This window comes from Pseudomonas protegens, assembly GCF_013407925.2.
GTDB classification, from domain to species: Bacteria; Pseudomonadota; Gammaproteobacteria; order Pseudomonadales; family Pseudomonadaceae; genus Aquipseudomonas; species Aquipseudomonas fluorescens_AP.
Genome location: NZ_CP060201.1, coordinates 3,161,836 through 3,215,578, shown reverse-complemented (window position 1 = coordinate 3,215,578; position 53,743 = coordinate 3,161,836). Strand labels below are relative to the sequence as shown.

At 64.5% G+C, this 53,743-nt stretch carries 59 protein-coding genes (2 of these 59 running past the window's edge); 33 read left to right on the top strand and 26 right to left on the bottom strand.

Features of this window, described 5'->3' with window-relative positions; genetic code table 11:
• The 3 genes from GGI48_RS14825 to GGI48_RS14815 form a co-directional block, all read left to right on the top strand.
• Window positions 1–423, top strand: partial view of a DNA-3-methyladenine glycosylase I gene (locus GGI48_RS14825; RefSeq protein ID WP_016963389.1) — the 3' portion only. It extends 141 nt beyond the left edge of the window; 423 of the gene's 564 nt are visible here — the last part of the coding sequence; its start codon lies beyond the left edge, outside the window; its stop codon occupies window positions 421–423.
• 44 nt (window positions 424–467) lie between these two features.
• The gene (locus GGI48_RS14820) at window positions 468–1,355 is read left to right on the top strand and encodes a lysophospholipid acyltransferase (RefSeq protein WP_047306735.1); all 888 of its coding nucleotides are present in this window, start codon (window positions 468–470) and stop codon (window positions 1,353–1,355) included.
• 72 nt (window positions 1,356–1,427) lie between these two features.
• Window positions 1,428–1,667, top strand: coding sequence for a PilZ domain-containing protein (locus GGI48_RS14815; protein ID WP_016963396.1), 240 nt, complete (start codon window positions 1,428–1,430; stop codon window positions 1,665–1,667).
• 8 nt (window positions 1,668–1,675) lie between these two features.
• Here the strand turns inward: GGI48_RS14815 and GGI48_RS14810 are convergent, their stop codons facing one another.
• The 5 genes from GGI48_RS14810 to def all read right to left on the bottom strand — a co-directional run bounded on the left by GGI48_RS14810 (window position 1,676) and on the right by def (window position 6,329).
• Window positions 1,676–1,996 carry a tetratricopeptide repeat protein gene (locus GGI48_RS14810; RefSeq protein WP_161799198.1) on the bottom strand — a complete coding sequence of 107 codons (321 nt, stop codon included), beginning with the start codon at window positions 1,994–1,996 and terminating at the stop codon, window positions 1,676–1,678.
• Window positions 1,997–2,075: 79 nt separating this feature from the next.
• Complete coding sequence (gene trkA, locus GGI48_RS14805) at window positions 2,076–3,449, bottom strand: Trk system potassium transporter TrkA (RefSeq protein ID WP_016963398.1); 1,374 nt, start codon at window positions 3,447–3,449, stop codon at window positions 2,076–2,078.
• A gap of 22 nt (window positions 3,450–3,471) precedes the next feature.
• A complete protein-coding gene (gene rsmB, locus GGI48_RS14800) occupies window positions 3,472–4,797 on the bottom strand; it encodes a 16S rRNA (cytosine(967)-C(5))-methyltransferase RsmB (RefSeq protein ID WP_179598948.1) in 1,326 nt (441 codons plus the stop codon).
• Window positions 4,794–5,753: a methionyl-tRNA formyltransferase gene (gene fmt, locus GGI48_RS14795; protein WP_016963400.1), complete on the bottom strand. Its 960-nt coding sequence runs from the start codon at window positions 5,751–5,753 to the stop codon at window positions 4,794–4,796. The genes rsmB and fmt overlap by 4 nt, the downstream gene beginning before the upstream one ends.
• Window positions 5,754–5,822: 69 nt before the next feature.
• Window positions 5,823–6,329 carry a peptide deformylase gene (gene def, locus GGI48_RS14790; protein ID WP_016963401.1) on the bottom strand — a complete coding sequence of 169 codons (507 nt, stop codon included), beginning with the start codon at window positions 6,327–6,329 and terminating at the stop codon, window positions 5,823–5,825.
• Window positions 6,330–6,728: 399 nt separating this feature from the next.
• Between def and dprA the strand changes: the two genes are divergently transcribed.
• Together dprA and GGI48_RS14780 are read left to right on the top strand one after the other, a co-directional pair.
• Window positions 6,729–7,841: a DNA-processing protein DprA gene (dprA, locus tag GGI48_RS14785; protein ID WP_179598946.1), complete on the top strand. Its 1,113-nt coding sequence runs from the start codon at window positions 6,729–6,731 to the stop codon at window positions 7,839–7,841.
• Window positions 7,842–7,935: 94 nt separating this feature from the next.
• Window positions 7,936–8,493, top strand: a complete 558-nt coding sequence (locus GGI48_RS14780) for an L-threonylcarbamoyladenylate synthase (protein ID WP_016965149.1) — start codon at window positions 7,936–7,938, stop codon at window positions 8,491–8,493.
• 64 nt (window positions 8,494–8,557) lie between these two features.
• Here GGI48_RS14780 and GGI48_RS14775 read toward each other — a convergent pair whose 3' ends face one another.
• Window positions 8,558–9,535: an NADPH:quinone reductase gene (locus tag GGI48_RS14775; RefSeq protein WP_016965148.1), complete on the bottom strand. Its 978-nt coding sequence runs from the start codon at window positions 9,533–9,535 to the stop codon at window positions 8,558–8,560.
• A 167-nt stretch (window positions 9,536–9,702) separates the two neighbouring features.
• Between GGI48_RS14775 and hemF the strand changes: the two genes are divergently transcribed.
• Together hemF and aroE are read left to right on the top strand one after the other, a co-directional pair.
• The gene (gene hemF / locus GGI48_RS14770) at window positions 9,703–10,620 is read left to right on the top strand and encodes an oxygen-dependent coproporphyrinogen oxidase (RefSeq protein ID WP_179598944.1); all 918 of its coding nucleotides are present in this window, start codon (window positions 9,703–9,705) and stop codon (window positions 10,618–10,620) included.
• Between the two features lie 94 nt (window positions 10,621–10,714).
• Window positions 10,715–11,536, top strand: coding sequence for a shikimate dehydrogenase (gene aroE / locus GGI48_RS14765; protein WP_179598942.1), 822 nt, complete (start codon window positions 10,715–10,717; stop codon window positions 11,534–11,536).
• Between the two features lie 174 nt (window positions 11,537–11,710).
• On the opposite strand, the gene GGI48_RS14760 is transcribed toward aroE, so the two are convergent.
• From GGI48_RS14760 to betC, 3 genes are all read right to left on the bottom strand, one after another.
• Window positions 11,711–13,279, bottom strand: coding sequence for a SulP family inorganic anion transporter (locus GGI48_RS14760; RefSeq protein WP_179598937.1), 1,569 nt, complete (start codon window positions 13,277–13,279; stop codon window positions 11,711–11,713).
• A gap of 128 nt (window positions 13,280–13,407) precedes the next feature.
• On the bottom strand, window positions 13,408–14,325 hold the full coding sequence (choX, locus tag GGI48_RS14755; RefSeq protein WP_179598935.1) for a choline ABC transporter substrate-binding protein: 918 nt from the start codon (window positions 14,323–14,325) through the stop codon (window positions 13,408–13,410).
• A 15-nt stretch (window positions 14,326–14,340) separates the two neighbouring features.
• The gene (gene betC / locus GGI48_RS14750; RefSeq protein ID WP_179598933.1) at window positions 14,341–15,855 is read right to left on the bottom strand and encodes a choline-sulfatase; all 1,515 of its coding nucleotides are present in this window, start codon (window positions 15,853–15,855) and stop codon (window positions 14,341–14,343) included.
• 114 nt (window positions 15,856–15,969) lie between these two features.
• On the opposite strand from betC, the gene GGI48_RS14745 reads away from it, so the two are divergent.
• Window positions 15,970–16,920 (top strand): choline sulfate utilization transcriptional regulator, encoded by a 951-nt coding sequence (locus tag GGI48_RS14745; RefSeq protein WP_179598931.1) that lies wholly within the window; start codon window positions 15,970–15,972, stop codon window positions 16,918–16,920.
• Here the strand turns inward: GGI48_RS14745 and GGI48_RS14740 are convergent.
• Window positions 16,886–17,347 carry a DoxX family protein gene (locus GGI48_RS14740; RefSeq protein WP_179598929.1) on the bottom strand — a complete coding sequence of 154 codons (462 nt, stop codon included), beginning with the start codon at window positions 17,345–17,347 and terminating at the stop codon, window positions 16,886–16,888. The genes GGI48_RS14745 and GGI48_RS14740 overlap by 35 nt on opposite strands.
• A gap of 53 nt (window positions 17,348–17,400) precedes the next feature.
• Window positions 17,401–18,309, bottom strand: coding sequence for a 4-hydroxybenzoate octaprenyltransferase (gene ubiA, locus GGI48_RS14735; protein ID WP_179598927.1), 909 nt, complete (start codon window positions 18,307–18,309; stop codon window positions 17,401–17,403).
• Window positions 18,310–18,537: 228 nt separating this feature from the next.
• On the opposite strand from ubiA, the gene GGI48_RS14730 reads away from it, so the two are divergent.
• Both GGI48_RS14730 and GGI48_RS14725 read left to right on the top strand, forming a co-directional pair.
• Window positions 18,538–19,536, top strand: coding sequence for a LysR family transcriptional regulator (locus GGI48_RS14730; RefSeq protein WP_047306747.1), 999 nt, complete (start codon window positions 18,538–18,540; stop codon window positions 19,534–19,536).
• Between the two features lie 104 nt (window positions 19,537–19,640).
• Complete coding sequence (locus tag GGI48_RS14725) at window positions 19,641–19,967, top strand: DOPA 4,5-dioxygenase family protein (protein ID WP_179598925.1); 327 nt, start codon at window positions 19,641–19,643, stop codon at window positions 19,965–19,967.
• A 58-nt stretch (window positions 19,968–20,025) separates the two neighbouring features.
• Here the strand turns inward: GGI48_RS14725 and GGI48_RS14720 are convergent, their stop codons facing one another.
• The 3 genes from GGI48_RS14720 to trpB all read right to left on the bottom strand — a co-directional run bounded on the left by GGI48_RS14720 (window position 20,026) and on the right by trpB (window position 22,636).
• Complete coding sequence (locus GGI48_RS14720) at window positions 20,026–20,481, bottom strand: anti-virulence regulator CigR family protein (RefSeq protein ID WP_179598923.1); 456 nt, start codon at window positions 20,479–20,481, stop codon at window positions 20,026–20,028.
• Window positions 20,482–20,603: 122 nt separating this feature from the next.
• On the bottom strand, window positions 20,604–21,416 hold the full coding sequence (gene trpA / locus GGI48_RS14715) for a tryptophan synthase subunit alpha (RefSeq protein WP_016965137.1): 813 nt from the start codon (window positions 21,414–21,416) through the stop codon (window positions 20,604–20,606).
• Window positions 21,416–22,636, bottom strand: a complete 1,221-nt coding sequence (trpB, locus tag GGI48_RS14710; protein ID WP_016965136.1) for a tryptophan synthase subunit beta — start codon at window positions 22,634–22,636, stop codon at window positions 21,416–21,418. The genes trpA and trpB overlap by 1 nt, the downstream gene beginning before the upstream one ends.
• A gap of 130 nt (window positions 22,637–22,766) precedes the next feature.
• Between trpB and GGI48_RS14705 the strand changes: the two genes are divergently transcribed.
• The gene (locus tag GGI48_RS14705; protein WP_103740841.1) at window positions 22,767–23,660 is read left to right on the top strand and encodes a LysR family transcriptional regulator; all 894 of its coding nucleotides are present in this window, start codon (window positions 22,767–22,769) and stop codon (window positions 23,658–23,660) included.
• Here GGI48_RS14705 and GGI48_RS14700 read toward each other — a convergent pair.
• Window positions 23,657–23,983: a YqjD family protein gene (locus GGI48_RS14700; protein ID WP_016965135.1), complete on the bottom strand. Its 327-nt coding sequence runs from the start codon at window positions 23,981–23,983 to the stop codon at window positions 23,657–23,659. The two genes, GGI48_RS14705 and GGI48_RS14700, sit on opposite strands and share 4 nt — an antisense overlap.
• A 157-nt stretch (window positions 23,984–24,140) precedes the next feature.
• On the opposite strand from GGI48_RS14700, the gene GGI48_RS14695 reads away from it, so the two are divergent.
• A complete protein-coding gene (locus GGI48_RS14695) occupies window positions 24,141–24,356 on the top strand; it encodes a dodecin (RefSeq protein ID WP_016965134.1) in 216 nt (71 codons plus the stop codon).
• Window positions 24,357–24,490: 134 nt separating this feature from the next.
• On the top strand, window positions 24,491–24,715 hold the full coding sequence (locus GGI48_RS14690; protein ID WP_047306749.1) for a DUF1161 domain-containing protein: 225 nt from the start codon (window positions 24,491–24,493) through the stop codon (window positions 24,713–24,715).
• A gap of 61 nt (window positions 24,716–24,776) precedes the next feature.
• On the opposite strand, the gene GGI48_RS14685 is transcribed toward GGI48_RS14690, so the two are convergent.
• Window positions 24,777–25,778: an LLM class flavin-dependent oxidoreductase gene (locus GGI48_RS14685; RefSeq protein WP_179598921.1), complete on the bottom strand. Its 1,002-nt coding sequence runs from the start codon at window positions 25,776–25,778 to the stop codon at window positions 24,777–24,779.
• Window positions 25,779–26,019: 241 nt separating this feature from the next.
• Between GGI48_RS14685 and GGI48_RS14680 the strand changes: the two genes are divergently transcribed.
• Entirely contained in the window at window positions 26,020–26,451 is a 432-nt protein-coding gene (locus GGI48_RS14680; RefSeq protein WP_016966922.1) for an OsmC family protein, read from the top strand.
• 151 nt (window positions 26,452–26,602) lie between these two features.
• The gene (locus GGI48_RS14675; RefSeq protein ID WP_016967731.1) at window positions 26,603–26,836 is read left to right on the top strand and encodes a DUF1161 domain-containing protein; all 234 of its coding nucleotides are present in this window, start codon (window positions 26,603–26,605) and stop codon (window positions 26,834–26,836) included.
• A gap of 6 nt (window positions 26,837–26,842) precedes the next feature.
• On the opposite strand, the gene GGI48_RS14670 is transcribed toward GGI48_RS14675, so the two are convergent.
• Entirely contained in the window at window positions 26,843–27,262 is a 420-nt protein-coding gene (locus tag GGI48_RS14670; protein WP_016967730.1) for a hypothetical protein, read from the bottom strand.
• Between the two features lie 152 nt (window positions 27,263–27,414).
• Here GGI48_RS14670 and GGI48_RS14665 point away from each other — a divergent pair, with 152 nt between their 5' ends.
• A complete protein-coding gene (locus GGI48_RS14665) occupies window positions 27,415–28,518 on the top strand; it encodes an aminopeptidase (protein WP_179598919.1) in 1,104 nt (367 codons plus the stop codon).
• A gap of 27 nt (window positions 28,519–28,545) precedes the next feature.
• Here the strand turns inward: GGI48_RS14665 and GGI48_RS14660 are convergent, their stop codons facing one another.
• Window positions 28,546–29,196 carry an HAD family hydrolase gene (locus GGI48_RS14660; RefSeq protein WP_016967728.1) on the bottom strand — a complete coding sequence of 217 codons (651 nt, stop codon included), beginning with the start codon at window positions 29,194–29,196 and terminating at the stop codon, window positions 28,546–28,548.
• A gap of 27 nt (window positions 29,197–29,223) precedes the next feature.
• A complete protein-coding gene (locus tag GGI48_RS14655) occupies window positions 29,224–29,769 on the bottom strand; it encodes a gamma carbonic anhydrase family protein (RefSeq protein ID WP_047306753.1) in 546 nt (181 codons plus the stop codon).
• 114 nt (window positions 29,770–29,883) lie between these two features.
• Between GGI48_RS14655 and prlC the strand changes: the two genes are divergently transcribed.
• Both prlC and GGI48_RS14645 read left to right on the top strand, forming a co-directional pair.
• Window positions 29,884–31,935 (top strand): oligopeptidase A, encoded by a 2,052-nt coding sequence (prlC, locus tag GGI48_RS14650; protein ID WP_260620661.1) that lies wholly within the window; start codon window positions 29,884–29,886, stop codon window positions 31,933–31,935.
• The gene (locus GGI48_RS14645) at window positions 31,932–32,210 is read left to right on the top strand and encodes a YheV family putative zinc ribbon protein (protein WP_016967725.1); all 279 of its coding nucleotides are present in this window, start codon (window positions 31,932–31,934) and stop codon (window positions 32,208–32,210) included. Before prlC ends, GGI48_RS14645 begins: the two co-directional genes overlap by 4 nt.
• 121 nt (window positions 32,211–32,331) lie before the next feature.
• Here the strand turns inward: GGI48_RS14645 and GGI48_RS14640 are convergent, their stop codons facing one another.
• The gene (locus GGI48_RS14640; protein WP_179598915.1) at window positions 32,332–32,991 is read right to left on the bottom strand and encodes a tyrosine-protein phosphatase; all 660 of its coding nucleotides are present in this window, start codon (window positions 32,989–32,991) and stop codon (window positions 32,332–32,334) included.
• A 292-nt stretch (window positions 32,992–33,283) separates the two neighbouring features.
• On the opposite strand from GGI48_RS14640, the gene GGI48_RS14635 reads away from it, so the two are divergent.
• The 3 genes from GGI48_RS14635 to GGI48_RS14625 are packed head-to-tail and all read left to right on the top strand — an operon-like array spanning window position 33,284 to window position 37,140.
• Window positions 33,284–34,036: a gluconate 2-dehydrogenase subunit 3 family protein gene (locus GGI48_RS14635; protein ID WP_179598913.1), complete on the top strand. Its 753-nt coding sequence runs from the start codon at window positions 33,284–33,286 to the stop codon at window positions 34,034–34,036.
• Between the two features lie 2 nt (window positions 34,037–34,038).
• Window positions 34,039–35,823 (top strand): GMC family oxidoreductase, encoded by a 1,785-nt coding sequence (locus GGI48_RS14630; RefSeq protein WP_016967722.1) that lies wholly within the window; start codon window positions 34,039–34,041, stop codon window positions 35,821–35,823.
• A 12-nt stretch (window positions 35,824–35,835) separates the two neighbouring features.
• Complete coding sequence (locus GGI48_RS14625) at window positions 35,836–37,140, top strand: c-type cytochrome (RefSeq protein ID WP_179598911.1); 1,305 nt, start codon at window positions 35,836–35,838, stop codon at window positions 37,138–37,140.
• 46 nt (window positions 37,141–37,186) lie between these two features.
• Here the strand turns inward: GGI48_RS14625 and GGI48_RS14620 are convergent, their stop codons facing one another.
• Entirely contained in the window at window positions 37,187–37,543 is a 357-nt protein-coding gene (locus tag GGI48_RS14620) for a hypothetical protein (protein ID WP_016967720.1), read from the bottom strand.
• Between the two features lie 197 nt (window positions 37,544–37,740).
• Between GGI48_RS14620 and GGI48_RS14615 the strand changes: the two genes are divergently transcribed.
• Together GGI48_RS14615 and GGI48_RS14610 are read left to right on the top strand one after the other, a co-directional pair.
• Window positions 37,741–38,799 (top strand): PA0069 family radical SAM protein, encoded by a 1,059-nt coding sequence (locus tag GGI48_RS14615; RefSeq protein WP_179598909.1) that lies wholly within the window; start codon window positions 37,741–37,743, stop codon window positions 38,797–38,799.
• A 228-nt stretch (window positions 38,800–39,027) separates the two neighbouring features.
• The gene (locus GGI48_RS14610) at window positions 39,028–39,762 is read left to right on the top strand and encodes a carbonic anhydrase (RefSeq protein WP_016967718.1); all 735 of its coding nucleotides are present in this window, start codon (window positions 39,028–39,030) and stop codon (window positions 39,760–39,762) included.
• A 307-nt stretch (window positions 39,763–40,069) separates the two neighbouring features.
• Here GGI48_RS14610 and GGI48_RS14605 read toward each other — a convergent pair whose 3' ends face one another.
• Complete coding sequence (locus tag GGI48_RS14605) at window positions 40,070–40,720, bottom strand: hypothetical protein (RefSeq protein ID WP_103740832.1); 651 nt, start codon at window positions 40,718–40,720, stop codon at window positions 40,070–40,072.
• A gap of 370 nt (window positions 40,721–41,090) precedes the next feature.
• Between GGI48_RS14605 and coxB the strand changes: the two genes are divergently transcribed.
• From coxB to GGI48_RS14585, 4 genes are all read left to right on the top strand, one after another.
• Complete coding sequence (coxB, locus tag GGI48_RS14600; protein WP_047306760.1) at window positions 41,091–42,218, top strand: cytochrome c oxidase subunit II; 1,128 nt, start codon at window positions 41,091–41,093, stop codon at window positions 42,216–42,218.
• Window positions 42,219–42,300: 82 nt separating this feature from the next.
• Entirely contained in the window at window positions 42,301–43,896 is a 1,596-nt protein-coding gene (gene ctaD, locus GGI48_RS14595; RefSeq protein WP_047306761.1) for a cytochrome c oxidase subunit I, read from the top strand.
• A 99-nt stretch (window positions 43,897–43,995) separates the two neighbouring features.
• Entirely contained in the window at window positions 43,996–44,553 is a 558-nt protein-coding gene (locus GGI48_RS14590; protein ID WP_016967714.1) for a cytochrome c oxidase assembly protein, read from the top strand.
• A 33-nt stretch (window positions 44,554–44,586) separates the two neighbouring features.
• Window positions 44,587–45,474 (top strand): cytochrome c oxidase subunit 3, encoded by an 888-nt coding sequence (locus GGI48_RS14585; RefSeq protein WP_016967713.1) that lies wholly within the window; start codon window positions 44,587–44,589, stop codon window positions 45,472–45,474.
• Between the two features lie 6 nt (window positions 45,475–45,480).
• Here GGI48_RS14585 and GGI48_RS14580 read toward each other — a convergent pair whose 3' ends face one another.
• On the bottom strand, window positions 45,481–45,684 hold the full coding sequence (locus GGI48_RS14580) for a twin transmembrane helix small protein (RefSeq protein WP_016967712.1): 204 nt from the start codon (window positions 45,682–45,684) through the stop codon (window positions 45,481–45,483).
• A gap of 71 nt (window positions 45,685–45,755) precedes the next feature.
• Here GGI48_RS14580 and GGI48_RS14575 point away from each other — a divergent pair, with 71 nt between their 5' ends.
• From GGI48_RS14575 to GGI48_RS14555, 5 genes are read left to right on the top strand one after another with little or no spacing between them, the layout of a single operon-like run.
• Entirely contained in the window at window positions 45,756–46,496 is a 741-nt protein-coding gene (locus GGI48_RS14575; RefSeq protein ID WP_179598907.1) for an SURF1 family protein, read from the top strand.
• The gene (locus GGI48_RS14570; protein WP_179598905.1) at window positions 46,462–47,052 is read left to right on the top strand and encodes a hypothetical protein; all 591 of its coding nucleotides are present in this window, start codon (window positions 46,462–46,464) and stop codon (window positions 47,050–47,052) included. Before GGI48_RS14575 ends, GGI48_RS14570 begins: the two co-directional genes overlap by 35 nt.
• Window positions 47,053–47,062: 10 nt before the next feature.
• Complete coding sequence (locus GGI48_RS14565) at window positions 47,063–48,142, top strand: COX15/CtaA family protein (RefSeq protein WP_103740829.1); 1,080 nt, start codon at window positions 47,063–47,065, stop codon at window positions 48,140–48,142.
• The gene (gene cyoE / locus GGI48_RS14560; RefSeq protein ID WP_179598903.1) at window positions 48,130–49,032 is read left to right on the top strand and encodes a heme o synthase; all 903 of its coding nucleotides are present in this window, start codon (window positions 48,130–48,132) and stop codon (window positions 49,030–49,032) included. The genes GGI48_RS14565 and cyoE overlap by 13 nt, the downstream gene beginning before the upstream one ends.
• Window positions 49,029–49,664 carry an SCO family protein gene (locus GGI48_RS14555; protein WP_016967706.1) on the top strand — a complete coding sequence of 212 codons (636 nt, stop codon included), beginning with the start codon at window positions 49,029–49,031 and terminating at the stop codon, window positions 49,662–49,664. The genes cyoE and GGI48_RS14555 overlap by 4 nt, the downstream gene beginning before the upstream one ends.
• Window positions 49,665–49,872: 208 nt before the next feature.
• On the opposite strand, the gene GGI48_RS14550 is transcribed toward GGI48_RS14555, so the two are convergent.
• From GGI48_RS14550 to GGI48_RS14540, 3 genes are all read right to left on the bottom strand, one after another.
• Complete coding sequence (locus GGI48_RS14550) at window positions 49,873–50,646, bottom strand: MetQ/NlpA family ABC transporter substrate-binding protein (protein WP_179598901.1); 774 nt, start codon at window positions 50,644–50,646, stop codon at window positions 49,873–49,875.
• Between the two features lie 63 nt (window positions 50,647–50,709).
• Window positions 50,710–51,375, bottom strand: a complete 666-nt coding sequence (locus GGI48_RS14545) for a methionine ABC transporter permease (RefSeq protein ID WP_016967702.1) — start codon at window positions 51,373–51,375, stop codon at window positions 50,710–50,712.
• Window positions 51,375–52,382 carry a methionine ABC transporter ATP-binding protein gene (locus GGI48_RS14540; protein ID WP_179598899.1) on the bottom strand — a complete coding sequence of 336 codons (1,008 nt, stop codon included), beginning with the start codon at window positions 52,380–52,382 and terminating at the stop codon, window positions 51,375–51,377. Before GGI48_RS14540 ends, GGI48_RS14545 begins: the two co-directional genes overlap by 1 nt.
• A gap of 270 nt (window positions 52,383–52,652) precedes the next feature.
• Here GGI48_RS14540 and katE point away from each other — a divergent pair, with 270 nt between their 5' ends.
• Window positions 52,653–53,743, top strand: partial view of a catalase HPII gene (katE, locus tag GGI48_RS14535; RefSeq protein ID WP_179598897.1) — the 5' portion only. Its footprint extends 1,048 nt past the window's final position; 1,091 of the gene's 2,139 nt are visible here — the first part of the coding sequence; its start codon is at window positions 52,653–52,655; the stop codon falls past the right edge of the window.

Below are 53,743 nucleotides of genomic sequence, written 5' to 3'. Positions count from 1 at the left end.
ACTGTGCTGAAGAAGCGCGAGCGCTATCGCCAGGTGCTGTTCGGCTTCGACGTGCAGCGCGTGGCGCAGATGAGCGACGCCGAGATCGAGGACCTGATGCAGGACCCGGGCATCATCCGCAATCGCCTCAAGCTCAATGCCGCCCGGCGCAACGCCCAGGCCTGGCTGGAGCTGGAAGACCCGGTGGGCTTTCTCTGGTCCTTCGTCGGCGGCGTGCCGAAGATCAATCATTTCAACGACCGCAGCCAAGTGCCGGCCGTGACCCCGGAGGCCGAAGCCATGAGCCGCGGCCTGCAGAAAGCCGGTTTCACCTTCGTCGGCCCGACCATCTGCTACGCGCTGATGCAGGCTTCGGGCATGGTCATGGATCACACCCGCGACTGTGATCGCTACGCCATCCTCGCCAACGCGCGGTTAGAATAGCCGGCTCGCTACACGCTTCATGACCGACAGATCAGGAGTCATTTGTGGATAAGTTCAAAGGCGCCCTGCTGGTGGGCGCTCTGCGGTTGTTTGCCCTGCTGCCCTGGCGCGCGGTGCAGGCGGTCGGCGCGGCCATCGGCTGGATCATGTGGAAAACCCCCAATCGCTCCCGCGAGGTGGTGCGCATCAACCTGGCCAAGTGTTTTCCACAGATGGACCCCGCCGAGCGCGAGCGCCTGGTGGGCCAGAGCCTGAAAGACATCGGCAAGTCCCTGACCGAAAGCGCCTGCGCCTGGATCTGGCCGGCCGAGCGCTCTCTCGCCCTGGTGCGTGAAGTCGAGGGCCTGGACGTGCTCAAGGACGCCCTGGCCTCGGGCAAGGGCGTGGTCGGCATCACCAGCCACCTGGGCAACTGGGAAGTGCTCAACCACTTCTATTGCAGCCAGTGCAAACCGATCATTTTCTACCGTCCGCCCAAGCTCAAGGCGGTGGACGAACTGCTGCGCAAGCAGCGGGTGCAACTGGGCAACCGCGTGGCGGCCTCGACCAAGGAAGGCATCCTCAGCGTCATCAAGGAAGTGCGCAAGGGCGGTGCGGTGGGCATTCCCGCCGACCCGGAACCGGCCGAATCCGCCGGGATCTTCGTACCCTTCTTCGCCACCCAGGCCCTGACCAGCAAGTTCGTGCCGAACATGCTGGCCGGCGGCAAGGCGGTGGGGGTGTTCCTCCACGCCCTGCGCCTGCCCGATGGCTCGGGCTACAAGGTGATCCTCGAAGCGGCCCCGGAAGAGATGTACAGCACCGACACCGAAACCTCCTGCGCAGCCATGAGCAAGGTGGTCGAGCGTTATGTCGGGGCGTATCCGAGCCAGTACATGTGGAGCATGAAACGCTTCAAGAAGCGCCCTCCGGGCGAGGCGCGCTGGTACTGACAGCGCTGGCACGATCTGTGGATAACCTTCTTGCAGGTGTTATCCACAGCACACACAACAAGGGCGCAGAAGATGTCCGAGCACCGCAAGTCGTTTCGCATCAAGATTTCCCACGAGAGCATTGGCGAATGCCTGGGGCAGACGCGCAACCTGTCTGCCAGTGGCGTCTACGTGCAAAGCCCGGCCCTGGCGCAATTGCCCAAGGGCGCGGTGGTCTATGGCCAGGTGCAAGGCTTGCCGACGGCGGCGCCCAGGGTGCGCATGGAAGTGGTCCAGGCGGACGCGGAAGGGATCGCCCTGCGCTACCTGTGAGCAGGCGCTCAGGCCCCGGCTTGGCGCTCGAGCTTCTTGATGAACACGGTCATTTCCTTTTCCGCCTGCTTGTCGCCGTGGCCCCGGGCCGCTTCCAGCCCCTGCTCCCAGGCCTGGCGCGCCCCTTGAAGGTCGCCCTGCCCCTGACAGGCTTTGCCCAGCAGCTTCCAGGCCGCTGAATACTTGGGATCGAAGCCCACGCAGCGTTGCAGGTGCTCGGCGGCCTTGGCGAACTCGCCCTGATCCAGGTAACCCTTGCCCAGGCCGAAGCGCAGCAGGGCGTTATCCACACCCTTGGCGAGCATTTTTTCCAGGGATTCCAGCATCACCATTACCTCATCTGTAGCAGCCGGCTTGCCGGCGAATGCGCGCTCAAGGGCCCTTCGCCGGCAAGCCGGCTCCTACGGGTCAGAAGAAGCTCAGGCCGACGTGGAACAGTTTCTCCACGTCGCGAATGTGCTTTTTATCCACAAGGAACAGGATCACGTGGTCGCCGGCTTCGATCACCGTATCGTCGTGGGCGATCAGCACTTCTTCGTCACGAATGATCGCGCCGATGGTAGTGCCCGGCGGCAGGCCGATGTTCTCGATGGCGCGGCCGATCACCTTGCTCGACTTGGCGTCGCCGTGGGCGATGGCCTCGATGGCTTCCGCCGCGCCACGGCGCAGGGAGTGCACGCTGACGATGTCGCCGCGGCGCACGTGAGCCAGCAGAGTGCCGATGGTGGCCAGTTGCGGGCTGATGGCGATGTCGATGTCGCCGCCCTGGATCAGGTCGACATAGGCCGGGTTGTTGATGATGGTCATGACCTTCTTCGCCCCCAGGCGCTTGGCCAGCAGCGAGGACATGATGTTGGCCTCGTCGTCGTTGGTCAGGGCCAGGAAGATGTCGGCGTCGGCGATGTTCTCTTCCAGTAGCAGGTCGCGGTCCGAGGCGCTGCCCTGCAGCACCACGGTGCTGTCCAGGGTGTCGGACAGGTAGCGGCAGCGGGCCGGGTTCATCTCGATGATCTTCACCTGATAGCGGCTTTCGATGGCCTCGGCCAGGCGCTCGCCGATCTGCCCGCCACCGGCGATGACGATGCGCTTGTAGGACTCTTCCAGGCGGCGCATCTCGCTCATCACCGCGCGGATATGGGCCTTGGCGGCGATGAAGAACACCTCGTCGTCGGCCTCGATCACCGTGTCGCCCTTGGGCATGATCGGCCGGTCGCGCCGGAAGATCGCCGCCACCCGGGTATCGACGTTGGGCATGTGCTCGCGCAGCTGGCGCAGTTGCTGGCCCACCAGCGGGCCGCCGTAGTAGGCCTTGACCGCCACCAGTTGCGCCTTGCCTTCGGCGAAGTCGATCACTTGCAGGGCACCAGGGTGCTCGATCAGGCGCTTGATGTAGTTGGTTACCACCTGCTCGGGGCTGATCAGTACGTCGACCGGGATGGCGTCGTTGTCGAACAGCCCGGCGCGGGTCAGGTAGGCGGCTTCGCGCACCCGGGCGATCTTGGTCGGGGTGTTGAACAGGGTGTGGGCGACCTGGCAGGCGATCATGTTGGTTTCGTCGCTGTTGGTCACCGCCACCAGCATGTCGGCGTCGTCGGCTCCGGCCTGGCGCAGCACCGTGGGAAAGGAGCCGCGGCCTTGCACGGTGCGGATGTCCAGGCGATCACCGAGGCCGCGCAGGCGTTCGCCGTCGGTGTCGACCACGGTGATGTCGTTGGCTTCGCTGGCCAGGTGTTCCGCCAGTGTGCCGCCCACTTGCCCGGCGCCGAGGATGATGATTTTCATCCAGTCACTCCCTTAAAACCGTTTAGCCGCGTGCGGCGGCGATCTTGATCAACTTGGCGTAGTAGAAGCCGTCGTGGCCGCCCTCTTGCGCCAGCAACTGGCGTCCGTGGGGCTGCTTGAGGCCGGCCGCAGGCTGCCCCAGTTGGCCGCCGATGTCCAATTCACGGGCGCCCGGGGTTCGGGCCAGGAAGGCTTCGATGACTTCGGTGTTCTCGGTCGGCAGGGTCGAGCAGGTGGCGTAGAGCAGGATGCCGCCCACTTCCAGGGTCTGCCACAGGGCGTCCAGCAATTCGCCTTGCAGCTGCGCCAGGGCGGCGATGTCTTCCGGTTGGCGGGTCAGCTTGATGTCCGGGTGGCGACGGATCACCCCGGTGGCCGAGCAAGGCGCGTCCAACAGGATCCGCTGGAACGGCTGGCCGTCCCACCAGGCCTGGGTGTCGCGGCCGTCGGCGGCAATCAGCTGGGCATCGAGCTTCAGGCGGTCGAGGTTTTCCCGCACCCGCACCAGGCGCTTGGCTTCCAGGTCCACCGCCACCACGCCGGCCAGCTCCGGCTGCACTTCGAGGATGTGGCAGGTCTTGCCCCCCGGCGCGCAGCAGGCATCCAGCACCCGCTGCCCCAGCGCCAGCTCCAGCAGCTCGGCAGCCAGTTGCGCGGCTTCGTCCTGCACGCTGATCCAGCCTTCGGCAAAGCCCGGCAGGCTGCGAACGTCGCCGGCTGCGTCGAGGACGATGCCGTCCTGGCTGTAGACGCAGGCCTTGGCCGCCACTCCCGCTGCGCTCAGCAGCTTCAGGTAGGCGTCCCGCGCATGATGCCGGCGATTGACCCGCAGGATCATCGGCGGGTGAGCGTTGTTGGCGGCGCAGATGGCTTCCCAGTGCTCGGGCCAGAAGGCCTTGAGGGATTTCTGCAGCCAGCGCGGGTGGGCGGTGCGCACCACCGGGTCGTGTTCCAGCTCGGCCAGCAGGGCCTCGCTTTCACGCTGGGCGCGGCGCAGCACGGCGTTGAGCAGGGCCTTGGCCCAGGGCTTTTTCAGTTTGTCGGCGCAACCCACGGTTTCGCCGATGGCTGCGTGGGCCGGCACCCGGGTGTAGAGCAGTTGATACAGGCCCACCAGCAGCAGCGCCTCGACATCGGCATCGGCGGCCTTGAACGGCTTCTGCAGCAGCTTGGCCGCCAGCGCCGACAGCCGTGGCTGCCAGCGCGCGGTGCCGAACGCCAGGTCCTGGGTGAAGCCGCGATCACGGACCTCGACCTTGTCCAGCTGGATCGGCAGCGAGCTGTTGAGCGAGGCCTTGCCGTTGAGGACCGCGGTCAGGGCCTTGGCGGCGGCCAGGCGCGGGTTCATTGGGCGTCCGCCGCTTGGCCGAGGACGGTGCCGAGGGCGAATTTCTCGCGGCGGCTGTTGAACAGGTCGCTGAAGTTCAGCGCCTTGCCGCCGGGCAGTTGCAGGCGGGTCAGGCACAGCGCCTGCTCAGCGCAGGCGACGATCAGCCCGTCCTTGCTGGCGCCGAGGATCTCGCCCGGGGCGCCACGGCCTTCGGCCAGGGTGGCGGCCAGGACTTTCAGGGCTTCGCCATTGAGCGTGCTGTGGCAGATCGGCCAGGGATTGAAGGCCCGGACCAGGCGCTCCAGCTCCACGGCCGGGCGGTTCCAGTCGATGCGCGCCTCGTCCTTGTTCAGCTTGTGGGCGTAGGTGGCCAGGCTGTCGTCCTGGACTTCGCCTTGCAGGGTGCCGGCGGCCAGGCCTTCGATGGCTTGCAGCACTGCCGGCGGGCCCAGCTCGGCCAGGCGGTCGTGCAGGCTGCCGCCGGTGTCCTGGGCGCTGATCGGGGTGCTGACCTTGAGCAGCATTGGCCCGGTGTCCAGGCCGGCTTCCATGCGCATCACGGTCACCCCGCTTTGCGCGTCACCGGCTTCTACGGCGCGCTGGATCGGCGCCGCACCGCGCCAGCGCGGCAGCAGCGAGGCGTGGCTGTTGATGCAGCCCAGGCGCGGGATATCCAGCACCACCTGGGGCAGGATCAGGCCGTAGGCCACCACCACCATCAGGTCCGGCTTGAGCGCCGCCAGTTCGGCCTGGGCCTCGGCGTTGCGCAGGGTAGGCGGTTGCAGCACCGGGATCTGGTGTTCCACGGCCAGTTGCTTGACCGGGCTGGGCATCAGCTTCTGCCCACGACCGGCCGGGCGGTCCGGCTGGGTGTAGACCGCGACGATCTGGTAAGGGCTGTCGAGCAGGGCCTTGAGGTGTTCGGCGGCGAATTCGGGGGTGCCGGCAAAGACGATGCGCAATGGCTCAGTCATGGGAATTCTCGATGTTAAACATGCGGAAAAGAAAAAGGCTTGCCGTAGCAAGCCTTTGCAAGACGGTCATCAAGCCTGCTGGCGATGCTGCTTTTCCAGCTTCTTCTTGATCCGGTCACGCTTGAGCGTGGACAGGTAATCGACGAACAACTTGCCGTTGAGGTGGTCGCATTCGTGCTGGATGCACACCGCCAGCAAGCCCTCGGCGATCAGTTCATAGGGCTGGCCGTCGCGGTCCAGGGCCTTGATCTTGACCCGCTGCGGACGGTCGACGTTTTCATAGAAACCCGGCACCGACAGGCAGCCTTCCTGATACTGGTCCATCTCGTCGGTCAGGGCTTCGAATTCGGGGTTGATGAACACCCGTGGCTCGCTGCGGTCTTCGGACAGGTCCATGACCACGATGCGTTTGTGCACGTTGACCTGGGTCGCCGCCAGACCGATGCCTGGGGCCTCATACATTGTTTCAAACATGTCGTCGACCAACTGACGCACTTCGTCGTCCACTACGGCCACGGGTTTGGCGATAGTGCGCAGGCGCGGATCAGGGAATTCGAGGATGTTTAAAATGGCCATAAGCGTAATTGCTACACGTGTGAAGTAAGGGCGGAGTCGGCGCCCTGACAGGTCCTGGACCTGGGCCGCCGATGCAAAACGTGCTCTGCAAGGGAGCGAGCCGCGCAGGCTCTGGCGTTTTACGCGAACGCACATAATAAAGGGATTCAGCCCCTGAGGAAATGTCTGTTCGCCCTGCTGCCATTGGGCTGGACCGCCATCGGTCGGACCTGCAAGCGGCTGCGCCAGGCCTGATTGGCGTGCTTGCGGTTGGCTGCACGGGGGGTTGGGCAGAGCAAGACCGACCTCGGCAGGGCATCTTCCTGGCGCGGCAGGAAACCTTTCCTCAACAAGTTACCAACAGACTTATCCACAGCTTGTTCCGGCTCCGACCGGACCGATGACGATCAAGGATGATCCATGTCGCACTCGATCAGTGGCGCCATTTCCCCTGCGGAACTGGAAGCCCGTTTACGTTTGCATGGCCTGCCCGGTCTGGGGCCCAGGCGTTTTCAGCGCCTGCTCCAGGCCTTCGGTTCAGCGGCCAAAGCCCTCAGCGCACCGGCCGCTGCCTGGCATGCCCTGGGCCTGCCAGCCGCCTGTAGCGATGCCCGGCGCAGCGTCGAAGTGCGCGAGGGCGCCCGGCGTGCCCTGGCCTGGATAGACAACCAGGCCCAGCATTTGCTGATGTGGGACCAGCCCGGCTACCCGGCCTTGCTGGCCCAGTTGGAGGATGCGCCGCCGCTGTTGTTCGTCGCTGGCGACCCTTCGATCCTGGAACGGCCGCAGCTGGCGATGGTGGGCAGCCGCCGCGCTTCGCGCCCGGGACTGGACACTGCGGCGGCGTTTTCCCGCAGCCTGGCAGCGGCCGGATTCGTGATCACCAGCGGCCTGGCCCTGGGCATCGATGGCGCCGCGCATCAGGCGGCGCTGGACGTCGGCGGGCACACGGTGGGGGTGCTGGGCACCGGCCTGGAAAATTGTTATCCACAGCGTCACCGAGCCTTGGCCCAGGCGATGATCGACCAGGGCAGCGCGGTGGTTTCCGAGTTCGCCCTGGACACCGGTCCGCGTGCGGAGCACTTCCCCCGGCGCAACCGGATCATCAGCGGCCTGTCCCTCGGCGTGCTGGTGGTGGAAGCCAGCGTGGCCAGCGGTTCCCTGATCACCGCCCGCCTGGCGGCGGAACAGGGCCGCGAGGTGTACGCCATACCCGGTTCCATCCACCACCCCGGTGCCCGGGGTTGTCACCAGCTGATCCGTGACGGCGCGGTGCTGGTGGAAAGCGTGCAGCACATTCTCGAAACCCTCAGGGGCTGGCAGCACGTGGCGCCGCCGGCGGCCTTGCCCGCCACAATCGCCGGGCATCCGCTGCTGGCCTTGCTCCTGGCCGCGCCCCACACCAGCGAGGCCCTGGCGCGGGAAAGCGGCTGGCCCCTGCCCCGGGTGCTGGCGGCCTTGAGCGAGTTGGAGATCGATGGCCTGGCGGTCAATGAAAACGGCCGCTGGCTGGCCCGCCCGGGCTCGACGTGAGGGCTGTTGCGACCTGTCGCCAAACGGCAACAGGCCCTAGGTTTTATAGGCAGGATCGGTAAACTGCGCACAGCTTTTATCTGGAGGTTCGGCAATGGTCAGCAGTTGGCGTGTGCAACAAGCCGCACGAGAGATTCGCGCAGGGGCGGTGATTGCCTACCCAACCGAAGCGGTCTGGGGCTTGGGGTGCGATCCGTGGAACGAAGAGGCGGTGGATCGCCTGTTGGCGATCAAGTCACGCTCGGTGGACAAGGGCCTGATCCTGATCGCCGACAACATCCACCAGTTCGACTTTCTCTTCGAGGATTTCCCCGACACCTGGATCGAGCGCATGTCCAGCACCTGGCCGGGTCCCAACACCTGGCTGGTGCCCCATCAGAACCTGCTGCCGGAGTGGGTCACCGGGGTGCATGACACGGTGGCGTTGCGGGTCAGCGACCATCCGCTGGTGCGTGAGCTGTGCGCGTTGGTGGGACCGCTGATTTCCACCTCGGCCAATCCCCAGGGGCGGCCGGCGGCGCGCACGCGGCTGCGCATCGAACAGTACTTCCGCGGGCAGCTGGATCTGGTGCTTACCGGCAGCCTGGGCGGGCGCAAGAACCCGAGCCTGATCCGCGATCTGGCCACCGGCAGGGTGGTGCGGCCTTCCTGAACCGCTTCGCCGGCAAGCCGGCTCCTACAATGATCTGTAGGAGCCGGCTTGCCGGCGAAGGCGTTCAAGGCAACAACACGGTCGAACCGGTGGTGCGCCGCGCCGACAGCTCGATATGCGCCTTGGCGGCATCCGCCAGGGCGAAGCGCTGGCCAATCTCGATCTTCAGCTTGCCGCTGGCGATCATGCCAAACAGATCGTCGGCCATGCGCTGCAGGTTCTCGGCATTGTTGGCGTAGCTGGCCAGGGTCGGCCGGGTGACATACAGCGAGCCCTTGGCCGCCAGAATGCCCAGGTTCACCCCGTCCACCGCGCCCGAGGCATTGCCGAAGCTGACCATCAGCCCACGGGGGGCCAGGCAGTCCAGGGACGTCAGCCAGGTGTCCTTGCCCACGCCGTCGTACACCACCGGGCACTTCTTGCCATCGGTCAGTTCCAGCACCCGCTGGGCCACGTCTTCATGGCTGTAGTCGATGGTTTCCCAGGCCCCCAGGGCCTTGGCGATGGCGGCTTTTTCCGGCGAGCTGACGGTGCCGATCAGTTTCACCCCGAGGGCCTTGGCCCACTGGCAGGCCAGGGAGCCGACGCCACCGGCGGCCGCGTGAAACAGTACGGTTTCGCCACCCTTGAGTTCATAGGTCTGACGCAGCAGGTACTGCACGGTCAGGCCCTTGAGCATCACCCCGGCCGCCTGTTCGAAGCTGATGGCATCCGGCAGGTGCACCAGGTTGGCTTCCGGCAACACGTGCACATCGCTGTAGGCGCCCAGTGGGCCGCTGCCGTAGGCCACCCGATCGCCGACCTTGAAGCGGGTCACCGCGCTGCCCACGGCTTCCACCACCCCGGCCCCTTCGGCGCCCAGGCCCGACGGCAGCGCCGGTGGTGCGTACAGGCCGCTGCGGAAATAGGTATCGATGAAGTTCAGGCCGATGGCCTGGTTGCTGACGCGAACCTGCTGCGGACCCGGATCGGCGGGCTGGAAATCCACATACTCGAGTACTTCGGGGCCGCCATGGGCCCGGAACTGGATACGTTTGGCCATCTGCACTCACTCCTTGGTCGTCGCCTGAAAGGGGTCTATCGGACTCCTCTGCTTGACCTTCGTCAACTGCGACCGAACACGGTGCGGTGTTATGCTACGCGCCCATTTGCGCCGGCCCCGGTTTCATCCCTGGCGCCGCCTAGCTTTGCCCGATTCAAGGTGATGCCATGACTACCCGCACCGAGGCCGTAAAAGCCTACCTGCTCGACCTGCAAGACCGTATTTGCACTGCCCTGGAAACCGAAGACGGCGGCGCGCGCTTCATCGAGGATGCCTGGACCCGGCCTGCCGGCGGTGGCGGACGCACCCGGGTGATCGGTGGCGGTGCAGTGATCGAAAAGGGCGGGGTCAACTTCTCCCATGTGTTCGGCAGCGGCCTGCCACCTTCGGCCAGCGCCCATCGTCCGGAACTGGCCGGTCGCGGGTTCGAGGCCCTGGGCGTGTCCCTGGTGATCCACCCGTACAACCCCCATGTGCCGACGTCCCACGCCAACGTGCGCTTCTTCATTGCCGAGAAGGAAGGTGAAGAACCGGTCTGGTGGTTCGGCGGTGGCTTCGACCTGACCCCCTACTACGGCAATGAAGAAGACTGCGTGCACTGGCACCGGGTCGCCGAACGCGCCTGCGCGCCTTTCGGCCCGGACGTCTATCCGCGCTACAAGGCCTGGTGCGACAGCTACTTCCACCTCAAGCACCGCAACGAACCCCGGGGCATCGGCGGCCTGTTCTTCGACGACTTGAACGAGTGGGACTTCGACACCTGCTTCGCCTTCATGCGTGCCATCGGCGATGCCTATATCGAGGCCTACCTGCCCATCGTCCAGCGCCGCAAGGCTGCGGCCTACACCGCCCAGCAGCGCGAATTCCAGGAGTTCCGCCGGGGCCGCTACGTGGAGTTCAACCTGGTCTACGACCGTGGCACCTTGTTCGGCCTGCAATCGGGCGGGCGTACCGAATCGATCCTCATGTCGCTGCCGCCGCAAGTGCGCTGGGGCTACGACTGGAAGGCCGAGCCGGGCACCGAAGAAGCACGCCTGACCGAGTATTTCCTGCAGGACCGCGACTGGCTGGCGGCCAGCCACTAACCCACCCCACCGTGTAGGAGCCGGCTTGCCGGCGAAACGGCCTTCAAGGCGGACGCGGCTCCTACCCCTGTGTGTTGAGCAAATGGGATGAGAGATGGATCAGTACGTTGTCTTTGGTAATCCGATCAGCCACAGCAAATCGCCGCTGATCCACCGGCTGTTCGCCCAGCAGACCGGCCAACAGCTGGAATACCACACCCTGCTGGCGCCCCTGGACGATTTCGCCGGGGCTGCCCGCGATTTCTTCGCCCAGGGCCGCGGTGCCAACGTCACCGTGCCGTTCAAGGAAGACGCCTATCGCCTGTGCGACAGCCTGACCGAGCGCGCCCAGCGGGCCGGCGCGGTGAACACCCTGAGCAAGCAGGCCGACGGCAGGCTGTTGGGGGACAACACCGACGGCGCCGGACTGGTGCGCGACCTGACGGTCAACGCCGGGGTCAGCCTCAAGGGCAAGCGCATCCTTCTGCTGGGGGCCGGTGGCGCGGTGCGTGGAGCCTTGGAGCCCCTGTTGGCGCAGCGGCCGGCGTCGGTGGTGATTGCCAATCGCACCGTGGAAAAGGCCGAGCGGCTGGCGGAACTGTTTGCCGACCTGGGCCCGGTGTCGGCCAGTGGTTTCGACTGGCTGCAGGAGTCGGTGGACCTGATCATCAACGCCACCTCCGCCAGCCTGTCGGGAGAATTGCCACCGATTGCCGGCAGCCTGATCGAGCCGGGCAAAACGGTGTGCTACGACATGATGTACGGCAAGGAGCCGACGCCGTTCTGCCGTTGGGCCCGTGAACATGGCGCGGCGCTGGTGCTGGATGGCCTGGGCATGCTGGCCGAACAGGCGGCGGAAGCCTTCTACCTGTGGCGCGGCGTGCGCCCGGACAGCGCCCCGGTGCTGGCCGAACTGCGCCGCCAGTTGGCTCTGTAAACCCCTGAAGATCATGTGTGGCGAGGGAGCTTGCTCCCGCTCGAGCGCGCAGCGGTCGTAAACCGGCTATCGCGCAGTAACAGGCCGAACCGGGAAACCGGCCTTGGGCTTGCTGCGCAAGCCAGCGCGAGCAAGCTCGCTCGCCACAGCTGGTGTCTCCCTCAACGCTTGGGGTCAGTCTTCGAAGTGGATCGGGCAGTGCGCCGCGCCTTCGAGCTTGATCAACTCCTCTTTCACCGTTTGCCGCGCCCGGCGCAGGGTCAGGCTGCGGCCCTGGCGTTTCAGCCGGCGCGCCTCCTGATGCAGCATCGCCACCCCCGAATAGTCGATGAAGTTGATCTGCCGGGCGTCGATCACCAGCCTGGGCGCGTGGCAGCGTTGCATGCGCACTTGCAGGTAATGACTGGCGCCAAAGAAGATCGAGCCGCCGACCCGCAGGATGTCTGCATCGCCCTCGCTGGAGTGCTGCACCCGTGGCTGGGAGGTGCGCTTGAGGTAGAAGAACAGCGACGCCAGGACCCCGGCATAGATCGCCGTCTGCAGCTCCAGGAGCAAGGTGGCGACGCAGGTCAGGCTCATCACCACAAATTCGGCGCGGCTGACCCGGAACAGGTCACGGATGCCCCGGTGGTCCACCAGCCCCCAGCAGATCAGCAGGATGCTGCCGGCCATGGCCGGAATCGGGATGTGGGCGATCAACCCGGCGCCGGCCACCGCGAACAGCGCCACCCACAGCGCCGAGAACACCCCGGCCAGGGGCGAGCGGGCGCCGGCTTCGTAGCTCAGGCCCGAGCGGGTGAAGGAGCCGGAGGACAGGTAGCCGGAGAAAAACGCCCCGACCATGTTCGACAGGCCCTGGGCGCGGACTTCCTGGTTGGCGTCGAGCAGTTGTTCCGAACGTACCGACAGCGAGCGGGCAATCGACAGGCTGGTCACCAGCCCCAGCATGCCCACCGCCACGGCACTGGGCAGCAGCCGCAGGACCAGCTCCAGGTCCAGTGGCAACGGGCTCAAGGGCGGTAGCCGGCCCACGAAGGCGCTGACCAATTTGACCTGGCCGAACAGCCCCGGCAGCAGCCAGACCACCAGCGCACTGAGGACCAGGCTGAGCAACAGGCTGGGCCAGCGTGGCGCCAGCAGCTTCAGGCCGAGGCCGACGATCAGGGTGCCCAGCCCTAGCAATAGCGAAGGCTTGTCCACAGCGTCCAGGTGTTCCAGCAGCAAGCTCAGGCTATTGAGGGCAGTGGCCTGGTTCGGCAGCTCCAGGCCCAGGAGGTTGGGCAACTGCCCCAGGGCAATCACCACCGCGGCACCGAGGGTGAAGCCCAGCACCACCGAATGCGAGACGAAGTTCACCAGGGCGCCGAAGCGCAGCAGCCCCAGCAGCCACTGGAAGACCCCGGCCAGCAGGGTCAGCAGCAGGATCAGAGTGATGTAGTCCTCGGATGCCGGCACCGCCAGAGGGCTGACGCTGGCATACAGAACAATGGAGATCGCTGCCGTGGGCCCGCAGATCAGGTGCCAGGACGAGCCCCAGAGGCAGGCGATCAGCACCGGGACTATGGCCGCGTACAGCCCGTACTCCGGCGGCAAGCCGGCGATCAGCGCATAGGCGATCGATTGCGGCAGGGCGAGGATCGCGCCGCTCAGCCCCACCAGCAGATCACGACCGACGCTGGCGCGGGTCTGCTGCGGCAGCCAGGCGAGAAAAGGCAGGAGTGAATGGCGGTTGGGCCAGGCCATGGTTGCTCACGGATGGGTTGATTCGAGGGGGCCAGGGTAAAGCATTGTCCGGCCTCGAGCATGTGCCGAGGCTGGCCCCTCATCCCGTAGGAGCCGGCTTGCCGGCGAATGGTCGAAGCACCTCGGGCTTATAACTTGCCCTTCACCGCCGCCAGGGCCTCTTGGTCATCAATGGTCCGGACCCCTTCCAGCCACTGCTCCAGCACCGCCGGGTTGGCCTTGATCCAGGCCTTGGCGGCGTCGGCGTTGCTGACCTTGTTGTTCACCACCTCGGCCATGATGGCGTTCTCCATGTCCTGGGTGAACCGCAGATTGGTAAAGAGCTTGCCGACGTTCGGGCAGGCCTGTGCATAACCCTTGCGGGTCAGGGTGTAGACGCTGCCGCTGGCGCCGAAGTACTGCTTGCCCCCGGTCAGGTAACGCATGTTCAACTGCACGTTCATCGGGTGCGGGGTCCAGCCGAGGAAGGTGATGAAGCGCTGCTTTTTCGTGGCCCGGGACACTTCGGCGAGCATCGCCTGTTCGCTGGATTCGATCAGCTTCCACTGGCCGAGGTTGAACTGGTTGTGCTTGATGATTTCCTGCAGCGACAGGTTGGCCGGGGCACCGGAGCCGATGCCGTAGAGCTTCTTGTCGAACTTGTCGGCGAACCGGTTCAGGTCGGTAAAGTCATGCACCCCGGCGTCCCACACGTAGTCCGGAACCGCCAGGGTGAACTCGGTGCCTTCCAGGTTCTTCGCCAGCTGGATCACCTCGCCATTGGCCACGAACTTGTCATGGAAACCCTGCTGCGCCGGCATCCAGTTGCCCAGGAACACATCCACCTGACCGTCCTTGAGCCCGCCGTAGATGATCGGCACCGCCAGGGTGTCGATCTTGGCCTTGTAGCCCATGCCGTCCAGTAGAAAGCTGGCGATGGCGTTGGTGGCGGCGATGTCGCTCCAGCCCGGATCGGCCATCTTCACGGTTGCGCACGAGTCGGCCCAGACGGTTGTGCTGCCCAGAGCCAGGAACCCGACCGCCAGCGCTGTGGATAACTTTTGCATGCTCTTCCCCTTGGATTATTGGTATTGGCAGGGTTGTGGATAACGCGCCTTGCGCTCCAGATCGTCGAGGTCGATGTGGTTGCGCATGTACTGCGCACTGGCGTCGACCAGCGGCTGGTGATCCCAGCTCTTGCGCGTGCCCCGGTTCAGGGCGTCGGCCACCAGACGGCGGCGGCGCTGGCTGGCCAGGACCTGTTGGTGAATGGCCGGGATGTCCCACTTGGCCCGGGCCTCGGCGAGGAAGGCGTCGAACAGCGCGCGATGCTCGGGCGACTGGCTGAGGTCGCGGTGTTCCTGAGGGTCGTTGGCGACATCGAAGAGCAGGCACGGGTCGTCTTCGCTGTAGATGAATTTGTAGGCGCCCCGGCGAATCATCATCAACGGGCTGATGGTGCCTTCGGCCATGTATTCGCCAAAGACTTCATCGTGGCCGCCCTGCCCTTGCAGGTGCGGGACCAGGGAGCGGCCGTCCAGCGGCAGCTCGGGTTCCACGCGGCCGCCGGCCAGTTCCACCAGGGTCGGCAGCAGGTCGGCGGTGGAGACTGCCGCGCCGACTCGCCCGGCGGCGAACTGCCCCGGTGCGCAGATCAACAGCGGCACCCGGGCGGCCATTTCGAACCAGTGCATTTTGTACCAGAGGCCGCGCTCGCCGAGCATGTCGCCGTGGTCGCCGGAAAACACGATCAGGGTGTCGTCCGCCAGCCCGGTGTCTTCCAGGGTCTGCAGCAGCTTGCCGACGTTGCTGTCGATATAGCTGCAGGCGCCGAAGTAGGCCCGCCGCGCGTCGCGGATCTTATCCACAGGCAGCGGTTTGTCCCACAGGTCGTAGACCTTGAGCAGGCGCTGGGAATGCGGGTCCAGTTCGCTCTGCGGTGGGGTCTGGGGCAGTGGGATTTCCTCGTCGCGGTACAGGTCCCAGAAGGCCTTGGGAATGGTGTAGGGATCGTGGGGGTGGGTCATGGACACGGTGAGGCAGAACGGCTGGTCGCCGGCTTCGCGCACATGGTCGAACAGGTACTGCTGGGCCTTGAACACCACCTCTTCATCGAAATCCAGCTGGTTGGTGCGCACGCAGGGCCCGGCCTGCAGCACCGAGGACATGTTGTGGTACCAGCTGGGACGCACCTGGGGCTCATCCCAGTTCACCGCCCAGCCGTAGTCGGCGGGGTAGATGTCGGTGGTCAGGCGCTCTTCATAGCCGTGCAACTGGTCCGGGCCGCAGAAGTGCATCTTGCCCGACAGCGCGGTGCGGTAGCCCAGGCGCCGCAGGTAGTGGGCGTAGGTGGGCACGTCGGCGGGAAAGTCCGCAGCGTTGTCGTAGGCGCCGATCTTGCTCGGCAGCTGGCCGCTGACCAGGGTAAAGCGCGACGGCGCGCACAGCGGGCTGTTGCAGTAGGCGGCATCGAATACCACGCCCTGGGCAGCCAGACGGCTCAGGTGCGGCAGCTTGATCGGTGATGAACCGTAGAACGGCAGCAAGGGCGCGGCCATCTGGTCGGCCATGATGAAAAGAATGTTCTTGCGCTTCATGGATTCGCGGCATTCCATAGTCGATGGTTATGCGAAAGTGCTGCGATTGAGCATGGATTCCATGTCTTTGGCGGTAAAGCCCATACACGGCAATGACTAGGATAAGTACAGCTTATGTATGAAGCCCTTGGCGACCTGTCCCTGGACCTGCTCCGGGTGTTTGAAGCAGCGGCCCGTTTGCGCAGCTTCACCGCCGCGGCTGTGGAGCTGGGGACCACCCAGCCGGCCATCAGCCAGCAGATCAAACGGCTGGAGGAGCGGTTGAATGTGCGGCTGTTCGATCGGATCTACCGCGGTATCGAACTGACCGAATCCGGCGCCTTGTTGCTGGAACAGGTGCAGGCCGGCCTGCAGAGCATCGATGCCGGCCTCTCCGCCCTGGCCCAGCAGCATCAGCACGAGGTGCTGCAGGTGGCCACGGACTTCGCCTTCGCCGCCTATTGGCTGATGCCGCGCCTGCATCGCTTTCATGAGGCCAACCCCCAGGTGGACGTCAGCCTGGTGACCAGTGAACGCAGCCACAGCATGCTGCGCAGCGATATCGACGTGGCGGTGCTGTTCGGCGATGGGCGTTTCAAGCATGGCGAAAGCCGCTGGCTGTTTAGCGAGGAAGTGTTTCCGGTGTGCAGCCCGCTGCTGCTCAAGGAGCGCGCCGCGCCCTTGTCTGTGCATTGCCTGCCGGAGTTGCCACTGCTGCACCTGCGGGGCGAGAACAGCAGCCATTGGTTCGACTGGAGCGGGGTGTTTCGCGAGCTGGGCCTGGCCAGCGCCCCGGCCCCCGGGCAATTGCGTTTCGACAACTACACCTTGCTGATCCAGGCGGCCATCGGCGGCCAGGGCGTGGCCATCGGCTGGCGTCACCTGGTGGACAACCTGCTGGAGCAGGGCCTGCTTTGCCGGCCCATCGCCGAGACCCTGATCTCCCGCTACGGCTACTACGTGGTGCTGCCCCAGCGTAAGCGCCGTGGCCCGTTGATCCAGCGTTTCGTCGACTGGCTGATGAGTGAGCAGGCCGGCAGCGCCCAATCCCTCAAGGGGCTGTCGTTGCCGTCCATTGCCTTGTAGGCGGAGCCTTGAACAGACTCAACAGGGACAGTGCGCCGTTGCCCAGGCACACCAGCGACACCGACACCACCGCCAGGAAGGCCAGGTATTCCCAGCCGCCGCCGGGGCTGGTGTAGATCCAGCCGTGGGCGCCGTGGACGAAGACAATGGCCCCCAGCAGCATCGGCAGCAGCCCCAGGGCGATCCAGCGCACGCCGACCCCGAGTATCAGCAACAAGCCCCCCACCAGCTCGGCGCACACCGCCGGGTAGGTCATCCACTCGGGCATGCCGGTGGCGCCGAACAGCTTGAGGGTGCCCGGCCAGCCCAGGACCAGGATTTTGAACAGGGCGTGGGCGATGTACATGGCGCCCAGGGCCAGGCGCAGGAACAGGGCGGCCCATTGTTCCGGTGCCGAGAGTGGTGATGCGATTGAGCGGGCAGGCATATGACAAGTCCTTGTGTGGTTGGGAGTGTTGCGGATTGCTGAGTGTTCAGCGGTTAAACGATGGCCACCGAGGCGCCGGCCAGTAGCAGCACGCCGACGTGGAAGTTGCTGCGAAACAGGTCGTTGCAGGGCTCCGGGTGGTCCGGACTGAACAGGCTGAGCTGGTAGGCCAGGGACAAGGCGATCGGCAGCAGCACGATGAAAAAGCCCGGGTTGGCACCGGCCAGCAGGCCCGCGCCGCACCAGCACAGCACGGTCATGGCGTAGAACCCGGCGATCCAGTTCTTGCCCCGTGCGGCGAACAGCGTCGCGGTGGAGCGCAGGCCCATTTTCAGGTCGTCCTCACGGTCGCTGTAGGCATAGAGCGTGTCATAGCCCAACTGCCAGAACAGGCAGCCCAGCCACAGCGCCAGCGCACTGGGTTGCAGGCTGCCGGTGGTTTCCACACTGGCCATGAGCACGCCCCAGTTGAACACCGCGCCGAGAAACGCCTGGGGCCAGTGGGTGAAGCGCTTGAACAGCGGATAGACCAGGGTCAGGGGCACGCAGCACAGGGCCAGCAGCACCGTCGCCGGTTGCAGCAATAGCAGTAATGCGGCCGCCAGCAGCAAGAGTACGACCAGGCAAGCCAGGGCCTGATTCAGGCTCAGTGAACCGTTGGCCAGGGGTCGCTGGCGGGTCCGGCTGACCTGGGCGTCGAAGCGCCGGTCGAGGATGTCGTTGATGCAGCAGCCGGCACTGCGCATCAGCAGGGCGCCGAGGGCGAACACCAGCACCGTGCCGACCTGCGGAATACGCCCGGCGCAGAGGATCAACGCGGCCAGGGCCGGCAGCAGGGTCAGCCAGGTGCCGATGGGCCGGTCCAGGCGCATCAGGCGGGCGTAGGCCTGCCAGGATCGCGGCAGGCGGGTCGCCACCCAGTCATGGGCGCGGATGTCATTGAGGTCGCGGCTTGCGGGCATTTTCGGTCCCTGAATGTGAATACGGGGTTGATCGCAACCAAGCGCTTGCAGGTGTTGAAAAAACACCCGGGCCGCTGGCGGTCGCCGAACGTCGGGCAAGCCGCTGCCGTGATCGCACGGTTTGATTTTCAGTGCGATCTGCTGGCTGGTTGGATGCGCTAAAGTTGCCCGCCCCCGCCCCTTGGGGCAAGGGAACAATCCGCAATAGCCTCCTGCAGGATCTGCAATATGCTCCGTGACCAAGTGCCCCGCGTTCCGCGTATCGACCTCAACCTGCTGCGGGTTTTCGATGCGGTCTATGAGGACCGCAGCATCCTGCTGGCCAGCAAGCGCCTGCACCTGAGCCAATCGGCGGTCAGCCATGCCCTGACCCGGCTGCGTGAGTCCCTGCAGGACGAGTTGTTCATCCGCACCGCCAAGGGCATGCAGCCGTCGGCCCGGGCCGAGGCGATTGCCGGCCCGCTGCGCGAGGCGCTGCTGACCATTCAACACACGGTCGGCGTGGAGCCTTTCGACCCTGCCAGCGCGACGCGGACCTTCACCCTGGCAGCCAATGACTACCTGAGTTCGGTGCTGCTGGCGCCGTTGCTGCGGCGCCTGGCCCAGGTGGCTCCGGGGGTGGATCTGGTGGTGCGCCCGGCGACCCGCCTGGACCTGGCCGAGCAGATCGATGTTGGGCGTATCGATCTGGCTGTCGGGGTGTTTGCCGAGTTGCCGCAGCGGGTGCACAGCGCCTGTCTCTGGCGGCAGCAGGATGTGTTGCTGATGTGCCCCGAGCATCCCCTGCTCGAGCTGCCCGCACTGACGCTTGAAGCCCTGGCGGACCAGCCGTTGATCACGCTGTCGGTGGGCGGGCAGGAGGAAGGCGCGGTCAACGGCTACATTCTTGAGCGCGGTATTGCCCGGCAGTCGGAGATGTTCGATCGCCAGCGCCTGGAGCAGGCGCTGGCGGCGATTGGTCGGCGTCCCCGGTACAAGGTCACCCTGCCCCATGCCCTGGTGCTGCCGCAGTTGCTGGAGCAGTCGCGCCTGGTGGCGATTGTGCCGCAGCCCTTGGCCCGGGCCTTCGAGCAGCGCTTCGGCCTGTGCCGGCGGGCGCTGCCGCTGGCGGTCGAACCCTCATCGCTGCTGGCGATCTGGCACGGGCGCAACAGTGCCGACCCGGCCCATCTCTGGCTGCGCCAGCAACTGCTGGAGGTGGCGGCGACGCTGGCGCAAGCGCTTTGAGCCGGCCGGCAATCGGTGTTTTCATGGGGCCGGTGTTTTTTCCACGGCAGGTGCTCTGCATCTGTGGCGAGCCTTGAGGGCTCGTCGTTATCACGAGGCTTTGCATGCAACGGATCAAGGGCTATCACGCCCATGTCTACTTTGACGCCAACACCCTCGACCGTGCCCGGGCCTTGTGCGAACAGGCGGCGCAGTTGTTCGAGCTGAAAATGGGCCGGGTTCACGAACGGCCGGTTGGGCCGCACCCGGACTGGAGCTGCCAGCTGGCGTTCGCGCCAGAGGTGTTTGCCCAGGTGGTGCCGTGGCTGGCCCTCAATCGTCAGGGGCTGGTGGTGTTCCTGCACCCTGATACCGGGGACGACTTGCTGGATCACACCGAGCATGCGATCTGGATGGGGGCCATGCGGCCGCTGGATCTGACGGGGTTCTGAGGGGGGGCGCTTGGCTGGGCAGCCGGCTCCTGTGGGGAGTCGGCTGGTTGAAAAACGATCAGTAGAGCACGCCGTCGAGGATCTCGTAGACGATGCCGGTGCCCACGGCCATCAGGAAGATGTCGCCGCCCATGCGTCGCCATTCATAGCCCGGGTAGACCGGCAGGCGCGACAGGGCGCGTCCATCCAGGCGTTCGCCGTAGTAACCGCGGGGCAAGGGTTGGCCGCGCACCAGGCGGATGCCGGGCGGTGGCGGCGCGCCCCGCACGAAGTAGCCGCGATTGTCGTGGATGGTCTGGCGTATCGGGCCGAAATCCCGCGGTGGCCCGCCGCGCCGGTCGTTGTCCGGGCCGCGGTGTTCATTGCCTCGATTGTCCCAATGGCCCTGCTGTGGACCTGCGCGATCATCCCAGCGGCCATGGTCGCCGCGTTCGTCGGCCATCACGTGGAGCAACGGGCTGGCGCCGAGCATCAGCACCACGGCACCGGCAATCAGACGTTTGGGCATTTTCATCAGGCATTCCTCGCAGCACAAACAGCAAAAAGGGTTTCAGAACACAGGCTCTGAAACCCTCGGTCTTGTCAGTTTAGTGTGCATCCAGAGGCGCGAATTCCTCTGTATCAGGAACTTTACCCTCAGCTGACCCGGGCTTGACGCACGCCCTCGGCCAGGGCCGCGCACAGGCTCAGGACACCGTCCACCGCTTGCTCGGAAGACTCGGCACTGGCGATGTGGTCGATCAGCGCCGAGCCCACTACCACGCCGTCTGCCAGACGGGCGATGGCGGCGGCCTGCTCTGGGGTGCGGATGCCGAAGCCGATGCTGATCGGCAGCTCGGTGTGGCGACGCAGGCGGGCCACGGCCTCTTCCACGTGCTCCAGGGTGGCGGCGCCGGCACCGGTGACCCCGGCCACCGAGACGTAGTAGACAAAGCCGGAACTGCCGTCGAGGACCTTCGGCAGGCGCGCATCGTCGGTCGTTGGCGTGGTCAGACGGATGAAATCGATGCCGGCGGCCTGGGCCGGGTCGCACAGCTCGCTGTTATGTTCCGGCGGCATGTCCACCACGATCAGCCCGTCCACCCCGGAGGCCTTGGCGTCGGCGATGAAGCGCGCCACACCGTAGTGGTGGATCGGGTTGTAGTAGCCCATCAGCACCAGCGGGGTTTCGTTGTTGCCTTCGCGGAACTCGCGGACCATCTGCAGGGTTTTCGCCAGGTTCTGCTTGGCGCCCAGGGCGCGGATGTTGGCCAGTTGGATCGCCGGGCCGTCGGCCATCGGATCGGTGAAGGGCATGCCCAGTTCGATCACATCGGCGCCCGCCGCGGGCAGGCCCTTGAGGATTTGCAGGGAAGTGTCGTAGTTCGGGTCACCGGCGGTGACGAAGGTCACCAGGGCCGCGCGGTTCTGTTCCTTGAGCTTGGCAAAGCGGGTGTGCAGGCGGCTCATCAGTGTTTCTCCTGCTGGGACTGTTGCATGTGGTGCATGACGGTTTGCATGTCTTTGTCGCCGCGGCCCGAGAGGTTGACCACCATCAGGTGATCCTTGGGCAGGGTCGGCGCGCGCTTGAACACTTCGGCCAGGGCGTGGGCGCTTTCCAGGGCCGGGATGATGCCTTCCAGGCGGCAGCACTGGTGGAACGCGGCCAGGGCTTCGTCGTCGGTCACCGAGGTGTATTCGACGCGGCCGATGTCGTGCAGCCAGGCGTGTTCCGGGCCGATGCCGGGGTAGTCGAGGCCGGCGGAAATCGAGTGGGCGTCGATGATCTGGCCATCGTCGTCCTGCAGCAGGAAGGTGCGGTTGCCGTGCAGCACGCCCGGTACGCCGCCGTTCAGGCTGGCGGCATGCTTGCCGGTCTCGATGCCGTAGCCGGCGGCTTCAACGCCAATGATCTGCACGCTTTTATCGTCGAGGAACGGGTGGAACAGGCCCATGGCGTTGGAGCCGCCGCCGATGCACGCCACCAGGCTGTCCGGCAGGCGGCCTTCCTGGGCTTGCATCTGCTCGCGGGTTTCCTTGCCGATCACGGCCTGGAAGTCGCGGACCATGGCCGGGTACGGGTGCGGGCCGGCCACGGTGCCGATCAGGTAGAAAGTGCTGTCGACGTTTGTCACCCAGTCACGCAGGGCTTCGTTCATCGCGTCTTTCAGGGTGCCGGTGCCGGCGACGACCGGGATCACTTCGGCGCCCAGCAGCTTCATGCGGAACACGTTGGCCTGTTGGCGCTCGATGTCGGTGGTGCCCATGTAGATCACGCATTGCAGGCCAAAGCGCGCGGCCACGGTGGCGGTGGCCACGCCGTGCATGCCGGCGCCGGTCTCGGCGATGATGCGTTTCTTGCCCATGCGCCGGGCCAGGAGGATCTGGCCGATGCAGTTGTTGATCTTGTGCGCGCCGGTGTGGTTCAGCTCTTCGCGCTTGAGGTAGATCTTGGCGCCGCCGCAGTGTTCGGTCAGGCGTTCGGCGAAGTACAGCGGGCTGGGGCGGCCGACGTAATCGCGCTGGAAGTAGGCCAGCTCCTTGAGGAACTCGGGATCTTCCTTGGCCTTTTCGTACTCACGGGCCAGGTCGAGGATCAGCGGCATCAGGGTTTCGGCCACGTAACGGCCGCCGAACGCGCCGAACAGGCCGTTGTCGTCTGGACCATTACGCAATTGGGACTGAGTCATTGCAGCGCTCCCGGGCAAGGGTGGGGAAAGACAGATTCGTGGAAGGACAATGGGGCCCACTCTACCCCTGACACCGAAGGCTGAAAACCGATAAGATCGCCGCAACCTGTCAGGAAAACTCACCTATCCCATGAGCCGCGACCTGCCCCCCCTGAATGCCCTGCGGGCCTTCGAAGCCACTGCCCGGCTCAACAGTGTCAGCCAGGCTGCCGAACAACTGCACGTGACCCATGGCGCGGTGAGCCGGCAGTTGAAAGTGCTGGAACAACACCTGGGCCTGAGCCTGTTCGTCAAGGATGGACGTGGCATTAAACTCACAGATGCCGGGATTCGTCTGCGCGATGCCAGCAGCGAGGCCTTCGAGCGCCTGCGGGACGTTTGCGCCGAGCTGACCCGTGGCAGCGCCGACGCGCCGTTCGTCCTCGGCTGCTCCGGCAGCCTGCTGGCGCGCTGGCTGATTCCGCGCCTGGGGCGCCTGAACGCCGACCTGCCGGACCTGCGCCTGCACCTTTCCGCCGGTGAAGGGGACCTGGACCCCCGCCGCCCGGGGCTGGATGCCCTGCTGGTGTTTGCCGAGCCGCCGTGGCCGGCGGACATGCAGGTCTATGAACTGGCCTGCGAACGCATCGGGCCGGTGCTCAGCCCGCGTTATGCCGGTTACCCGCGCCTGCGCACGGCGCCGGCCACGGCCCTTGGTGCAGAGCCGCTGCTGCATACCACCTCGCGTCCCCAGGCCTGGCCCAGCTGGGCGCGGCACAACGGCATCGCCGCCGATTCGCTGAAGTACGGGCAGGGTTTCGAGCATCTGTATTACTTGCTGGAAGCGGCAGTGGCCGGGCTTGGGGTGGCGATTGCTCCGGAGCCGCTGGTGGCCGAGGACTTGCTGGCGGGCAGGCTGGTTGCCCCGTGGGGGTTTTCCGACACCCCGGGGCAACTGGCGCTGTGGTTACCCAAGCGCGCCGCGGATGGGCGCGCCCGGCAGTTGGCGCAGTGGTTGAAAAACGAACTGCGCCAGCCGGCTTAGTTGCCGCGCTTGCACAGCAGGTAGGCGGCCAGCAGGCCGATGGCGCCGACCGCCACGCCGGCGGTGGCCCACGGGTGTTCCTGGGCGTAGTCGCGGGTGGCGATTCCGGTTTCCCGGGTTTTCACTTTGACTTCTTCATAGGCATCGCTGATCAGGCTGCGGGAATGCTTGAGCGCGTTCTCGGCGTTGCTCTTGAGGGCCTTGAGGGTCTTGCGCGATTCGTCGGTTGCATCGTCCTTGAGGCTTTCCAGGGATTTGAGCAGGCTTTCGATCTCGGCTTCCATACTTTCCAGTGAGGCTTTGCGTAACGAGGTGTTGGCCATGTCGGCTCTCCTGCAGGGTAGTGAACGGACTCTGTAGGTTCCGACTGCGGCCTGTTCAGAAAGTGCAGAAAATCTGAACTAGCCGTGAGCAATGGCGCCCCAAGTAATAAGAAAAATCACTGCTAGGCTGTATTTCACAGCTAAAAAGGAGAGCGCCATGACTGATCATCACACCTACAAGAAAGTCGAACTGGTGGGTTCGTCGCCGAACAGCATCGAAGAGGCGATCAACAACGCGCTGGCCGAAGCGCACAAGAGCATCAAGCACCTGGAGTGGTTCGAAGTGACCGAAACCCGGGGTCATATCAAGGACGGCAAGGCCGCGCATTTCCAGGTCACCCTCAAGGTCGGCTTCCGGATTGCCAATAGTTAAAAGCTTGAGCTAGGCTCTGGAACTTGTGCGCTGGCCGAGTGCCATAGGAAATGGCAAAGCGCTACAACTGTCTTGAGCCTCTGTCAGGCTGGCATCAACGCCGCCTCTTTTGATCCGACCAGGGAATGCGACCGATGAAAAAACTAGTATTAGCAGCTGCTTTGTTGAGTCTTGCGGGAACAGCCCTTGCCGCCGGCAAGCCGTGCGAGGAGCTGAAAAGCGAGATCGCCGCGAAGATCGACGCCAAGGGCGCCAAGCATTATTCGCTGGAAGTGGTCGACAAAGGCGCGGCGGCGGATGGCAAAGTGGTTGGCACCTGCGAAGCGGGCACCAAGGAAATCGTCTACAAGCGCGGTTAAGCCCCTGTAGATGTTCATGAAAAAGCCGACGCCAGGGCGTCGGCTTTTTCATGCCTGGCGTTCAGCCTTGCATCACCTGTGACAGCAGCTCGTAGGAGTGCAGCCGGTCGGCGTGCTCGTACAGATCGCAGGTGAAGATCAGCTCATCGGCGCCGGTCTGTTCGATCAGGACTTCCAGCTTGGCGCGGATTTTCGCCGGGCTGCCGATCATCGCCAGGCCAAGGAAACTCGACACCGCTTCCTTCTCGTGGGGCAGCCACAGGCCGTCCATGCTATTGACCGGCTTGCGCTGCACCAGGCTCTGGCCACGCATCAGCGCGAGGATCCGCTGGTACACCGAGGTTGCCAGGTAGTTGGCCTGTTCATCGCTATCGGCCGCCACCAGTGGCACCCCCAGCATCACGTAGGGCTTGTCGAGCACCGCCGAAGGTTTGAAGTGATTGCGATAGACGCGAATCGCCTCATGCAGATAGCGCGGTGCGAAATGTGAGGCGAAGGCGTAAGGCAAACCCCGTTCCCCGGCCAATTGCGCACTGAACAGGCTGGAGCCCAACAGCCACACCGGTACGTTGGTGCCGCTGCCCGGCATGGCGATCACCCGTTGCTCCGGGGTACGCGGGCCGAGGTAGGCCATCAGTTCGGCAACGTCTTCAGGGAAATCGTCAGCACTGCCGGAGCGTTCGCGGCGCAGGGCGCGGGCGGTCATCTGGTCGGAGCCCGGTGCGCGACCCAGGCCGAGGTCGATGCGCCCCGGGTACAGGCTTTCCAGGGTGCCGAACTGTTCGGCGATTACCAGCGGCGCATGGTTGGGCAGCATGACCCCGCCGGAACCGACGCGAATCGTCGACGTCCCGCCGGCCAGATAGCCGATCAGGACCGAGGTGGCGGAGCTGGCGATGCCGTCCATGTTGTGGTGTTCGGCGACCCAGAAGCGCGTGTAGCCGAGCTTTTCCACATGTTGCGCCAGGTTCAGGGAATTGCGCAGGGACTGCGCCGGGCTGCCGTCTTCACGCACGGGCACCAGGTCGAGGGTCGAGTATTTAACAGCGGACAGTGGTTGCATGAGCCTGCTTCTCCTTGAGGGTGCGCAGGCCTTTGTCATGAGCCAAAACCTGCCGAAGTCTGTAAGTCAGACCTATGCAATGTGGGCATATACCCGAGATTCAATAGCCAGAGTGAATTTGTCGGATAAAGAGCCTCGCTGCACACCGGCTGAACTTTGCCATCAGATCTATCCTCAGAACCCTTAGGCAACAGAAACCAACGTGGTGCGAGCATTCGCATCGGTTCTTGAGGAGAAAGAGATGAGTATCAAAAAGAAAGCCTCGGCTCATTGGGAAGGTGATCTGAAAACCGGCATCGGCTCGATCTCGACCGAAACCGGGGTCTTGCGCGAGGCGCCCTACGGCTTCAAGGCCCGTTTCGAAGGAGGCAAGGGCACCAATCCGGAAGAGTTGATCGGTGCCGCCCATGCGGGGTGCTTCTCCATGGCCTTCTCGATGATTCTCGGCGAGGCCGGGCTCAAGGCCGACAGCATCGACACCCAGGCCGAAGTGACCCTGGATCAGGTCGACGGCGGCTTCGCCATCACCGCGGTGCACCTGATCCTCAAGGCGAAGATCCCCGGCGCCAGCCAGCAGCAGTTCACGGAGCTGAGCAACAAGGCCAAGGAAGGGTGTCCGGTGTCCAAGGTGCTCAACGCCAAGATCAGCCTGGAAGCGACGCTGCTGGGTTGATGGTTGTGCCGGCAAGCCGGCTCCTGCTGCGGTTGGTGGGAGTCGGCTTGCCGGCGAAAGCTTCTGTGCGGCGCACACGCACCTGTGGTCGAATACGCGGCGGCGGCTTCAGCGCACCTTCGTGCGCGCCGCAGCAAGGGAGCTTTGGATCATGAAACGTTTTGCCTGGGTGGTTGCAAGTTGCGCGCTGGCCACATCGGCCCTCGCCGCCCCCAAGCCCTGTGATGAACTCAAGGCCGAGATCGAAGCCAAGATCCAGGCCCAGGGCGTACCGTCCTACACCCTGGAAATCGTCACCAATGACGAAGTTCACGACAACAACATGGTGGTCGGCAGCTGCGAGAACGGCACCAAGAAGATCATCTACCAGAAGAACGATCGCTGAGCCGCTTCAGGGCACGCAGTTGATCATGCGTTCCTCGGCCACGATCTCGCCCTTGGCGTCGTACAGTCGGGCGCTGGGGGTGAAGGCCAGGTTGCGCGCTTCCAGGCGATAGCGCTGGCCGGCCTGGAAATGGTCGTAGCGCAGGGTCAGGTAGCACAGGCGCTCCTGGGGATCGTTGTTCATGCCCATGCCGCCGCTGAACACTTCGAAGTCAAAGCGCACCATCAATTCGTGGCTGCCGGGGCTGACTTGAAAGTAGCGACCGTCTTTGAGGCGCTGGTTGTCCAGGCGCTCGGCCATGACCAGTTTGCCACCCGGGGTTGGCGTGGCCAGGTCGATCCAGGCCTGTTGCGGATCGACATTGGGCAAGGGGCTGGAACAGGCGCCGAGGGCGGCGAGGCTGAGGATGAGTAGTAGCTGGCGCATGACAGTGGCCGATTGAACGTGGGGAATCCGAGCATAACGCTGATCAACGGCCTTGGCAGCCCGCTGGTCGTGTTGCGCGACGTCACGGGTGCCTGGCGCAGTGTCGGCCTGGCGAGATAGTCTTGCCGACAGATTTTTTCGGATGACCCACATTGAACAGGCCGCCTTCTTGCCATCGGATACGTGCTGCCGTTTCCCGTCTCCTGCTGCCGCTCCTGGTGCTTGGCCTGCTCAGCGGTTGCAGCAGCCTGGGTTACTACAGCCAGCTGGCCAGCGGACAGTTGCAGCTGTTGCGCGCGCGCACCCCGGTGGCCGAGGTGCTGGCCGACCCTGCTCGCGACCCGACCCTGCGGGCCCACCTGGCCCAGTCGCAACAGGCCCGGGACTTTGCCAGCCGGCACCTGCACCTGCCGGACAACCGCAGCTACCGGCTGTACGTCGACATCGGCCGGCCTTATGTGGTGTGGAATGTGTTCGCCACGCCGGAGTTTTCCCTGAGTCCGCAAACCCATTGCTTTCCCATCGCCGGTTGCGTGGCCTATCGCGGCTACTACAGCCAGGGCGCGGCTCGCGGCGAGGCGGCGCTGCAGCGCCAACAAGGCATGGACGTGGCGATTGGCGGGGTGGAGGCCTATTCGACCCTGGGCTGGTTCGATGACCCGATCATCAGTTCGATGATGCACTGGGGCGACGAGCGCCTGGCGACCCTGATCTTCCATGAGCTGGCGCATCAGCGCTTCTATGTGAAGGACGACACCGAGTTCAATGAGTCCTTCGCCACCTTCGTCGAGCAGGAAGGCACCCGGCAATGGCGGGCCTATCGTGGGCTGGCGCCCCAGGACGATGCCGACGTGCGTCAGCGCGATCAGTTCATCCAGCTGTTGCTGGACACCCGCCAGCGCCTGGAACGCCTGTACGCCCTGCCCTTGCCCGCCGAGCAGATGCGCCAGCGCAAGGCGCAGGCCTTCGAGACGTTGCGCCGGGAATACCGGCAGATGCGGGACAGCCAGTGGGCCGGTTCCAAGCGCTATGACGCCTGGATCGACCAGCCGCTGAACAACGCCCGGTTGCTGCCCTTTGGCCTGTACGACCAGTGGGTGCCGGCGTTTGCCGCGTTGTTCAAGCAGGTCAATGGCGACTGGCCGGCGTTCTTCCTTGCCGTGGAGAAGCTGGGGCGCCTGCCGGCCGAGCAGCGCAAGGCTGATTTGCTCAAGTTGCAGAATGCCGTCGCCGCCCACCAGGCGCCGAGTCTGTAGCAGCCTGCCGGCCGGCGAACAGCGGTTCTAACCCCGTAAAAACGCCTGATGCAACTCGGCCAGCGTCTCAAAGTGATAGGCCGGCGCCTCGGCGCTCAACTCCTCGCGGCTGCCAAAGCCATAGCCCACCGCCGCCGCGTCCAGCCCGTTGCGCTTGGCGCCGATCAGGTCGTGCTTGCGGTCGCCGATCATCAGCGTGCTGGCCGGGTCCAGCTGTTCCTGCTCCAGCAGATGGGCGATCAGCTCCACCTTGTCGGTGCGGGTGCCGTCCAGTTCGCTGCCGTAGATCACCTTGAAGTGGCGGGCGAAGTCGAAGTGGCGGGCGATTTCCCGGGCGAAGACCCAGGGCTTGGACGTCGCGATGTACAGCTGCCGCCCTTGCCCGACGAGGGTTTCCAGCAACGGCGTGACGCCATCGAAGACCCGGTTCTCGTACAGGCCGGTGACCTTGAAGCGTTCGCGGTAGAAATTCACCGCCTCCCAGGCCCGGGCCTCGTCGAAACCGTAGAACTGCATGAAGGCCTGCAACAGCGGCGGGCCGATGAAGTGCTCCAGCCGGGTCAGGTCCGGCTCGTCGATACCCAACTGGCCCAGGGCGAACTGGATCGAGCGGGTAATGCCTTCGCGGGGATCGGTCAGGGTGCCGTCGAGGTCGAACAGGACGGTTTGGTAATGCATGGCGGTTCCTCGGCAGTCAGTAGCGGATCAGGGTCGGTCGTAGCCTTCGGCCAGGTGCAGGTCCTTGAGTTTCACGTAGTTGGCGGCGCTGTAGGTGAAGAAGGCGCGCTCCTTGTCGGTCAGCGGGCGCGCCTGCTTCACCGGGCTGCCGACATACAGGAAGCCGCTTTCCAGGCGCTTGCCCGGCGGCACCAGGCTGCCGGCGCCGACGATCACGTCGTCTTCCACCACCGCGCCGTCCATGACGATGCTGCCCATGCCGATCAGCACCCGGCTGCCGATGCGGCAACCGTGGAGCATGACTTTGTGGGCGATGGTCACGTCGTCGCCGATCAGCAGCGGGAAGCCGTCGGGGTTGAACGGGCCGGCGTGGGTGATGTGCAGCACGCTGGCGTCCTGCACGCTGGTGCGCGCGCCGATGCGGATGCGGTGCATGTCGCCGCGGATCACCGTCAGCGGCCAGACCGAGCTGTCGGCGCCGATCTCGACGTCGCCGATGACCACCGCCGAGTGGTCGACAAAGGCCCGTTCGCCCAGGCTCGGGGTGTGGTTCTGATAGCTGCGAATGGCCAAGTGCGAATGCCTCTCTGAGATTTATTAATGGGGGCTATAGCTGCGGTGGCGGCTCATTGTAATTAAGATGGTGCTACGTTTCCCTGCATGTTTCTTCCAGCCAAGGTGCCCACCGTGAGTGTGAACAACCCTCTTCTGCAGCCCTACGACCTGCCGCCGTTCTCGGCGATCCGCGCCGAGCATGTGCAACCGGCCATCGAACAGATCCTGGCTGACAACCGCGCCGCCATCGCTGAAATCCTCAAGACCCAAGCCACCCAGCCCACCTGGGCCGGCCTGGTATTGGCCATGGACGAGCTCAATGACCGCCTGAGCGCGGCCTGGAGCCCGGTCAGCCACCTCAACGCGGTGTGCAACAGCGCCGAACTGCGTGAAGCCTACGAGGCCTGCCTGCCGGCCTTGAGCGCCTACTCCACGGAAATGGGCCAGAACCGCGAGCTGTTCCAGGCCTTCGACGCCCTGGCCAAGAGCCCCGAAGCCGCCGGTTTCGACGTGGCGCAGAAAACCATCCTCGAACACTCCCTGCGCGACTTCCGCCTGTCGGGCATCGACCTGCCGCCCGAGCAGCAACAGCGCTACGCCGAGGTACAAAGCCGGCTCTCGGAGCTGGCCAGCCGTTTCTCCAACCAGTTGCTGGACGCCACCCAGGCCTGGACCAAGCACATCACCGATGAAGCGGCCCTGGCCGGCCTGACCGACTCGGCCAAGGCGCAGATGGCCGCCGCGGCCCAGGCCAAGGGCCTGGACGGCTGGCTGATCACCCTGGAATTCCCCAGCTACTACGCGGTGATGACCTACGCCCAGGACCGAGCCCTGCGCGAAGAGGTCTATGCCGCCTACTGCACCCGGGCGTCGGACCAAGGCCCCAACGCCGGTCAGAACGATAACGGCCCGGTGATGGAAGAGATCCTCGACCTGCGTCAGGAACTGGCCAAGCTCCTGGGCTTTGCCAGCTTTTCCGAGCTGAGCCTGGCCACCAAGATGGCCGAGTCCAGCGATCAGGTGTTGAGCTTCCTGCGGGACCTGGCCAAGCGCAGCAAACCCTTTGCCGCCCAGGACCTGGAACAGCTCAAGGCCTATGCCGCCGAACAGGGTTGCCCCGACCTGCAAAGCTGGGACAGCGGTTTCTATGGCGAGAAGCTGCGCGAGCAACGCTACAGCGTGTCCCAGGAAGCCCTGCGCGCCTACTTCCCCATCGACAAGGTACTTGGCGGCCTGTTCGCCATCGTCCAGCGCCTGTACGGCATCGAGATCGCCGAGCAGAAAGGTTTCGACAGCTGGCACCCGGATGTACGGCTGTTCGAAATCAAGGAAAACGGCCAGCACGTCGGCCGCTTCTTCTTCGACCTGTATGCCCGCTCCAACAAGCGCGGCGGTGCCTGGATGGACGGTGCCCGCGATCGACGCCGCACGGTCGACGGTGTGTTGCAGAGCCCGGTGGCCAACCTGGTGTGCAACTTCACCCCGGCCGACAGCGGCAAGCCGGCGCTGTTGACCCACGACGAAGTCACCACCCTGTTCCACGAATTCGGCCATGGCCTGCACCACCTGCTGACCCGGGTCGAGCACGCCGGGGTTTCCGGGATCAATGGCGTGGCCTGGGACGCGGTGGAGCTGCCGAGCCAGTTCATGGAGAACTGGTGCTGGGAGCCCGAAGGCCTGGCGCTGATCTCCGGTCACTACGAGACCGGCGAGCCGCTGCCTCAGGATCTGCTGCAGAAGATGCTGGCGGCGAAGAACTTCCAGTCCGGGCTGATGATGGTGCGCCAGCTGGAATTCTCGCTGTTCGACTTCGAACTGCATGCCACCCACGGCGACGGTCGCAGCGTGCTGCAAGTGCTGGAAACCGTGCGTGACGAAGTCTCGGTGATGCGTCCGCCGGCCTACAACCGCTTCCCCAACAGCTTCGCCCACATCTTCGCCGGCGGTTACGCCGCGGGTTACTACAGCTACAAATGGGCGGAAGTGCTGTCGGCCGATGCCTTCTCCAGGTTCGAGGAAGAGGGTGTGCTCAACCCGGCCACCGGGCGGGCGTTCCGCGAGGCGATCCTGGCGCGTGGCGGCTCCCAGGAGCCGATGGTGCTGTTCGTCGACTTCCGCGGACGGGCGCCGTCGATTGACGCACTCTTGCGCCATAGCGGCCTCAGCGAGGACGCGGCAGCATGAGTGACGCACCCGTGAAGACCAAGAAACGCTTTATCGCCGGGGCGGTGTGCCCGGCGTGCAGTGAGCAGGACAAGCTGATGATGTGGAGCGAGGACGACGTGCCCCATCGCGAATGCGTGGCCTGTGGCTATGCCGACACCCTCAACGCCCAGGGGCTGTCGGTGCCCAAGGAACTGGGAACCCGGGTCAACCACGCGGCCCCCAAGGTCGCCGACACCAAGGTGCAATCGGTGCAGTTTTTCCCCAACCCCAAGTTGAAGAAAAAAACCGACTGACCACGCAAGAAAAAGCCGGCTCCCTCGCAGGAGCCGGCTTGTCGGCGAAGCAATTGGCCACCCCTTTCCCTCGCCACCTGCGCTTTCGCCAGCAAGCTCGCTCCTACAGAGGGGACGGTGCTTAGTGGCTCAGCGGCTTGGTCGCGCCCACCGTCTCGAACCAGCTCTTCACCGAACAGGTGGCGAACACGCTGGTGCTGCAGTCGCCATTGGCCAGCGCGGTGCGCAATTTGTCGACATCGGCCTGCATCATGTAGCGAATGCCGTCCTTGAAGTGGGAACTGTCGCCAAATCCGCCCTGAGTCATTTCATTCAGTGCGTCCTCTTTGCTCCAACCCTGGACCACTACCCGATACATGGCCGACATCAGGCCGGTGCGGTCCGAGCCGTGTTTGCAGTGCATCAGCACCGGACCCTGGGCTTCGGCGCTCTGGATGGCGCGCAGGGCCTTGAGCACGTCGGCGTCATCCACATGGTTGGTGCGGTAGGGCAACTGCACCTGGTTGATACCCGGACTCGACAGCCAGCTGGAGTCGGACTCCGGGAGGAAGTTGATCACGGTCCCGACCTTGAGTTTTTCCAGCAGCGGCACCGCGCCCTTGTCCGGCAGGGCGCTGCGGTACAGGGTCGGCGACATCTGATACAGGTTGTATTGCTTCTCCACCGGCTGCGCCCATTGCTCGGGGCGAGTGGCGGGGGCGTCGGCGGCTTGGGCCTGTGGTCCGGCGATCAGTGCCAGCAGCGACAGACAAAGTGCAGGAATGAAGCGGGTTCTGGGCATGTGGGGGTCACTGATTGGGGGCATTGAATGTCATGCAGTGTCCTCCGCGCTCGGTTAAAGCTCTGTTAGTCCGCTGTCAAAGAAACGTGAAGTGGATGGGTAATGTCCGGCGGTTTCTGATCTTTTTTCTGGCTGAAACGATTTATCCAGATGCTTAGCCTGCTACCATTTGTAACCAAAGTTTGCTGATGTGTTCATCCACCGGGCCTGCCCCGGCTTTTTGCGTTGCCCAAACATAAAGTCGCGCCATGACGCGGCTGACCTTTCCATCAATGCCTGATGAGGTGCACCGATGTCCGATCAAGATCGAGACAACCCGCGGCGTGAGTTCTTGCGTAAATCCCTGACCCTGATCCCCGTGGTCACTGTCGCCAGTACCGGCCTGGGCAGTTCCATGCTGGCGGCGGCGCCCGAGACGGCTGCCCCCGCCAGGCCGGCGGCGCCGGGCAAGCAGCCCGCAGGCGACCTGAGCTATGAGCCGAGCTACTTCAACGCCGAGGAGTGGGCCTTCATCAAGGCCGCGGTGGAGCGCCTGATTCCGGCCGACGACATGGGCCCGGGTGCCCTGGAAGCCGGGGTGCCGGAGTACATCGACCGACAAATGAACACCCCCTACGCCGCCGGTGCCCTGTGGTACATGCAAGGCCCGTTCAAGGCCGACGCCGCGCCGGAGATGGGCTGGCAGAGCAAGCTGGTGCCCAAGGACATCTATAGCCTGGGCATTGCCGCCGTGGATGCATGGTGCAAAGACCTCAAGGGTCAAGTTTTTGCCGCGCAAGACAGCGCCACCCGAGACGCTTTGCTCAAGCAGCTGGAGGCTGGAACCCCGCAGTTCGAGGCGGTCCCGGCCAAGCTTTTCTTCAATCTGCTGTTGCAGAACACCAAGGAAGGCTTCTTCAGCGATCCGATCCACGGCGGCAATAAAGGCCTGGTGGGCTGGACCCTGATCGGCTTTCCCGGCGCGCGCGCCGATTTCATGGATTGGGTGGAACGCAACGAGCAATACCCCTTCCCGGCAGTATCGATTCGCGGCGAGAGGGCTTGAGCATGGCAACAGTGATGAAGAAGGTCGACGCAGTGATCGTCGGTTTTGGCTGGACCGGCGCGATCATGGCCAAGGAGCTGACCGAAGCCGGGCTCAACGTGCTGGCGCTGGAGCGCGGGCCGATGCAGGACACCTACCCGGATGGCAGTTATCCCCAGGTGATCGACGAACTCACCTACAGCGTGCGCAAGAAACTCTTCCAGGACATTTCCAAGGAAACCGTGACCATTCGCCACAGCGTCAACGACGTGGCCCTGCCCAACCGGCAACTGGGCGCCTTTCTGCCGGGCAACGGCGTGGGCGGTGCCGGCCTGCATTGGTCCGGGGTGCACTTTCGCGTCGACCCCATCGAGCTGCGCATGCGCAGTCATTACGAAGAGCGCTACGGCAAGGGTTTCATCCCCAAGGACATGACCATCCAGGACTTCGGCGTCAGCTACGAAGAGCTGGAGCCGTTCTTCGACTTCGCGGAAAAGGTCTTCGGCACCTCGGGCCAGGCCTGGACCGTGAAGGGTCAGCGGGTGGGCGAAGGCAAGGGCGGCAACCCTTATGCGCCGGATCGCTCGGACCACTTCCCGCTGGAGTCGCAGAAGAACACCTATTCCGCACAGCTGTTCCAGAAAGCCGCCAATGAAGTGGGCTACAAGCCCTACAACCTGCCGTCGGCCAATACCTCAGGGCCTTACACCAACCCCTACGGCGCGCAAATGGGCCCGTGCAACTTCTGCGGCTTCTGCAGTGGCTACGTCTGCTACATGTATTCCAAGGCCTCGCCCAACGTGAACATTCTGCCGGCCCTCAAGCCGCTGCCGAATTTCGAGTTGCGGCCCAATTCCCACGTGCTCAAGGTCAACCTCGACAGCAGCAAGACCCGCGCCACCGGCGTCACCTACGTCGATGGCCAGGGCCGGGAGATCGAGCAGCCGGCGGACCTGGTGATCCTCGGCGCCTTCCAGTTGCACAACGTGCGGCTGATGCTGCTGTCGGGCATCGGCAAGCCCTACGACCCGATCAGCGGCGAAGGCGTGGTGGGCCGGAACTTCGCCTACCAGAACATGGCCACCATCAAGGCCTACTTCGACAAGGACGTGCACACCAACAACTTCATCGGCGCCGGCGGCAATGGTGTGGCGGTGGACGACTTCAACGCCGACAACTTCGACCACGGCCCGCACGGCTTCGTCGGCGGCTCGCCGATGTGGGTCAACCAGGCCGGCAGCCGGCCGATCGCCGGCACCTCGAACCCGCCGGGCACCCCGGCCTGGGGCAGTGCCTGGAAGAAAGCCACCGCCGACTACTACACCCACCAGGTGTCGATGGACGCCCACGGCGCGCATCAGTCCTACCGCAGCAACTACCTGGATCTGGACCCGGTTTACCGCGATGCCTACGGCTTGCCCCTGCTGCGGATGACCTTCGACTGGCAGGAAAACGACATCAAGATGAACCGCTTCATGGTCGAGAAGATGGGCAAGATCGCCGAGGCGATGAACCCCAAGGCCATTGCCCGGCTGGGCAAGCAGGTGGGCGAGCACTTCAACACCGCGTCCTACCAGACCACCCACCTGAACGGTGGCGCGATCATGGGCACCGATCCCAAGACCAGCGCCCTGAACCGCTACTTGCAGAGCTGGGACGTGCACAACGTCTTCGTTCCCGGGGCTTCGGCCTTCCCCCAGGGCCTGGGCTACAACCCCACCGGCCTGGTGGCGGCGCTGACCTACTGGTCGGCCCGGGCGATCCGCGAGCAGTACCTGAAGAACCCCGGCCCGCTGGTGCAGGCATAAGGAGCGATGACCATGAAAGCACTCGTTATCGCCACCCTGGCGCTGCTGGGCAGCGCCTTCGTCAACGCCGCCGAGGTGGATCAGCAGGCCCTGGTGAAGCAGGGCGAGTACCTGGCCCGTGCCGGTGACTGCGTGGCTTGCCACACGGCCAAGGACGGCCAGCCGTTCGCCGGCGGGCTGCCGATGGAAACCCCCATCGGCGTGATCTATTCCACCAACATCACCCCGGACAAGACCGGCATCGGCGACTACAGCTTCGAGGATTTCGACCAGGCCGTACGCCATGGCGTGGCCAAGAACGGCAGCACCCTGTACCCGGCCATGCCCTTCCCGTCCTATGCCCGGGTCAGCGACGCCGACATGCAGGCGCTGTACGCCTACTTCATGAAAGGCGTGGCGCCAGTGGTCCGTGACAACCAGGACAGCGACATTCCCTGGCCCCTGAGCATGCGCTGGCCGCTGGCGATCTGGCGCTGGATGTTCGCCCCGAGCGTGGAGCCTTCGACGGTCGCCGGCGGCGGCGATCCTGTCATCAGCCGTGGCGCCTACCTGGTGGAAGGCCTGGGCCACTGCGGCGCCTGCCATACGCCCCGGGCCCTGACCATGCAGGAGAGGGCCCTGAGCGCCAGCGACGGCAGCCACTTCCTAGCCGGTAGCGCGCCGTTGGAGGGCTGGATCGCCAAGAGCCTGCGAGGTGACCACAAGGATGGCCTGGGCAGCTGGAGCGAAGAGCAGCTGGTGCAGTTCCTCAAGACCGGCCGCAGCGATCGCAGCGCGGTGTTCGGCGGCATGAGCGATGTGGTGGTGCACAGCATGCAGTACATGAGCGAGGCCGACCTGACGGCGATTGCCCGTTACCTCAAGTCGCTGCCGGCCAATGACCCCAAGGATCAGCCGCACTCGTATGACCAGCAGGTGGCCGAGGCCCTGTGGAAAGGTGACGACAGCAAGCCGGGTGCTGCGGTGTACATCGACAACTGCGCGGCCTGCCACCGCACCGACGGCCATGGCTACACCCGGGTGTTCCCGGCGCTGGCGGGCAACCCGGTGCTGCAGTCGGCGGATGCCACCTCGCTGATCCATATCGTGCTCAAGGGCGGCACCTTGCCGGCCACCCACAGCGCGCCGTCGACCTTCAGCATGCCGCCCTTCGCCTGGCGCCTGTCGGACCAGGAGGTGGCCGACGTGGTCAACTTCATCCGCAGCAGCTGGGGCAACCAGGCGTCGGCGGTGCAGCCCGGGGACGTGGCGGCGCTGCGCAATGGCGACCTGCAGAGCCGGTCCAACGACGATTTGGGGCCGTTCTCTCGTCACTGAGGCCAAGGCCGACGCCCGCTGCGGGCGTCGGTCCGGCGCTGGCTGTTCAGCCCTGGGTGAAGCGCTGGATGCCCAAGCGGCTTTCCAGCTGATAGCCGGCGATGCAGTCCGCCAGCCCGGCGTTCATCAGGTCTTCCCAGCTTGCGGGGAGCAGGCCGATGCCGTCGTGGTGGGGGCTCCAGCGCACCTCGGCGAACTTCGGGTCCGCTTCATCGAAGGGTTGCTGGTCGTTCACTGTGGCCTTTTCGATGTCCTGGGTGCACAGCCCGAATTCGCCGGCCAGGCCCCAGAGCTGGCCATCGGGCGCCCTGACGATGATCAGGTCGGCGCCTTGTTCGTAACTGGGGAGGTAGGCATCCGCCGCGTAGAAGATCTTTTCCAGCCTGCCGCGTGTCCTGGGCATGTTTGCGCTCCTGTTCTTTGAGCCTGCCTTATACCCCAACGCCACAAACCTGTAGGAGCCGGCTTGCCGGCGAAGGTGCGCTAAGGCCTGCGTCGCGCGGGGTAGGTTCGCTTGCGGAGGTGGGTTTCGGTCCGGCGGTGCTGGTCAGATAAAACCGGCTCCATTACTGTATGCGCATACAGTAATGGAGCGCTGCCATGTTCACCCCCCTGCCTCCCCGTGGTCGCGGCACCGCGAGCAATCCGCACAACCGTTTCGCGCCCAACCGTTCGGTGGCCGAGGACGACGGCTGGTACCAGGAGGTGCCGCTGACCCAGGGCACCGAGGTGCGTTTTGAAACGGCGAAATCCATCATTACCCGCAACACCTCGCCGGACCTGCCCTTCGATCGCTCGATCAACCCCTATCGCGGTTGCGAGCACGGCTGCATCTACTGCTACGCGCGGCCCAGCCACGCTTACTGGGACCTGTCGCCGGGGCTGGACTTTGAAACCAGGCTGATCGCCAAGAGCAACACCGCCGCGCTGCTGGAGCAGCAACTGTCCAAGCCCGGCTATCGCTGTGCCCCGATCAACCTGGGGTCCAATACCGACCCCTACCAGCCCATCGAGCGCGAGCAGCAACTGACCCGGCGCACCCTGGAAGTGCTGCTGCGCTATCGGCACCCGGTGACCATCGTCACCAAGGGCTCGCTGATCCTGCGGGATCTGGATCTGTTGGCCGAGCTGGCCCGGCAGCGGCTGGTGGCGGTGATGATCAGCCTGACCACCCTGGACGATGAGCTCAAGCGCATTCTCGAACCCCGGGCGGCGGCGCCCAAGGCGCGCCTGCGGGCGATCCGAGTGATGCGCGCCGCGGGCGTTCCGGTGGGGGTACTGTGTTCGCCGATGATCCCGATGATCAACGACAGCGAGCTGGAAAGCCTGCTCAGCGAGGCCCATGCCGCCGGGGCGCAGAGTGCGGCGTACATGATGCTGCGCCTGCCCCTGGAAGTGGCGCCGCTGTTCGAGGAGTGGCTGGCGGCGCATTACCCGCAGCGGGCCGCCCATGTCCTCAGCCTGATCCGCCAGAGCCGTGGCGGTGAGCTGTATGACAGCCGTTTTGGCGCCCGCATGCGCGGCGAGGGACCTTTCGCCGACCTGCTGGCCCAGCGTTTTGCCAAGGCTCTCAAGCGTCTGGGGCTCAATCGTCGCGAGGGGTTCGATCTTGACTGTTCGGCCTTCTGTCCGCCGGGTGGGCAGATGTCGTTGCTCTGAGCGGCGTTGGCCTATCGTTAAGTCGCGGGCGCCGCCGGGCGCTTTTTGAGATCGCCAATAGTGTTGTTCTAGAGCCTTGCATTCAGTTTGAGTCAAATTTTTTTGGCTACCTTGTTCGTCGAGCGAGCCATGGCTTGCGGTCGGCGGCGCGGTTATTTTTTAATCGATTGCTGGCGTCGTGCCGGATAATTCTGGAAAATTCACCAAATCCGACAGAGAGGCTGAATCATGAGTGACCAGGATAAACAGCCGTTGGCTGCGTCGGCTCCCGCACCCACCGAGGTTGCCGAAACCGCCGATGCAGCGCTGCAGCATATCGTTGACGGCTTTTTGCATTTTCATCATGAAGTCTTCCCGCAGCAGGAAGAGTTGTTCAAGAAACTGGCCACGGCCCAGCGGCCGCGGGCGATGTTCATTGCCTGTGCCGATTCGCGCATCGTTCCCGAACTCATCACCCAAAGCTCACCGGGCGACCTGTTCGTGACCCGCAACGTGGGTAACGTGGTGCCGCCTTACGGGCAGATGAACGGCGGCGTGTCCACGGCGATCGAGTACGCGGTGCTGGCCCTCGGGGTGCATCACATCATCGTCTGCGGGCATTCGGACTGCGGCGCGATGCGCGCGGTGCTCAACCCGCAGAGCCTGGAGAAGATGCCCACGGTCAAGGCCTGGCTGCGCCATGCCGAAGTGGCGCGGACCATGGTCCACGAGAACTGCGATTGCGCCGACGAGTCGTCCAGCATGCATGTGCTGACCGAAGAGAACGTCATCGCCCAGTTGCAGCACCTGCGCACCCACCCTTCCGTGGCCTCGCGCATGGCCAACGGCCAGTTGTTCATCCATGGCTGGGTCTACGACATCGAGAGCAGTTCGATCAAGGCTTACGACGCGGACAAAGGTTGCTTCCTGCCGCTCGATGGCACCCATCCGATCCCTGTGGCGACGCCCAAAGCGCGCTTCTGATTCCGCCTCAATCCCCTTGAGTGGTTGTATCCGGGGCTGCCGTTTGGCAGTCCCGGCTTTGCCACGCCTGAAGATTTGAGGATCAGCCTGATCCGGCTGGAACGCGAAGGCGAGCTGGCGTTGCTGGAGGAATGGGCACGGGTCAACAGCGCCAGGGGGGCGAAACTGTTGCTTGAGGCGCGGGGGGGCGGCGGCGTCGGAGCCTGGGCGGTGTCGTGGGCGTGGTGCCTGCCCGCGGTTGAATCGGCGGCGGAGTCGGCCCCTTCGCCACAAGGCCCGGAGCGAGCCTTGCTGGCGAGGAGTGGGGTCAGGCGGCGGGCTGGTCGAGTTCCAGTTCCACGCCCAGCTGGCGCGACAGGCAGGGCCAGCGCTTCCAGGCAGCCTCGGTGTCCGGGCTGTTGAGTGTGTCGCGGTAGGCTTCCACCGATTCCAGGGCGAAGCTTTCTTCGTTGAGCATGGCGTCCACGGCGTGGTGCACCGCTTCATCCAGTTGGTTGGCGAAGGTTTCGCCGATCAGTTGGTGGGCGATGAGGTTGGCCACCGTCATGTCCAGGGGGATCAGCGGACGGCCGAAGTGCTTGATGTACAGGTCGTTGACTTCCTCCACCAGGCGCAGGGCCAGGTAGGCTTCGTCCAGCAGGCTGTCGAGGCCGACGTGGCCGTCCATGATGGCCGGCGGCTGGAGGAAGAATTGCTCGGCGATCTTCAGGACCGGCTTGATCTGTGACTCGATGCCGGCTTCGCGGGCCACCGCGTTGGCGGCGTCCAGCAGGTCCGGAACCTGGTCGATGTAGGCGCTGACGAAACGGGTCAGGACGCCCTTGGCGTCGACTTCGGGCAGCTGGATGGAGGGGTGCAGGTGAGGCAGTTGCGTTTCCAGCTGACGGGTCAGGAGGCCCGTGCTGGCTTCGTGTTGCTGGGCCAACTGGATCTGCTCGCGCAATGCGACGGTGTTCATGAAAACTCCAGGGACAAGGACATGAATAGGGAGCACATAAGTTAGCGTGCTTACAAAAGCGGTTAAGACGCATTTGTCATAATTATTTCATGCTTAGTCATCGCGGTTATATCGTTGTGCGCGCCCCTGCTCCCGATCCCTTTTGCGCCGTGGCCTGCAAAGGCCTTTTCCGGCGTTCCAGGTGATTTGCTCCCTTGCGTTGCGAGGTGAGAGTCGCTGTCTATACTCGCCAAGGAATGAAGTTAGCTGATGACGCTCGACTGCAAACGCAGCGAGGCCCCGGCCGGTTTAAGTTCGTAGTCTAGGCAGCCGCTCCCTTGCCGCAGGTGTTGAGCCTCCGGGATAACAAGAACGATAAGGGGAACCCGCAATGATGCGACATCCACATGTCTGGATGGGCCTCCTGTTGTGGTCGGTATTCAGCCAGGCGCAAGCCGCCTGGACGGTGAATATGACGCCTGGGGCGACCGAGATAAGCCACGCGGTATTCGACCTGCACATGACCATCTTCTGGATCTGTGTGGTGATCGGGGTCATCGTCTTCGGTGCGATGTTCTGGTCGATGATCGTGCACCGGCGCTCCACTGGCCAGGTCCCGGCCCGCTTTCACGAAAGCACCACCGTGGAAATCCTCTGGACCATCATTCCCTTCCTGATCCTGGTGGCCATGGCCGTGCCCGCCACGGCAACGCTGATCAAGATGTACGACACCAGCGAGCCGGACGTGGACATCCAGATCACCGGCTACCAGTGGAAGTGGCACTACAAATACCTCGGTCAGGACGTGGAGTTCTTCAGCAACCTGGCCACTCCCGCCGAGCAGATCCACAACAAGACCGCCAAGGGCGAGCACTACCTGCTGGAAGTCGACCAGCCGCTGGTGTTGCCGGTGGGGGCCAAGGTGCGCTTTTTGGTGACCGCCGCTGACGTGATCCACTCCTGGTGGGTGCCGGCCTTCGCGGTCAAGCGCGATGCCATCCCCGGCTTCGTCAACGAGGCCTGGACCCGGGTCGACAAGCCCGGCATCTATCGCGGCCAGTGCGCCGAACTGTGCGGCAAGGACCACGGCTTCATGCCGATCGTGGTCGAGGTCAAGAACCAGGCCGACTACGACACCTGGCTCGGCGAACGCAAGGCCGAGGCGGCCAAGCTCAAGGAACTGACCAGCAAGGAGTGGACCCTGGACGAGCTGGTGGCCCGTGGCGACAAGGTCTACCACACCACGTGCGTCGCCTGTCACCAGGCCGAAGGCCAGGGCCTGCCGCCGATGTTCCCGGCGCTCAAGGGTTCGAAGATTGCCACCGGTCCCAAGGAGGCTCACCTGAGCCTGGTGTTCCACGGCAAGCAGGGCACCGCCATGGCGGCTTTCGGCAAGCAGCTCTCGGAAGTCGACATCGCCGCCGTGGTTACCTACGAACGCAACGCCTGGGGCAACAACAAGGGCGACATGGTGACGCCCAAGGATGTACTGGCGCTGAAACAGGCGGAAAGCAAATGAGCCGGTTTATCGAGTATGTGCGCAAGCGGTCGCGGCACGTCGCTGCCGATCATCCCGTCCATTGGCTTGCAGGAGACAGGACATGAGTGCAGTGATCGATGACCACGGCCACGCCGGCCATGATGAGCATGCCCACGGTCCCGCCAAGGGCTTGATGCGTTGGGTATTGACCACCAACCACAAGGACATCGGCACCCTGTACCTGTGGTTCAGCTTCTGCATGTTCCTGCTGGGCGGCTCGTTCGCCATGGTGATCCGTGCCGAGCTGTTCCAGCCCGGGCTGCAGATCGTCGAGCCGGCGTTCTTCAACCAGATGACCACCATGCATGGCCTGGTGATGGTCTTCGGCGCGGTGATGCCGGCCTTCGTCGGCCTGGCCAACTGGATGATCCCGCTGATGATCGGCGCCCCGGACATGGCCCTGCCGCGGATGAACAACTTCAGCTTCTGGTTGTTGCCGGCGGCCTTTCTGCTGCTGGTTTCGACCCTGTTCATGCCCGGCGGCGGGCCGAACTTCGGCTGGACCTTCTACGCTCCGCTGTCCACCACCTACGCCCCGGAAAGCGTGACCTTCTTCATCTTCGCCATTCACCTGATGGGCATCAGTTCGATCATGGGCGCGATCAACGTGATCGCCACCATCCTCAACCTGCGTGCCCCGGGCATGACCCTGATGAAGATGCCGCTGTTCGTCTGGACCTGGCTGATCACCGCCTTCCTGCTGATCGCGGTGATGCCGGTGCTGGCCGGGTGCGTGACCATGATGCTGATGGACATCCACTTCGGCACCAGCTTCTTCAGTGCCGCCGGCGGCGGCGACCCGGTGTTGTTCCAGCACGTGTTCTGGTTCTTCGGCCATCCCGAGGTGTACATCATGATCCTGCCGGCCTTCGGCGCCGTCAGCTCGATCATCCCCACCTTCAGCCGCAAGCCGCTGTTCGGCTACACCTCGATGGTCTATGCCACCGGGGCGATTGCCTTCCTGTCGTTCATCGTCTGGGCGCACCACATGTTCGTGGTCGGCATTCCGCTGGTGGGCGAGCTGTTCTTCATGTACGCCACCCTGCTGATCGCCGTGCCCACCGGGGTCAAGGTGTTCAACTGGGTGAGCACCATGTGGCAGGGCTCGCTGACCTTCGAGACGCCGATGCTGTTCGCCGTGGCCTTCGTCATCCTGTTCACCATTGGCGGTTTTTCCGGGCTGATGCTGGCCATCGCCCCGGCGGACTTCCAGTACCAGGACACCTACTTCGTGGTGGCGCACTTCCACTACGTGCTGGTGCCGGGGGCGATCTTCGGGATCTTCGCCTCGGCCTATTACTGGCTGCCCAAGTGGACCGGGCACATGTACGACGAAACCCTGGGCAAGCTGCACTTCTGGCTGTCCTTCGTCGGCATGAACATGGCCTTCTTCCCCATGCACTTCGTCGGGCTGGCGGGCATGCCGCGGCGGATTCCGGACTACAACCTGCAGTTCGCCGACTTCAACATGGTGTCCTCCATCGGCGCCTTCACCTTCGGCGCCACGCAGATCTTCTTCCTGTTCATCGTCATCAAGTGCATTCGCGGTGGCAAACCGGCCCCGGCCAAGCCGTGGGAAGGCGCCGAGGGCCTGGAGTGGAGCATCCCTTCGCCGGCGCCGTACCACACCTTTGTCACCCCGCCGGAAGTGAAATGAACAGCTGCGCTGTAGGCGCGAGCTTGCTCGCGAAGGCGCCAGAACCTGGTGCCCGGTTCGCCGGCAAGCCGGCTCCTGCAGGTTCGGGAGGGCGTTGAGATGGCCGAGATTTCGCTGAAGAAACTGGTGACCCGCCTGTTGCTGGTGGTGACGGCGATGTTCGTCTTCGGTTTTGCCCTGGTGCCGATCTACGACGTGATGTGCAAGGCCCTGGGGATCAACGGCAAGACCGGCGGGCAGTACGCGGACCAGGGGCAGCAGGTGGATGAGTCGCGCCAGATACGGGTGCAGTTCCTGTCCACCAATGCCATCGACATGGTCTGGGATTTCTATCCCAAGGCCGATGACATCGTGGTCCATCCGGGGGCGGTGAACGAGATGATCTTCATCGCCCGCAACCCCAGTGACCACCCGATGAGCGCCCAGGCGATCCCGAGCATTTCCCCCAGCAGCGCGGCCATGTACTTCCACAAGACCGAGTGCTTCTGCTTTACCCAGCAGGTGCTGCAGCCTGGGGAGAAGATCGAGATGCCGGTGCGTTTCATCGTTGACCGCGACATGCCCAAGGATGTGAAGCACCTGACGCTGGCTTACACGCTGTTCGATATCACCGCGCGTCATCCACCGGTGGCGGCGACCGCCAAGACCGGTGGCTAGACGATCTGGCGTGCCCGATAAGGAGAACGACCCATGGCGACTCATGAGCACTATTACGTTCCGGCCCAGAGCAAGTGGCCGATCATCGCGACGGTGGGCATGTTCGTCACCGTGTTCGGCCTGGCGACCTGGTTCAACGACCTGAAGGCGGCGCGGCCGGAATCCCACGGCCCGCTGATCTTTTTCGTCGGCGGCCTGCTGCTGGCCTACATGCTGTTCGGCTGGTTCGGCGCGGTGGTCAAGGAAAGCCGCGCCGGGCTCTACAGCGCCCAGCTCGATCGCTCGTTCCGCTGGGGCATGAGCTGGTTCATCTTTTCCGAAGTGATGTTCTTCATGGCCTTCTTCGGCGCGCTGTTCTATGTGCGGCACCTGTCCGGGCCCTGGCTCGGCGGTGAGGGGCACAAGGGCATCGCCCATATGCTCTGGCCGAACTTCGAGTTCGTCTGGCCGTTGCTCAACAACCCCGACCCGAAACTCTTTCCATCGCCCAAGGGCACCATCAGCCCCTGGGGCCTGCCGCTGCTCAACACCGTGCTGCTGGTCAGTTCCAGCGTCACCGTGACCATCGCCCACCATGCCCTGAAGAAAGGCCATCGCGGCGCGCTGAAGATCTGGCTGGCGCTGACCGTGCTGCTGGGCTGCGCCTTCCTCGGCTTTCAGGCCGAGGAATACATCCACGCCTATCACGAGCTGGGGCTGACCCTGGGCTCGGGGATCTACGGCGCGACTTTTTTCATGCTCACCGGTTTCCACGGTGCCCACGTGACCATCGGCACCCTGATCCTGTTCGTGATGCTGATGCGCATCCTGCGTGGGCATTTCGACGCCGAGCATCAGTTCGGCTTCGAGGCGGCGAGCTGGTACTGGCACTTCGTCGATGTGGTGTGGATCGGCCTGTTCGTCTTCGTCTACGTGCTCTGAAGCGCCCTACCAGGGCGCGTGGGACACCAGCTGGCCGCTGAAGAAGCCCCAGGCGATCAAGCCCACGGTGATCGCGGCCAGGCACACCCGAATACTCAGGGCGGTCACCAGGCGCTTGGATTGGCTGTCGTCCTTGACCAGAAAGAACAGGCCGCTGAACAGGCTGATCACCGTGGCGATCAGCATCAGGACGATGGCGGCTTTGAGCATGGTGGGACTCCGGGGGGAAACGCGATGTACAGCAGTATAGCGAGTGGATTTCTCAAGCTTGCGGGCCGCTCATGAAAGGCTTCCGGCCCGGCGTCGTGCCGTCCCTGGTGGTGCTGTTGCTGCTGCCGGTGCTGGTTTACCTGGGCTTCTGGCAGTTGGGGCGCGGCGAGCAGAAACGCCAGTTGCTGGCCAGTTACGCCGAGCGCCGCGTGGCTCAGCCGGTGCCGCTGTTGGAGTTGCTGGGCGCCGAGGATCCGGCCTTTCGCCGACTGCGCCTGTACGGCCATTTCGATGCCGAGCACAGCCTGCTGCTGGACAACCGCCTGCACGACGGCCGGGCCGGGGTCGAGTTGCTGCAGCCCTTCCTCGATCAGACCAGCGGGCGCTGGCTGCTGGTCAATCGCGGCTGGCTGCCCTGGCCCGATCGGCGCACGCCGCCGGTATTCAGCACCCCGGAGCAGAGCCTGAGCCTGGATGCCTGGGTCTACGTTTCTCCGGGCGCGGTGTTCCAACTGCATGCCGATCCGGCCGCTGCGCGCTGGCCGCGACTGATCACCGCCGTGGCCCCGGAGGCGCTCTGGGCCGAGCTGGGGCGCAGTGGCTTCAATCACGAGGTGCGCCAGGAGTCCGGTCCGGGCGCCTACCTGACGGCTTGGCCGGTGGTGGCCATGGGGCCGGAAAAACACCAGGGCTACGCCGTGCAGTGGTTCGCCATGGCCCTGGCCCTGCTGCTCCTCTATCTCTATTTCGGCTGGCACAACGCACGGGAGAAACGCCATGGGAACGGCCATGAATCCACCCAACATCTCTGACGCCCAGGCGCCCAACCGGCGTCGTGGGCGCTGGCAATTGGTGCTGATCCTGCTGATGGTGATCGGCCCGATGATCCTCGCCACCGGCATGTACAAGCTGCAGTTCTGGGTGCCGGAAAGCCGCAGTTACCACGGCGAGCTGATCGGCAATGGCCAGACCCGAGCGCAGATCGGCGTGCAGGCCGAGGAGGATCGCTGGCAGATCCTGGTCACCGCGCCCAAGGCCTGCGAGGCGGACTGCCAGCAGTTGGTGTACCTGGCGCGGCAGATCCAGGTGGCCCTGGGGCGCGACGCTTCCCGGGCCAGCCATGCCCTGGCCAGTGCCCAGCCGCTGAGCGCCGAATACGAAGCCAGGCTGCAGCGCGAATACCCGCAGTTGCAACGCTATCCCCTGGATCTGCCGACCTTCACCAAAGGCGCCAACGACAAGGAGGCGCCGCAGCTGTGGATTGTCGATCCCCACAGCAATCTGGTGCTGCGCTACGACGCTCGGGTCAACGGCAAGGATTTGCTCAACGACCTGCGCCACCTGCTGAAACTGTCGAACATCGGATAAGGGCATCGTCATGGCCAAACCTGGATTTCGCCTCGCGTTGTTGGCCACCTTGCTGGCCCTGATCGTGGTGTTGCTCGGCGCCTACACCCGGCTGACCCACGCGGGCCTCGGCTGTCCGGACTGGCCCGGCTGCTACGGCTTTATCAGCGTGCCGCAAAGCGAGGCGCAGCTGGCCCATGCCGAGCGGCACTTCCCCGATACCCCGGTGGAAGCCCACAAGGGCTGGAACGAGATGATCCACCGCTATTTCGCCGGGACCCTGGGGCTGTTGATCGTGCTGCTGGCGGCCCGCGCCTGGAGCCATCGCCGGCATCCCGGGCAGCCCTTGAAGCTGCCGCTGTTCCTCCTGGCGGTGGTGTTCGCCCAGGCGGCCTTCGGCATGTGGACGGTGACCCTCAAGCTCTGGCCGCAAGTGGTCACCGCGCACCTGCTGGGCGGTTTCGCCACCTTGAGCCTGCTGTTCCTGCTGACCTTGCGCCTGTCCGGCGTGCTGCCGGCGCTGATCGTGCCGCGCCGTCTGCAATACTGGGCCACGGCCGGGCTGGTGCTGGTGATCGGGCAGATCGCCCTGGGCGGTTGGGTCAGTTCCAACTATGCGGCGGTGGCCTGTATCGACCTGCCCACCTGCCACGGCCAGTGGTGGCCGAACATGGATTTCGCCAATGGCTTTCACCTGACCCAGCACATCGGCCCCAACTACCTGGGCGGGCAATTGGACAGTGACGCCCGCACCGCCATTCACATGACCCATCGGGTGGGCGCGGTGCTGGTGACCCTGGTGTTGCTGGGGCTGGCCTGGCAACTGCGGCAAACCGGCATGACCCGTCTGGCCGGGCTGGTGCTGCTGGCCCTGGGGACGCAGATCAGCCTGGGCGTCAGCAACGTGCTGTTTCACCTGCCCCTGCCGGTGGCGGTGGCGCACAACGCCGGGGGCGCGGCGCTGCTGCTGACCCTGGTGCTGGTCAACTATCACGCTCGTACCAGCCTGGTGCAGGCCCGGGATCGCCAGCCCCTGGGCTGGCGTCTGAGCCCGCGCAAACAGGTGGCCGGTCCCATCACCATCAAAGGAGAGATGCCATGGCGACTCTGATTGGCGAACGTCAGCAGCCCCGGGCGATCTGGCGTGATTACCTGGAGCTGACCAAACCCAAGGTGGTGGTGCTGATGCTGATCACCTCCCTGGTGGGCATGTTCCTCGCCACCCGCGCCGGGGTGCCGTGGACGGTGCTGGTGTTCGGCAACCTGGGCATTGCCCTGTGCGCGGGCGGCGCGGCGGCGGTCAACCATGTGGTGGACCGGCGCATCGATGCGCTGATGGCCCGGACCCATAAGCGGCCCCTGGCCGAAGGCCGGGTTTCACCCCGGGCGGCCCTGGCATTTGCCCTGTGCCTGGCGTTGGCCGGGCAGGCGCTGCTGCTGGCCTTTACCAACCCGCTCACGGCCTGGCTGACCCTGGCTTCCCTGCTGGGCTACGCGGTGGTCTACACCGGCTTTCTGAAGCGCGCGACGCCGCAGAACATCGTGATCGGCGGGCTGGCCGGCGCGGCTCCGCCGCTGCTGGGCTGGGTCGCCGCCACCGGGCACCTGAGCGCCGAGCCGCTGCTGCTGGTGCTGATCATCTTCGCCTGGACCCCGCCGCACTTCTGGGCCCTGGCCATCCACCGCAAGGAGGAGTACGCCAAGGCCGATATCCCGATGCTGCCGGTGACCCACGGCGAGCACTACACCAAGGTGCACATCCTGCTCTATACCTTTGCCCTGCTGGCGGTGAGCCTGTTGCCCTATGCCATCCACATGAGCGGGGTGCTGTACCTGGTGTGCGCCCTGGCCCTGGGCGGGCGCTTCCTGCAATGGGCCTGGGTGCTGTACCGTGGCACTCGGCCGCACGCGGCGATCAACACCTTCAAGTACTCTATTTATTACTTGTTCCTGCTGTTCATCGCCCTGCTCGTAGACCACTACCTATTGTTGAACCTATGACTCGAACTCAGAAAACCGTCTTTATTCTCGTTGCGCTGGTGGCCCTGGTCCTGGGGCTGACCGTCAACAAAGTACTGTCCGGCAAGGGTCAGGGCGATCCCACCGCACTGATCGATGCCGGCATCATTCTCCTGCCCCAGAGCCGCACGCTGCCGGCGGTGAAAATGCTCGACCAGGATGGCCAGCCGGTGGTGATCGACGAGTTGAAGGGCAAATGGTCGCTGCTGTTCTTCGGCTACACCTTCTGCCCGGACATCTGCCCCACCACCCTGGCCCAGCTGCGGCAGATCAAGAGCGAGCTGCCCAAGGAGGCGGTGGACAAGCTGCAGGTGATCCTGGTCAGCGTCGACCCCAACCGCGATACGCCGCAGCAGCTCAAGCAGTACCTGGGCTACTTCGACAAGGACTTCAAGGGCCTGACCGCCGCCTCAGTGGAAGACCTGCAGAAGCTGGCCAATGCCGTGAGCATTCCGTTCATTCCGGCGGACACCAGCAAGCCCAACTACACCGTGGACCACAGCGGCAACCTGGCGGTGATCGGCCCGGACGGCCGCCAGCGCGGTTTTATCCGCGCACCGTTGAACAACCAGAAGCTGGTGGCCCAGCTGCCGCTGATGTTGCAGCGCCAATAACGCGGCATGCTTGAGCCGCTGAACCGCTGAACCGCTGAACCGCTGAACCGCTGAACCCTGTAGCCGCTGCCGCAGGCTGCGATCGGCCTCGAAGAGGACGTGCTCCTGAGGCCCTCGGCAAGCGCTGCGCGCCTTATCGCAGCCTGCGGCAGCGGCCACAAACAAAACGGGGCGCCCGAAGGCGCCCCGTTTGTGTTTCTGCAACCGATCAGAACGCCGGCACGATGGCGCCTTTGTACTTCTCGAGAATGAACTGCTTCACTTCCGGGCTGTGCAGGGCCGCGACCAGCTTCTTCATGGCGTCCGAGTCCTTGTCGTCAGGACGGGCCACCAGGATGTTCACGTAAGGCGAGTCCTTGCCTTCGATCACCAGGGCGTCCTTGGACGGGTCCAGCTTGGCTTCCAGGGCGTAGTTGGTGTTGATCAGGGCCAGGTCGACCTGGGTCAGCACGCGCGGGATGGTGGCGGCTTCCAGTTCACGGAACTTCAGGTCCTTGGGGTTCTCGGTGATGTCCTTGACGGTGGCCAGGATGTTGTTGGAGTCCTTGAGCTTGATCAGGCCAGCCTTGTCCAGCAGCAACAGCGCGCGGCCACCGTTGGTGGCGTCGTTGGGAATCACCACGGTGGCGCCGCCCGGCAGTTCGGAGAGCTGCTTGTACTTGCTGGAGTAGGCGCCCAGGGGCTCCACGTGCACGCCGGCCACGCTCACCAGCTTGGTGCCCTTGGTCTTGTTGAACTCATCCAGGTACGGCTGGTGCTGGAAGAAGTTGGCATCCAGGCGTTTCTCGGCCACTTGCACGTTGGGCTGCACGTAGTCGGTGAAGACCTTGACCTTCAGGTCCACGCCTTCTTTGGCCAGGGCCGGTTTGACGAATTCCAGGATCTCGGCGTGGGGCACTGGTGTGGCGGCCACGGTCAGGGTTTCGGCGGCGTGCGCGGAGAACGCGGCAACGGCTGCGAAAGCGACGAGTAGTTTTTTCATCGAACAAGCTCCTTGTAAGTCGCCCGACCCCGGGCGCCTGCCGGCCAGGGCCGGCGTTTGCAATTATTTGCGGGAAAAATGCACCACCAGCTTATCGCCGACGGTTTGCAGAACCTGGACCAGCACCAGCAGCAACACTACGGTCACCACCATCACATCGGTCTGGAAACGCTGGTAGCCGAAGCGGATCGCCAGGTCGCCGAGGCCGCCAGCACCTACCACGCCCGCCATGGCGGTATACGACACCAGGGTAATGGCGGTCACGGTGATAGCGGCAAAGATGCCCGGGCGGGCTTCCGGGAGCAAGGCGTTGGTAATGATCTGCCGAGTGCTGGCGCCCATGGACTGGGTGGCTTCGATGATGCCGCGGTCGACTTCGCGCAGGGCGGTTTCCACCAACCGGGCAAAGAACGGCGTGGCGCCCACCACCAGCGGCGGAATGGCCCCGGCAACCCCCAGCGACGTGCCGGTGATCAATACGGTGAAGGGAATCATCACGATCAGCAGGATGATGAATGGCAGCGAGCGCAGGATGTTCACCATCAGCGACAGCAGCGCGTAGAGGCTCTTCTGCTCCAGCAGCTGGCGCGGGCTGCAGAGGAACAGCAGCACGCCCAGGGGCAGGCCCAGGAGCACGGTGAACAGCAGCGAACCGCCGAGCATCATCAGGGTGTCGCCGGTGGCCAGCCAGATTTCCAGCCAGTCGATGTTGGCGAAGAAGGTATCCATCAGCGCAGCACCTCCATGTGGACATCCGCCGCGGTGAAGCGGGCGAAGGCCGCTTCCATGTCACCGCCGGTGATGGCCAGGGTCAGTTGCCCGTAAGGGGTGTCTTTGATGCGGTCGATGCGTCCGGCGAGGATGCTGTAGTCGACCCCGGTCTCCCGGGCCACGGTGCCCAGCAGCGGTGCGTAGGTGGCCTCGCCCTGGAAGGTCAGGCGCACGATGCGCCCCGGCACATGGGCGAAGTCGTCGCGCTGCTCGTTCTCGTCGATCTGCTCGTCTTCCTGGACGAAGCGCTTGGTGGTCGGGTGCTTGGGGTGCAGGAACACCTCGGCCACCGGCCCTTGTTCGACGATCTGGCCGGCGTCCATCACCGCCACCTGATCGCAGACGCGACGGATCACGTCCATCTCGTGGGTGATCAGCACGATGGTCAGCTTCAGTTCGCGGTTGATCTCGGCCAGCAGTTGCAGGACCGACGCGGTGGTCTGCGGATCGAGGGCGCTGGTGGCTTCGTCGCACAGCAGGATCTTCGGCTTGGTGGCCAGGGCGCGGGCGATGCCGACGCGCTGCTTCTGGCCGCCGGACAGCTGCGCCGGGTATTTCCTGGCGTGGTCGGCCAGGCCGACCCGGTCCAGCAACTCGGCGACGCGGCGCTCGATGTCGCTGCGTGACAGTTCGCCGGCCAGGGTCAGGGGCAGCGCGACGTTGTCGGCCACGGTCTTGGAGGACAGCAGGTTGAAGTGCTGGAAAATCATCCCGACCTGTTGCCGGAAGCGGCGCAGGCCATTGGCATCCAGCGCGGTGACTTCTTCATCGTCGACGATGATCTGGCCGCCGCTGGGGTTTTCCAGGCGGTTGATCAGGCGCAGCAGGGTACTTTTGCCCGCCCCGGAATGACCGATCAGGCCGAACACCTGGCCATTCTCGACCCGAAGACTGGTCGGGTGCAGGGCGGGAATATCCTTACCGGCGACCCGGTAGGTTTTATGGACGTTTTGAAACTCGATCACGTAGCGAACCTTGTGGGGCGCGTTAGAAAAGGATCAGCGGTTAGCCGGGCGCGCATTTTAGCCTGTCCGTATAGAGGTTCTTAGCATTTATTTCGCGATCATCCTGCCATTTGGCGATAACGCGATCAAAGGTCATAAAAAAGGAACGCTCGCGGTTTCTCGTCAGTCACTACTTAAGCCACTCGAAAAGCCCCAGGTGCCGTGCCTGTGGGCCTGTGTTCACGAAGCCCCGGCGCGCCAGGGGTTTCGCCAACGAGGAGTTCTTGCCTGATGAGTACGAAAAAAACCCATGCCCCGAAAAGCCAGATGGCCGGGACCGATACCCTGGACCGGGGCAACAGCAACACCAAGTTGCAGAGCCTGGAGCCGTTCCGCTCCGACGCCACGGGCCAGGCCCTGCGGACCAATCAGGGGGTGAAGGTCGCTGACAATCAGAACAGCCTCAAGGCCGGCGCTCGTGGTCCTTCGCTGCTGGAAGACTTCATCATGCGGGAGAAGATCACCCACTTCGACCATGAGCGGATTCCCGAGCGCATCGTCCATGCCCGCGGTGTCGGTGCCCATGGCTACTTCCAGAGCTACGACAATCATTCGGCGCTGACCAAGGCCGGTTTCCTGCGCGATCCGCAGAAGAAGACCCCGGTGTTCGTGCGCTTTTCCACGGTCCAGGGGCCAAGAGGCTCCGGCGATACCGTGCGCGATGTCCGGGGATTTGCCGTGAAGTTCTTCACCGACGAGGGCAACTTCGACCTGGTGGGCAACAACATGCCGGTGTTCTTCATCCAGGACGCGATCAAGTTCCCCGACTTCGTGCATGCGGTGAAGCCCGAGCCGCATAACGAAATCCCCACCGGCGGCTCGGCCCACGACACCTTCTGGGACTTCGTCTCCCTGCAGCCGGAATCGGCGCACATGGTGATCTGGGCCATGTCCGACCGGGCCATTCCGAAAAGCCTGCGCAGCATGCAGGGCTTTGGCGTGCACACCTTTCGCCTGATCAACGCCGAGGGGCGCGCAAGCTTCGTCAAGTTTCACTGGCGGCCGACGGTGGGCACCTGTTCCCTGGTCTGGGACGAGGCGCAGAAGCTGGCGGGCAAGGACACCGACTTCCATCGCCGTGACCTGTGGGATGCCATCGAGGCCGGGGATTACCCGGAGTGGGAGTTCGGCGTGCAGGTCATCGCCGAAGAAGACGAACACAATTTCGACTTCGACATTCTCGACCCTACCAAGCTGATCCCCGAGGAACTGGTGCCGATCACGCCCCTGGGCAAGATGGTGCTCAACCGCAACCCCGACAATTATTTTGCCGAAACCGAGCAGGTCGCCTTCTGCCCGGGGCACATCGTGCCGGGGATCGA

Excerpts from the sequence above, each read along its gene's own strand:
- GGI48_RS14815 (WP_016963396.1), top strand. The coding sequence starts at position 1,428 with ATGTCCGAGCACCGCAAGTCGTTTCGCATCAAGATTTCCCACGAGAGC.
- trkA (WP_016963398.1), bottom strand. The coding sequence starts at position 3,449 with ATGAAAATCATCATCCTCGGCGCCGGGCAAGTGGGCGGCACACTGGCG.
- rsmB (WP_179598948.1), bottom strand. The coding sequence starts at position 4,797 with ATGAACCCGCGCCTGGCCGCCGCCAAGGCCCTGACCGCGGTCCTCAAC.
- fmt (WP_016963400.1), bottom strand. The coding sequence starts at position 5,753 with ATGACTGAGCCATTGCGCATCGTCTTTGCCGGCACCCCCGAATTCGCC.
- def (WP_016963401.1), bottom strand. The coding sequence starts at position 6,329 with ATGGCCATTTTAAACATCCTCGAATTCCCTGATCCGCGCCTGCGCACT.
- dprA (WP_179598946.1), top strand. The coding sequence starts at position 6,729 with ATGTCGCACTCGATCAGTGGCGCCATTTCCCCTGCGGAACTGGAAGCC.
- GGI48_RS14780 (WP_016965149.1), top strand. The coding sequence starts at position 7,936 with ATGGTCAGCAGTTGGCGTGTGCAACAAGCCGCACGAGAGATTCGCGCA.
- GGI48_RS14775 (WP_016965148.1), bottom strand. The coding sequence starts at position 9,535 with ATGGCCAAACGTATCCAGTTCCGGGCCCATGGCGGCCCCGAAGTACTC.
- hemF (WP_179598944.1), top strand. The coding sequence starts at position 9,703 with ATGACTACCCGCACCGAGGCCGTAAAAGCCTACCTGCTCGACCTGCAA.
- aroE (WP_179598942.1), top strand. The coding sequence starts at position 10,715 with ATGGATCAGTACGTTGTCTTTGGTAATCCGATCAGCCACAGCAAATCG.
- GGI48_RS14760 (WP_179598937.1), bottom strand. The coding sequence starts at position 13,279 with ATGGCCTGGCCCAACCGCCATTCACTCCTGCCTTTTCTCGCCTGGCTG.
- choX (WP_179598935.1), bottom strand. The coding sequence starts at position 14,325 with ATGCAAAAGTTATCCACAGCGCTGGCGGTCGGGTTCCTGGCTCTGGGC.
- betC (WP_179598933.1), bottom strand. The coding sequence starts at position 15,855 with ATGAAGCGCAAGAACATTCTTTTCATCATGGCCGACCAGATGGCCGCG.
- GGI48_RS14745 (WP_179598931.1), top strand. The coding sequence starts at position 15,970 with ATGTATGAAGCCCTTGGCGACCTGTCCCTGGACCTGCTCCGGGTGTTT.
- GGI48_RS14740 (WP_179598929.1), bottom strand. The coding sequence starts at position 17,347 with ATGCCTGCCCGCTCAATCGCATCACCACTCTCGGCACCGGAACAATGG.
- ubiA (WP_179598927.1), bottom strand. The coding sequence starts at position 18,309 with ATGCCCGCAAGCCGCGACCTCAATGACATCCGCGCCCATGACTGGGTG.
- GGI48_RS14730 (WP_047306747.1), top strand. The coding sequence starts at position 18,538 with ATGCTCCGTGACCAAGTGCCCCGCGTTCCGCGTATCGACCTCAACCTG.
- GGI48_RS14725 (WP_179598925.1), top strand. The coding sequence starts at position 19,641 with ATGCAACGGATCAAGGGCTATCACGCCCATGTCTACTTTGACGCCAAC.
- GGI48_RS14720 (WP_179598923.1), bottom strand. The coding sequence starts at position 20,481 with ATGAAAATGCCCAAACGTCTGATTGCCGGTGCCGTGGTGCTGATGCTC.
- trpA (WP_016965137.1), bottom strand. The coding sequence starts at position 21,416 with ATGAGCCGCCTGCACACCCGCTTTGCCAAGCTCAAGGAACAGAACCGC.
- trpB (WP_016965136.1), bottom strand. The coding sequence starts at position 22,636 with ATGACTCAGTCCCAATTGCGTAATGGTCCAGACGACAACGGCCTGTTC.
- GGI48_RS14705 (WP_103740841.1), top strand. The coding sequence starts at position 22,767 with ATGAGCCGCGACCTGCCCCCCCTGAATGCCCTGCGGGCCTTCGAAGCC.
- GGI48_RS14700 (WP_016965135.1), bottom strand. The coding sequence starts at position 23,983 with ATGGCCAACACCTCGTTACGCAAAGCCTCACTGGAAAGTATGGAAGCC.
- GGI48_RS14695 (WP_016965134.1), top strand. The coding sequence starts at position 24,141 with ATGACTGATCATCACACCTACAAGAAAGTCGAACTGGTGGGTTCGTCG.
- GGI48_RS14690 (WP_047306749.1), top strand. The coding sequence starts at position 24,491 with ATGAAAAAACTAGTATTAGCAGCTGCTTTGTTGAGTCTTGCGGGAACA.
- GGI48_RS14685 (WP_179598921.1), bottom strand. The coding sequence starts at position 25,778 with ATGCAACCACTGTCCGCTGTTAAATACTCGACCCTCGACCTGGTGCCC.
- GGI48_RS14680 (WP_016966922.1), top strand. The coding sequence starts at position 26,020 with ATGAGTATCAAAAAGAAAGCCTCGGCTCATTGGGAAGGTGATCTGAAA.
- GGI48_RS14675 (WP_016967731.1), top strand. The coding sequence starts at position 26,603 with ATGAAACGTTTTGCCTGGGTGGTTGCAAGTTGCGCGCTGGCCACATCG.
- GGI48_RS14670 (WP_016967730.1), bottom strand. The coding sequence starts at position 27,262 with ATGCGCCAGCTACTACTCATCCTCAGCCTCGCCGCCCTCGGCGCCTGT.
- GGI48_RS14660 (WP_016967728.1), bottom strand. The coding sequence starts at position 29,196 with ATGCATTACCAAACCGTCCTGTTCGACCTCGACGGCACCCTGACCGAT.
- GGI48_RS14645 (WP_016967725.1), top strand. The coding sequence starts at position 31,932 with ATGAGTGACGCACCCGTGAAGACCAAGAAACGCTTTATCGCCGGGGCG.
- GGI48_RS14640 (WP_179598915.1), bottom strand. The coding sequence starts at position 32,991 with ATGCCCAGAACCCGCTTCATTCCTGCACTTTGTCTGTCGCTGCTGGCA.
- GGI48_RS14635 (WP_179598913.1), top strand. The coding sequence starts at position 33,284 with ATGTCCGATCAAGATCGAGACAACCCGCGGCGTGAGTTCTTGCGTAAA.
- GGI48_RS14630 (WP_016967722.1), top strand. The coding sequence starts at position 34,039 with ATGGCAACAGTGATGAAGAAGGTCGACGCAGTGATCGTCGGTTTTGGC.
- GGI48_RS14625 (WP_179598911.1), top strand. The coding sequence starts at position 35,836 with ATGAAAGCACTCGTTATCGCCACCCTGGCGCTGCTGGGCAGCGCCTTC.
- GGI48_RS14620 (WP_016967720.1), bottom strand. The coding sequence starts at position 37,543 with ATGCCCAGGACACGCGGCAGGCTGGAAAAGATCTTCTACGCGGCGGAT.
- GGI48_RS14615 (WP_179598909.1), top strand. The coding sequence starts at position 37,741 with ATGTTCACCCCCCTGCCTCCCCGTGGTCGCGGCACCGCGAGCAATCCG.
- GGI48_RS14610 (WP_016967718.1), top strand. The coding sequence starts at position 39,028 with ATGAGTGACCAGGATAAACAGCCGTTGGCTGCGTCGGCTCCCGCACCC.
- GGI48_RS14605 (WP_103740832.1), bottom strand. The coding sequence starts at position 40,720 with ATGAACACCGTCGCATTGCGCGAGCAGATCCAGTTGGCCCAGCAACAC.
- coxB (WP_047306760.1), top strand. The coding sequence starts at position 41,091 with ATGATGCGACATCCACATGTCTGGATGGGCCTCCTGTTGTGGTCGGTA.
- ctaD (WP_047306761.1), top strand. The coding sequence starts at position 42,301 with ATGAGTGCAGTGATCGATGACCACGGCCACGCCGGCCATGATGAGCAT.
- GGI48_RS14590 (WP_016967714.1), top strand. The coding sequence starts at position 43,996 with ATGGCCGAGATTTCGCTGAAGAAACTGGTGACCCGCCTGTTGCTGGTG.
- GGI48_RS14585 (WP_016967713.1), top strand. The coding sequence starts at position 44,587 with ATGGCGACTCATGAGCACTATTACGTTCCGGCCCAGAGCAAGTGGCCG.
- GGI48_RS14580 (WP_016967712.1), bottom strand. The coding sequence starts at position 45,684 with ATGCTCAAAGCCGCCATCGTCCTGATGCTGATCGCCACGGTGATCAGC.
- GGI48_RS14575 (WP_179598907.1), top strand. The coding sequence starts at position 45,756 with ATGAAAGGCTTCCGGCCCGGCGTCGTGCCGTCCCTGGTGGTGCTGTTG.
- GGI48_RS14570 (WP_179598905.1), top strand. The coding sequence starts at position 46,462 with ATGGGAACGGCCATGAATCCACCCAACATCTCTGACGCCCAGGCGCCC.
- GGI48_RS14565 (WP_103740829.1), top strand. The coding sequence starts at position 47,063 with ATGGCCAAACCTGGATTTCGCCTCGCGTTGTTGGCCACCTTGCTGGCC.
- cyoE (WP_179598903.1), top strand. The coding sequence starts at position 48,130 with ATGGCGACTCTGATTGGCGAACGTCAGCAGCCCCGGGCGATCTGGCGT.
- GGI48_RS14555 (WP_016967706.1), top strand. The coding sequence starts at position 49,029 with ATGACTCGAACTCAGAAAACCGTCTTTATTCTCGTTGCGCTGGTGGCC.
- GGI48_RS14550 (WP_179598901.1), bottom strand. The coding sequence starts at position 50,646 with ATGAAAAAACTACTCGTCGCTTTCGCAGCCGTTGCCGCGTTCTCCGCG.
- GGI48_RS14545 (WP_016967702.1), bottom strand. The coding sequence starts at position 51,375 with ATGGATACCTTCTTCGCCAACATCGACTGGCTGGAAATCTGGCTGGCC.